Below are 56,223 nucleotides of genomic sequence, written 5' to 3' on the forward strand. Positions count from 1 at the left end.
GGTCCGGTTGTCCTTAATCGAGGCCGTAAAGTCGCTCTCGGGCGCATAGACGCCGATGGTCCAGGGCAATTTGCCACTGATCGTCGGCATGACGGTCGAGACATAGGATTCACCTTTATAGGTGAATTGTGAGGGGGTGAGCTGGGCGATCTTCAACTCGCCGCTGCGCGCCAGCGGCGCAAAGGCGGCGCGCGCGATGGGGTCGTCGATCTCGCTGATACTGGCGAAGCGCAACGAGCCATCCTCGGCAGTGATCCGCAACAGGTCCATATCCGGATGCGCGATAACATCTCCGTTCTTGTGTATAATCAGTGCCTTGCCAGAAGTGCCGATCTGCAGCCGCGACAGGAATTCCGAGATGCGATTGATCTCGATATCGACACCGACCACGCCCCAGATCGACCTGCGCGCGCCGCTGGCCCCCCGTTTACCTTTTACCGGCCGCAGCACCGGCGCCGCCAGGGTGATCCCCGGCTGTTGCGACGAGAAGAAGATATAGGGGTCGGTCCAGACCGTACCGAGACTGTTCTTTGCCAGGATGAACCAGGAGCGCGTACGTGGGTCATAGGGGTCGTCCGGGGTCAGCCGCCGCGCCATGATCGAAAAGTCATCCCGGCGCCAGATCAGCTCGATCCGACGGATGCCGTTTTCATTGGTGATCAGCTTGGTGCGGAACGGTCCTGCCTCATCTGGCGTGCGTGAGACCATGACGAAATTGCCATCCTCGCCGCCGAAATAGAGGCCGGCGAATTGCGGCGAGATCTGCAATTGCTGGAACAAAAGCTGTTCAAGCCGCGCCTGGTCATCGCTGGCAACCACCTGGTTCTGCGCCAGCCGCGCCGCGAGTTCGGCGGCACCCTGGGCGGGGTTCAGGAAGCCCTTGGAATGTTCGATCGCATTGGTGCCGACATCGCGCAACAGGTGGCGCGCATGGGCGATCAGCGCCTTTTCCGAGGTGAAATATGACGAGAACACCACTGCAAGAACAGCGATCAGCTGCAGGCCGGCAAGGCAGAGTGCCAGAAGGATCCGCAGCGAATACCGCATCATCGGCCTCCGCAGGCCAGGCGCGGATTGACGCCACGGAAGGCGGTCTCGGCGGGGCCGGGGCAGTATAGTGGTGACGCAATTCTCGGGCCTGATTGCAAAATTTCTGCCTGTTATTGCAAGCTTCCGGGGCTTGGCCGGATCCGGGGCAGGTTAGAGGCTACGGTCGGCGAATGCCAGTGGCCCTGTAAAAGGAAGTAGGCAGTTCTGCCTAGGCAACCACGCGAATTTAACTTTTACCGGACCCATGGAATAAATCTGTATGCCGGATCCGTAGAGTTCCAGTTTCAGACCACCGGCGGTCTGGGCCTTGGGCGGTCGTTGTGCACGAACGTTGCCAATGCGCTTAACGAGTTGATGTGTCAGTCAGTAACCTGTCAGGCCGCCGGTTGGTGGTTGCCGGTTCCCGGCAACGCGCCGGCGGACCAGTTGTCGGTGATCTCACCCCCGGAGTCCCCCTCGGCCTCGGGGGTGCTTTTGTTTTCGGGCCACTTCTCTCAGTTTGGCCGCCCGCCGCCTGCTTTGATTTTATCTGCGATTTTATGTAGATAGAGCCAGACGCATACCCAAATGGACCTGAAGCCGCAGACCCTGCTCGCCGCCGCCGATGTGGCGGGCGCGCTCCTGAGGGCACCTGGCAACCGACACCGGCTTTTGTTCCGCTGCCACCTGGTCGAGGGCGAGAAATCGGTCGGCCAGCTGGCCGGGTTCTGGGGCTCCGTTAGCCGGCTGAAACCGCGCGCCCAGTGTGCGGACGCGCGGGCTGTGGCGGATCAATCGCGCAGCAGATAGCCAAAATCACGCAGGCAGCCTGCCGAAAACAGCCGGTCGCGCTGCCCGAAAACGCGGGCCGCGGTGCCGCAGTCACGCGGCAGCTTTTCGCGCAGCCCCTGATTTCGAAGGCAATTTTCGGAATAACCGCTGTAGCCGCGGCGCCCGTCGATCTCCAGTGCGCAAACCCCGGGCAGGCGCAGGCGATGCGGCTTGTCCCAGCCGGGGCGCCCCCCGCGTTTGCTGTCCACGTTCAGCACCTCTGGCAGAATGCCCGGACGGACCGGCTCGCTCAGCTGATCGGGATAGCGCTGCCAGGCGGCTTCTGCCTTAGCGCCGACGGGCATGAACATCGAAATGGCAAAAGCAAAGCCAATCAGACCGGCGGTGAGGCCGGGGCGTGCTGTTTTCCGCGGCTTTCCCGTCGCGCGGGCCTGGCCGAAATCGAAATCACCGGAATGCGACTGGTTGCTCTGCCGGGCCGGAGCCGCTTCTGTCCTGTGATGCTGCATGAATGCCTCCTTGGGTCTTGTTGCGCCACTGTCCGTCGCTGCCGGTGTCCTCGACCCCGATCTGAGTTCGGGAGGGCCGTCAGCGTCCTGCAGCGGATGACCCGACCTGGCTCGCAGCGGCCAGGTCGCGCAATAACGGCGCATGGCCAGGCCATAACAGCCGCCCCCGATGCGCGTGATATGGGATATCAGCGCCCTGAGACCTTGCTCGTTATTGAATATCCAGGCGGATTTCCGCAGATTGAGCGCAGAAATATAACGCCCCGTTAAGGGACGGGCAGTATTCCGACGATGGAGCCGGAGATGATCAGAAACATGCTTGCTGCCATATTGGCGCTGGCCCTTGCCGGGCCTGCGGCGGCTGATTGCTACGCAGATTACAAGGCCAAGAAAGATGACCCGTTGCAGCTCCACTATGGGGTGGCACAGGTTTCCGATGGCAATTGCTCTCCCGGCAAGGCCGGATCCGAGCTGAAACCCCGTCTTGCCGCCGGCGGCTGGACTTTGCTTAATGTCCTGTCCACTTTCGGGCCGGAGGGGCTGGATGAGAGGAAAGCGAATGCCGGGGCCTGGTTCCTTCGTTACTGACAGTCTGAAACAGGGCAACCGGGTTGTGACCTTCGGGATCGCCGGGATCGTGCTGATCCTGTTCGCGGCCGCCTTGCTCTTGTTCCTGAACCTGCCCGACGCCAATGCGTTCAACGCAAGGGTGGAGCGGATCTTTATTGAAAATGACGATCTGCGCAGCGGGGCCGAGATCCGGCTTCTTGAGATTCTGGCGGGGTCGGGAACCACTTTTTCCGAAGTTCTGACCAGCTATCGGATGGTGATTTTCGTGCTGCTGGTCTTTTCGTCTGCACTTCTGGTCGCGGCGCTGGTTTTCCTTGTGATGATTATCGTGCTGACCAAGAAGATCGGCGCGATTCAGCGGTCAGGCATCCAGGTCTCGTCGCTGATGATCTCGCGCGAGGCGCGCGCGGTCTATATCAACGACCTGGAATTCACCCTGACCGAGGCCGCGCTGGAGACGCTCTCTGTGCTGGCCGAGGCGCGGATGGATGATGAGGTGCTGACCGGGGTGCAGATTGAAGCGGTGATCTCGGGCCGGTCCGAGGCGGATTGCGAAGAGGCGGCAGGGGCGACGCGGGTCAAACGGCTCCGCGACGCGCTTGGCAATCAACTGGTGAGCGAGCTTCTGGTGAAGACCATTGCCCGGCGCGGTTATGTTTTGGCCGTTGGAAAGGAAACGATCCGTATGATCTGACCCGGGATTGTTGCCGTTTCCCGTGAGTTGGACCCAACAAATCACCTTGACGCCTTCTGGTTGTCTCAATCGGGCAGCAATCAGGAGGCGAACCCTGTCCAAAGATACTGAAAATTGCCCGGAATGAAACGCTACCTGAACACGCTCCTCTCTTTCGTTTTTTTCACGCTTTTGGGCGGCGCGTTTCTGCTTGCCGCGCCGCGCTTCATCCCGGACTGGCAGCCAGCCACGGGACTGTCCCCGGTTACTGGCCCCTCGGGCGGGGCGGATTTCACCGAAACCGTCAACGCGACGCTTGCCGCACCACGTCAGGGCGCGGCGCCGGCCATCCCTGGCCCGGGCGTCAGCGAGCATATCCTTGAGGTTAATGGCGTAAGCCGGACATGGTACGGCTATGACGGGGCGAAATCCGGCCAGATCGCGCCTGTCGTGATCCTGTTCCACGGCTCGGGCCGCAACGGGCGCGATATGCTGGCGCCCTGGCAGGCGATTGCAAAAAGCGAGGGCCTGATGCTGATCGCACCGGATGCCGTCGACAGCCAGGCCTGGTCGGCCAGCCGCGATGGCGTCGAATTCCTTGAGGCGGTTCTTGCCGATGCCGCCGATCTCTATGCGCTAGATCGCAGCCGGATTTATCTTTTCGGACATTCGGCGGGTGCCAATATGGCGCTTGCGCTTTCCGTCCGGCCGCCTGCGGGTGTGCGGGCGGTCGTGGCGCATGCGGGGTCACTTTTTGCGACCAGTCTGCCGGAGAATCCGGTGCCGGTCCGGATCTATGTCGGCGACAAGGATCGCCTGTGTTCTCTTGCCGAGGTGCGGCGCTCGGCGCAGCTTCTGGCCTCTGCCGGGCATCCGACCGACCTGGTGGTGATCCCCGGTCACGATCATTGGTTCTACGACGCGGCGCCCGCCATTGCCGCCGATGCCTGGGCCTGGTTCGCGGGAAAGTGACAGCTTTTTGTCATCCCGCCGTCATGGACGGCGGGCTAAGCAGCACCGATGATGCTTGCATCAGAGGGCCTGCGGCCCTACATGGCCGTTCTGGCCGTGTGGCCGTTGGTTCTCTGCTGCAACCCGGGGGGATTCGATGATCCAGACGCCCTATTACCTGATCGATCGCGCCGCGCTGGCGCGGAATATGGCGATCATGGATGAGATTCGCAGCCTTTCGGGCGCGAAATGCCTGCTGGCACTGAAATGTTTTGCGACCTGGCCGGTGTTTGACCAGATGGCGCAGCATATGGATGGCACGACCTCTTCTTCGCTTTACGAGCTGCGGCTGGGGCGCGAGAAGTTCGGCAAAGAAACCCATGCCTATTCCGTGGGTTGGGCCGATCACGAGATTGAAGAGGCGGTTGGCTATGCCGACAAGATCATCTTCAACTCGATCAGCCAGATGGAGCGGTTCGACAATCAATCGGCCCAGATCCAGCGTGGATTGCGGCTGAACCCACGGTTTTCGACGAGCGGCTTTGATCTTGCGGACCCGGCGCGGCCGTTTTCGCGGCTGGGTGAATGGGACAAGGCGAAGATCGAGCGGGTGATGGACCGGATTTCCGGCTTCATGATCCATTACAATTGCGAGAATCGCGATTTTGATCTGTTTGACAGCCAGCTCTCGCGGATCGAAGAAGAATTCGGCCCACTTTTGCGCCGTCTGAACTGGATCAGCCTTGGTGGCGGTATTCATTTTACCGGCGAAGGTTACCCGCTGAAAGCCCTGGCCGAGCGGCTTCGGGTCTTTCAGGACCGGTTCGGGGTCCAGGTGTTTCTTGAGCCGGGCGAAGCCTCGATCACCAACACGACCACGCTGGAAGTGACGGTGCTCGACGTGCTGAACAATGGCAAGGATCTCGCCATCGTGGATTCCTCGGTTGAGGCGCATATGCTCGACCTCTTGATCTACCGCGAAAGCGCCCGGATGGACGATACCGGGCCGCATCGCTTCATGGTTTGCGGCAAGAGCTGTCTCGCTGGCGATATTTATGGCGAGTATGGGTTCAAAGCGCCTTTGCAGATCGGCGACCGGATCTCGATCCCGGATGCCGCAGGCTATACCATGGTCAAAAAGAACTGGTTCAACGGCGTGAAAATGCCGTCCATCGTGGTGAAAGAGCTGGATGGCTCGCTCACCGTCGCACGCGAATTCGGCTATGCCGATTACCGGGACAGTCTCGGCTGAGGCCCAGACAGTCCCCCCTTCCCCAGCACTCAAGAGGAGGCGGTTTCCCCATGAAACGCAACGTGTTGATCATTGGCGCCGGTGGCGTCGCTCAGGTGGTGGCGCATAAGGCGGCGCAGCTGAATGACCGCCTTGGGGAGCTGCATATCGCCAGCCGCACGAAGTCCAAGGCCGAGGCGATCATTGCCTCAGTCCATGAGAAAAGCGCGATGAAAGTAGCAGGTCGCTTTGACGCCCATTCGGTCGACGCGATGGACAGCAAGGCGGTGGCGGCACTGATCCGCGCGACCGGGGCTCAGATTGTCATCAATGTGGGCTCTCCCTTCGTGAATATGACGGTGCTGGACGCCTGTATCGAGACCGGCATCGCTTATATTGACACCGCAATTCATGAAGATCCGACTAAGATCTGCGAGACGCCGCCCTGGTATGGCAATTATGAATGGAAAAAGCGCGAGGCCTGCAAAGCGGCGGGCGTGACGGCCGTTCTGGGCATCGGTTTCGACCCGGGCGTGGTTAACGTCTGGGCGCGTGCTGCGGCCGATATGATGGATAAGGTTACCGAGATCGACATCGTCGACATCAATGCCGGCTCGCATGGAAAGTATTTCGCGACCAATTTCGACCCTGAGATCAATTTCCGCGAATTCACCGGCACGGTCTATTCCTGGCAGGGCGGTGCCTGGCAGGAAAACCAGATGTTCGAGATCGGCAAGACCTGGGATCTGCCGGTTGTCGGTCCGCAAAAGGCCTATATGTCGGGCCATGACGAGGTTCACAGCCTTGCCGCAAACTATCCTCAGGCCGATGTGCGGTTCTGGATGGGCTTTGGCGACCATTACATCAACGTCTTTACCGTATTGAAAAACCTCGGGCTTTTGTCCGAGCAGCCGGTGAAGACCGCCGAAGGCCAGGAGGTCATCCCGCTGAAAGTGGTCAAGGCCGTGCTGCCCGATCCGGCAACGCTGGCGCCCGGCTATACCGGCAAGACGCTGATTGCCGATTTCGTCAAAGGCGAGAAAGACGGTCAGCCGGTCGAGGTGATGATCTACAACACCGCCGACCATAAGGAAGCCTACGAAGAGGTTGGCAGCCAGGGCATCAGCTATACCGCAGGTGTTCCGCCGGTTGCGGCTGCGGTTCTGATTGCCGAAGGCCTCTGGGATGTCGGCACGATGGTTAATGCCGAAGAGCTGGATCCGAAGCCTTTTATCAATCTTCTTAACGAAATCGGCCTGCCGACGCGCATCATCGACAAGGATGGCGACCGGTTGCTCAGCTACTGACAGCCAAAGAAAAACCCCCGCGAAGCGCCTGCTTCGCGGGGGTTTCTTTATGCTTTGATCAGAAATCGAGGTTTTCGACCGTCAGCGCGTTTTGCTGGATGAACTCGCGACGCGGTTCCACCACATCGCCCATCAGCTTGGTGAAGATATCGTCGGCCTCGGCCACATCGTCGATCTTCACCTGCAGCAGCGTGCGGGCCTCGGGGTCCAGCGTGGTTTCCCACAGCTGTTCGGGGTTCATTTCGCCCAGACCCTTATAGCGTTGCAGCGAAAGGCCTTTCTCGCCTTCGGCGAGGATGGCTTTCAACAGATCGCCGGGCCCGTGGATCATCTGCTCGCGATCCTTGCGCACGAGGCGGGCCGGATTGCGATAGACATCGCGATGGGTGCCGGCGGATTGCGCCAGCCTGCGCGCTTCGCCCGATCGCAGCACGGCCCCATCGAGCGTCCGCAGCTCTTCGACGCCCCGCAGAATACGCGACAGGCGGATGCCCTGGTCCTGGGTGATACGCCCCGACCAGCCACGCTCATATTCCAGCGCAACGAGGTCAAGCCGCCGCGCCACCTGATCCGCCACGGACTGGAGGTCACGATCTGCCGCGCCGGCCTCAAATGCCCCTGCCAGCGCCGCCTGTTCAAGGATCGGTCGCGGGTAGTGGGAGGGGAAGGCATCAAGGATCCGGCGGAACTGACGGGCGCCGTCAAGCACCCGCGCCAGATCGGCGCCGGCGATTTCCTCGCCCGTTGCCAGACGCAGGACAGCGCCTTCAAGTCCTTGTTCCACAAGATAATCATCCAGCGCGGCCTGGTCTTTCAGATAGACCTCGGACTTGCCACGCGCGACCTTATAAAGCGGCGGCTGCGCGATATAGAGATAGCCGCCCTCGATCAGCTCCGGCATCTGGCGGAAGAAGAAGGTCAGAAGAAGCGTCCGGATATGCGCGCCGTCGACATCGGCATCGGTCATGATGACGACTTTGTGGTAGCGCAGTTTGGCGATGTTGAATTCGTCACGACCGATGCCGGTGCCAAGCGCCATCACCAGGTTGCCGATTTCCTGGCTGCCCAGCATCTTGTCAAACCGTGCCCGTTCGACGTTCAGGATCTTGCCGCGCAACGGCAGGATCGCCTGGTTCTTCCGGTCGCGCCCGGTCTGGGCCGACCCGCCTGCCGAGTCACCCTCGACGAGGAAGACTTCAGATTTCGACGGGTCTTTCTCGGTGCAGTCCTTCAGCTTGGCCGCGTTGAAATTTACATCCATCGCCGTTTTGCGCCGGGTCAGCTCGCGCGCTTTTCGCGCCGCTTCGCGGGCCAGCGCCGCTTCGAGGATCTTGCCAACGATCACCTTTGCAACGGCAGGGTTCTCTTCAAACCACTCGCTCAGCTTTTCATTCACCAGGTTCTCGACCGCAGGCCGCACCTCGGAAGAGACCAGCTTGTCCTTGGTCTGGCTGGAGAATTTCGGATCCGGCACTTTCACGGAAAGCACGCAGGTCAGGCCTTCACGCGCATCATCGCCGGTAAAGTCGATCTTTTCCTTTTTCGCGATGCCCGAGCTTTGCGCATAAGAGGTGATCGTCCGCGTCAGCGCGCCACGGAAGCCCGCCATATGGGTGCCGCCATCGCGTTGCGGGATATTGTTGGTAAAGGGCAGGACGTTTTCGTGATAGGTGTCGTTCCACCACATCGCGACCTCGACGCCGATCCCGTTGCGTTCGCCGACGATATAGATCGGCTCGGCCATCACCGATTGTTTCGAGCGGTCGAGATATTTCACGAACTCCCGCACGCCACCATCGTAATACAGCTCGACATGCTGCGGCTCGGCGGTGCGCAGATCATTCAGCTCGATCCGGACACCCGAATTCAGGAACGCAAGTTCGCGCAGCCGGTGTTCCAGCGTTTTGAAGCTGTATTCAAGGTTGGAAAACGTCCCATCCGGGCGATTGACCTTGGCCGAGGCGAGAAACCGCACCTGAGTGCCACGTTTGCCGGGCGCCGGGCCCGCCTCATAGACATGCGTGGTGCATTCGCCGAATTCGAACCGGCCCTTATATTCCTTGTCGTCGCGCCAGACGGTCAGGTCGAGCCATTCCGACAGCGCGTTCACCACAGAAACGCCGACCCCGTGCAGGCCGCCCGAGACCTTATAGGCATTGCCGCTGTCATCTGTATTGTTGAACTTCCCGCCGGCATGAAGCTGGGTCATGATGACCTCGGCTGCTGAAACGCCTTCTTCTGCGTGGATGCCGACCGGGATGCCGCGCCCATTGTCGCGCACCGAGACGGAGTCGTCTTCGTGGATCGTCACCACCACTTCGGTGGCGTGACCGGCCAGCGCCTCGTCAATGCCGTTATCGACGACCTCATAGACCATGTGATGCAGGCCCGAGCCGTCATCGGTATCGCCGATATACATGCCGGGCCGCTTGCGAACTGCTTCCAACCCTTTGAGAACTTTGATGGAATCGGCACCGTATTCGGTGGTCTTACGGGCTTCGTCAGCCATACTCTCGTAACCCCTCAGATTGCTCGCGAGTTATAGCGGTTCAGGCCGGGAATGTCACGCATATGCCACAAGATTTTGTAGTCAGAGAAAGGGGATAAGCAGGGCTACGAGGATCAGCATAACCCCAGCCGCGATGTTGAGCCGCCGCAGCGCGGAGGGGCTTTGCAACAGCGCCCGCGCCCGGTCGAGAAACAGCGCGAGGGCAAGATTTCCGAGCATCGGCACGAAGGCGGAAATCGAGATGATCGCCAGTATGTCCCAGCGGTTCAGCTGATCAAGCGAGAAGAACCCTGGCAGCGCCCCCATATAAAACAGGATCGCCTTGGGGTTGCCGATCACCGCCGCAAGGCCGACGGTAAAGCCTGCGATCAGCCCGGGCCGCGTGAGCCGGCTGTCGGCGGTAACGGCACCGCCGGGCGCGCGCAGCAGCATGATCCCCATCAGGAGGAAAATCGCCGCCGCCAGCCAGCGCAGGATCTCGAGAAACCCGCCATATTGGCTGAGGATCCAGCTCATCCCCATGATTGCGGCGAAGGGCCAGGCCAGATCGCCAAGCGCCACCCCCACCGCCAGCGGCCAGGCCGCCGCAAAGCCACCCGAAAGCGCCCGCGCAAGCAATGCGACCCAGACCGGCCCCGGCACCGCCCAAAGCGCTGCCATCGCGCCGGCATAAACCAGCAATTGCCACAGGGTCACGGTCACAGGATCACTCCGGCAAGGTCAGGCTGCCATCGGCATTCAGCGGCCAGAAGGGGTTCATTGCCACTTCCCAGACATGGCCATCCGCATCGGCCCAATAGCCGGAATAACCGCCCCAGAACACTTTCTCAGGCGCTTTCAGCGCGGTTGCGCCCGCCGCCAGCGCCGCAGCATAGGCCGCATCAACTTCGGCCTCTGTCGCGAAATTCTGTGCGAGCGCCACGGCGCCGCTGCCAAGCGCTGCACCGGGCCGGCCCTGATCCGCCGCCAGTGCCTCGCGCCCGAACAGCGCCAGGGCCAGACCATTGATCTGGAAGAAGGCAACGCCCTCCTGGCTTTCGCCATGTTCCTGCCAGCCAAGTCGCGCATAAAAGGCCCGCGCGGCAGGCAGATCGGCCACGCCAAGGGTGATCAGGGTAACGCGTTGTGGTGTCATTGGCTCACTCTCGACCGGGTGCCGTCTGCGGCGACAACAAGTGTCTGCGCCCTTCCGCCAAGGCTGTCAAACAAGGATGCATCTGTCCCGGTCATCAGCGCCTGGGCGCCCAGTGCACAGATCTCGTCATAAAGCGCCGCGCGCCGGCCCGGGTCGAGATGCGCCGCCACCTCATCCAACAGCAAAACCGGCGCGAAACCGGTCTCGGCCGCCAGAGCACGCGCATTGGCGAGGATCAGCGAGATCAGGAGCGCCTTCTGCTCGCCGGTAGAGCACATCGCGACCGGCACGCCCTTGTCGCTGTAGACCGCCTCGAGATCGGCACGATGCGGCCCTGCCAGCGCCCGCCCTGCCGCCATATCCCGCCGCCGGCCCAATGCCAGGGCGGCGGCAAGATTGCCCTTGTCGTCTTCCGGGTGGCTCAGCCTGAGATCGGCTCGGGGAAAGGCCGAAACCGCCCCCGCCTGGGCCGCTTTGATCCGCTCCAGCACCGCGCTCCGGTTGGCGGCGATGATCTCGCCGGTCTCGGCCATCCGCGCCTCAAGCGCGGAATACCAGTGCGGGTCACTGACTTCGTCGCGAAACAGGCGGTTGCGCTGCCGCATCGCCTTTTCATAGGCCAGCGTGGCTTCGGCATGGTCGGGAAAAAACGACAAAGCCATGCGGTCGAGGAATTTGCGCCGCCCCTCGGCGCCTTCCAGCCAGAGCCGGTCCATCGCCGGGACCAGCCACAGAACCCGCATCACCTGGCCAAGCGCCAGCTGGGTCGTGGCCTTGTCATCAAGCCGGACCTGCCGCGTTCCGCCCGGTTCGGCCCAGGTTTCCAGCCGGTGCAACCCGCCCGGGCCCGATACATCCGCAGTGATTTTCCAGCCGATTGCTTCGGGCCGGCGGATGAATTCCTCAGACGTCGCCCCACGCAAACCGCGCCCCGGCGACAGAAGCGACACCGCTTCCAGAATATTGGTCTTTCCGGCGCCATTCGCCCCGGAAATCGCCACCGGTCTTCCGTCAAATTCCAGCCGCAAAGCCTGGTGGCTGCGAAAATGCGACAGGCTCAGCGTAGTGACCCAAAGCCCGCTCATTTTCTGTCCCTAAATATCCCGGGGGTGTGGGGGCTGGCCCCCACCTTGCGGCCCGAAATCAGACGCGCATCGGCATCACAACATAGACCGCCGATGTATCATTGCCTTCGCGCATCAGCGTCGGATCGCCTGAAGAATTGAACAGGAACACCGCATTCTCACGATCCACCTGGCTGGCAATCTCCAGCAGGTATTTCGCATTGAAACCGATTTCCAGCCGCTCATCGGCATAGGCGACGGCGAGCTCTTCCTCCGCCGCACCGCTGTCCGGCGCATTGACCGAAAGCACCAGCCGATCCTCGTCAAGCGACAGCTTCACCGCGCGCGAGCGCTCTGACGACACCGTCGCCACCCGGTCAACCGCTTTGGCGAATTCGCTGGCGTCGACCTCAAGCCGGCGGGTGTTATGCTGCGGGATCACGCGGGTATAATCCGGGAAAGTGCCGTCGATCACTTTCGAGGTCAGCGTGATCGCCGGGGTCGCGAAGCGGATCTTGGTCTCGGAAACCGAGACCGCGATTTTCGCCTCATCATCATCAAGCAGCTTGCGCAGCTCGTTGACGGTTTTGCGCGGCACGATCACGCCTGCCATCTCTTCGGCGCCTGCCGGCAGCGGCGCATCGATCCGTGCCAGCCGGTGACCATCGGTCGCTACCGCGCGCAAGACCGGTCCATCATCGCCGGTCGAGACATGCAGATAGACGCCGTTCAGATAATAGCGTGTCTCTTCCGTCGAAATCGCGAATTTCGCCTTGTCGAACAGCCGGCGCAGATCGGTGGCGGGGGCCGAAAAATTCGTACTGTATTCCGATGACGCCATCACCGGGAAGTCTTCTTTCGGCAGCGTCGCCAGGCTGAAAGTCGAGCGCCCTGCCGTGATGGTCAGCCGCCCCGAGGCGCCATCCTCTGACAGGTTGACCAGCGCGCCATCCGGCAGTTTCCGCACGATCTCATGCAGCATGACCGCCGAGACCGTGGTTGCTCCGGCGCGTTCGACCATCGCATCGGTCCGGTCGACCACCTCGATATCCAGATCGGTCGCGCGGAAGGACACCTGGGCGCCTTCAGCCTCGATCAGCACATTGGCAAGGATCGGGATCGTATTACGCCGCTCGACAACGGATTGAGCCTGAGCCAGCGCCTTAAGAAGCGATGCGCGTTCGATCGAGAGTTTCATTCGTCCAAATCCTCTTGCCCGCATTCAGGGCGCACGAAGCGAGCCGGGAAGCCCGGTTGCCTGTTTTGCCCGACTTTGCGAAGCTTTGCCAGTCTCGTCAAGACCGAGCCGTATCCATCTGGCGCAACCCGGAGTTTTTAAAAACTCCGGGCCGATTTCTTGCAAGAAATCGGGCGGTCAGCCCTGCAACAGCCGCTTGAGCAACTGGATGTCATCAGCAAGCTGGCTGTCGAGCGCCGCCAGTTCCTCGATCTTCCGCACGCCATGCATGATTGTTGTATGGTCACGTCCGCCGAAACGGCGGCCAATTTCCGGCAAAGAGCGCGAAGTCAGCTGTTTCGACAGATACATTGCCACCTGACGCGGCCGCGCGATGGTGCGCAGGCGCTTTGGCCCGATCATATCCGAGAGCCTGATGTTGTAATGCTCGGCGACCTTGCGCTGGATCTCCTCGATCGACAGTTTGCGATCCGAGGCGCGCAGAATGTCGGCGAGACAGTCCTGCGCCAGTTCCAGGGTGATTTCACGCCCAACCAGCGAGGCGAAGGCGTAAAGTCGGGTCAGCGCGCCTTCCAGCACGCGAACATTGGTCGTGATACGATGCGCGAGGAACTCCAGCACGCCATGGCTGATCGCGAGCCCGCCATATTGGCCACGGTAGAATTCGGCTTTCTGCTGCAGAATACCGAGGCGCAGTTCGTAATCGGTCGGATGCAGGTCAACCACCAGGCCGCATTGCAGGCGTGACTTGATCCGGTCTTCCAGATCCTTGATCTCGCCAGGCGCGCGGTCGGCCGAGATGATGATCTGCTTATTCTGATCTACCAGCGCGTTGAACGTATGGAAGAACTCCTCCTGGGTGGAATCCTTGCCGGCGATGAATTGAACATCATCCACCATCAGCACATCGACCGAGCGGAACAGCGATTTGAAATCCATCACCTGTTTGTCGCGCAGCGCTTGGATGAAACGATACATGAACTGCTCGGCCGAAAGATAGAGCACCTTCAGATCCGGTTTCTGCTCGCGCAGCTCATGCGCGATGGCATGCATCAGGTGGGTTTTGCCGAGACCAACGCCGCCATAAAGAAAAAGCGGATTGAAGGTGACCGGTCCGCCTTCGGCCACGCGGCGCGCGGCGGCATGGGCAAGCTCGTTCGGCTTGCCGACCACGAAACTTTCAAAGGTGAAGCGACCATCCAGCGGGGCGCCCGGCAGATCATCGTCCTGGGGCGCACGGCCGCGGGTCTGTGACGCAGGGGCTGCGACTGCCGGTCTGGCGCTCGCCGCACGCTCGGCAGAGGTGGACGCGGCAGGGCGCGGGGCTTCAGTGCCGACGAGGAATTCAAGCCGCTCGACCAGAGCGCCAGAGGTCAGCAGCTGATTGCGGATATGGTCGCCATAGTTGCGTTGCACCCAGTCTCCGAAAAACGGAGTGGGGACCTCGAACAGCGCTACACCGCCCTCCAGCTGTGACAGCCGCAGGGGTTCGATCCAGGTTGTATAATTATTTCGTCCGACCCGGCTGATGAGACCTTCGCGGATCTGCCCCCAAGTTTCATTCGTCATTCTAACCAGACCTGCCCAATCAACTCACCGTTCCGCCCGATGCGGCACGGTCGAATTCGCGAGACCCGACCTTTTGACCACCGCGCCGGAAAGGCTGCGAAGGTCAGAGGGTCATCCTCCGCCGCAGGGCAAAACATAAGACATGCCGGGCAGACCTGCTGCACCGGCCGGGCACCAGACAAAAGCCAGAGTTTTGGCTCTATCCGGTTGAACACAAACTGAAATCCCCGATCTTGTTGGCTGGCAGCCCAAAGTGTCGGTTGTGATATCAGGTTTGCGACATTTCCCTGTCCCCCAGGACGAAGTGAATCGCCTGGCAAAGGTAGCAAGCCGTGAGCGCGCTCTGCAACTGAACAACTCGCTTGACACAGAGTCCGTCGGGGCGAATCCTGAAGAGGCGGCAGAAGCGCTACGTTCTCTGGCTGTCAGAGGCCATGTCAGCAGCAAAATCCCGCCCGAAATCCGACAGTGTGGATATTTTTCCCGTGCGGGATTGACCCCCCATACGGCGCCTGGGGAATCGCTTTATTAACGTGGCATGAAGAGGGCTTCGCGCCGCGCCTGCGCTGGATTGGTGCTGGCCTGGCTTCGGGCCGGGAGACAGGGCACAAAACCGGGAACGGAAAAGGGCGCGATCCCTGCGGATCGCGCCCTCAAATTCCCAGATACGCCGGGACGGTGAACCGAATTCAGGCGGTTGCGCCGGTGGTTTTCACGCGGGCCGAGAGACGCGACATTTTGCGCGCAACGGTGTTCTTGTGCAGAACGCCCTTGGTCACGCCACGTGCCAGCTCGGGCTGAGCGGCTTTCAGAGCGGCGGCTGCAGCAGCCTGGTCGCCCGAAGCGATGGCTTCTTCAACTTTGCGCAGGAAGGTGCGGATGCGCGAGCGGCGGGCTTTATTCACGTCATAGCGTGCTTCGGCCTGGCGGGCGCGTTTTTTCGACTGGGCGGTATTTGCCATGGGCTTTGTCCTTCGGATATCAAACTTTAAATGCACTAAACCCGATGGCCCCGCCCATATGGCCAAAACTGGCCCGGAGGACGGGAATCACAAATGCCTAAGCGGGCCCACGCGCATGTCTGACGGGGCCTATACGCGAAAGGCCCCGGCTTTGCAAACGGGAATCAGCGGTCGCGGAACTGCGGCTGGCGCTTTTCCAGGAAGGCGGCCATGCCCTCTTTCTGGTCTTCGGTCGCGAAGGCGGCATGGAACATGCGGCGCTCGAACAGGAGCCCTTCGGAAAGGCTGGTCTCTTCGGCGCGGTTCACGGTTTCTTTCACGATCATCGCGGTGATCATCGACTTTTCGGAAATCTTTGCCGCAATTTTCAGCGCTTCTTCCAGCAGGGTTTTTGCCGGGAAGATGCGACTAACAAGGCCCGAACGCTCCGCCTCGGCGGCCTCCATGAAGCGTCCGGTCAGATGCATATCCATCGATTTCGACTTGCCCACGAGGCGCGTCAGACGCTGGGTGCCGCCCATACCGGCGCAGATGCCCAGATTGATCTCGGGCTGGCCGAACTTCGCGGTATCCGCGGCGATGATGAAATCGCTCAGCATCGCCAGCTCGCAGCCGCCGCCCAGGCAATAGCCCGACACGGCCGCGATGACAGGGGTGCGGCAGCGCATGATCGCCTCGGCCTCGGGGCCGAAGAGATTGTCGAAGAACACATCGGTAAAGCCTTTGGAGGCCATTTCCTTCACATCGGCGCCGGCCGCGAAGGCCTTTTCGCTGCCGGTGATCACGATGCAGCGCACCTTGTCATTCTTGTCTGCGGCGGTGACCGCCTGCGCCAGTTCTCTCATCAGCTGCGAATTCAGCGCGTTCAGCGCATCGGGGCGGTTGAGACGGATGAGGCAGGTATAATCCTCGATCTCGACGATCAGGGTTTCATAGGCCATCGCGGGGTCTCCGGTTAACAGGTCCGTGACTCCTGCCACCTGAGGGTCAGGAAGGCAAGCTGAGCCCTTATCTCTGGCAGTCCGGACAGAAGAAGGACGATCTGCCTGCCTGCACGATCCGCGCAATGCTGCCTTTGCAGCCTGGCGTGGTGCAGGCGCCGCCCTCGCGGCCATAGACGCGGAAACTGTGCTGGAAATAGCCAAGCTCGCCATCTGCCTGGCGATAATCTTTCAGCGAGGATCCCCCGGCTTCGATCGCCTCTGACAGCACTTCGCGGATCAGCGGCACAAGGCCCTGGGCCTGTTTGCCGGTCAGATCGCCCGCAAGCCGGTCGGGGGCGATACCGGCGCGGAACAACACCTCACAGACATAGATATTGCCCAGACCCGCGACGATCCGCTGATCCAGCAGCGCCGATTTCACCGGCGTCTTCCGCCCCGCAAGCCGTGCCGCCAGGTAAGCGCCGTCAAACGCATTTCCCAAAGGCTCCGGCCCGATCACGGCGAGGAGCGGATGCGCCTCGGCACTCGCCGTATCCAGCAGATCCATCGCGCCAAAGCGGCGGGGGTCGTTGAAGGTCACGCGGGCACCACCCTCCATATCAAATACGACATGGTCATGTTTCGCGGGCGCCGGGTGTTCATGGTGAAAACCGCCAATCTGGGCACCCGAAATCAGCATACGCCCCGACATGCCAAGATGGATCAGCAGAGTCTCGCCGGTTGAAAGATCCGCAAGGATGTATTTTGACCGCCGCCGCAGCGCGTTAATCCGCGCGCCGGTCAGCCGTTCTGCCATGCGCGGCGGAAAGGGCCAGCGCAGATCGGGCCGGTTCACCTGCGCGGCGAGGATCTGCTGCCCGTCCATCACCGGCTCAAGCCCGCGGCGCACAGTTTCCACTTCGGGCAGTTCCGGCATGATCATCTTCCTCTGGATTCGCATGGGAACCTAAGCGCAAGACCGCCCCGGTCCAAGAGGCTGCGCGGTTTGACTGGTTTCCCTTTGCGCTCTTGCGGTATATCCCCGATGCAGAGCCGTTATCCGCGGCACAATCCGGGCGAAAATCATGTCAGATCAGGACAAGACCACTCATTTCGGCTTTCGCGACGTGCGGGAGGAAGAAAAAGCGGGCCTGGTCCATGGCGTGTTTTCCTCGGTCGCCTCGAAATATGATGTCATGAATGACCTGATGTCGGTCGGTATCCATCGGATCTGGAAGGATGCGATGATGGACTGGCTGGCGCCAAGGCCCGGGACGCGGCTGCTGGATGTCGCGGGCGGCACCGGCGATGTGGCGTTTCGCTATCTGAAGCGCGCGCCGGGCGCATCTGCCGTGGTCTGCGACATGACCGAGAACATGCTGATCGCCGGGCGCACCCGTGCCGAGGCCGCGAGCATGGCCGATCAACTCGACTGGGTGGTCGGCGATGCGATGGCGCTGCCTTTTGCGTCGAACAGCTTTGACACCTATACGATCAGTTTCGGCATCCGGAATGTGACGCGGGTCCAGGACGCTTTGTCCGAGGCTTACCGCGTGCTGCGCCCCGGCGGGCGGCTCATGGTGCTGGAATTCAGCCAGATCCCGAATGATCTGATGCAAAAGGTTTACGACCTTTATTCGTTCAACATCATCCCGCCGATGGGCCAGATGGTGACGGGCGACCGCGATTCATATCAATATCTGGTGGAATCGATCCGCAAATTCCCCGAACAAGAGGTCTTTGCCGATATGATCCGCAAGGCCGGGTTCGATCTGGTGAAATATCGCAACCTCTCGCTTGGGATTGCGGCGCTGCATTCCGGCTGGAAGGTCTGAGATGCGCGGCCCGCATAATATCTGGCGGCTGATCCGCACCGGCGCGACTTTTGAGCGTACCGGCGCAATGGTCGTGGCGCTCGAGGCGATGGAGGTCTCGCCGCGGCTGCGTTTTGCCGCGCGTTTGCTGGGGCGGCCGTTCCGCTTTCTCGGGCTGAAAGGCGATCCGGCGCTGCCGCCGGTGACGCGCGCGATCACCGCGCTCGGGCCTGCCTATATCAAGCTGGGCCAGGTGCTCTCAACCCGCCCCGATATTGTTGGCGCCGAGCTGTCCGAGCAGCTGAAATACCTGCAGGACAAGCTGCCGCCCTTCTCGATGGAGGAGGCGCGCCAGATCATTGCCGCAGAATTCGGCGCCCCCGCCGATGCGCTTTTTTCCGAGCTTTCCGAGCCGGTTGCGGCGGCCTCGATTGCCCAGGTTCACCATGCGCGGCTGCGAGACACAGGTGCCGAAGTTGCGGTGAAGGTTCTCCGCCCTGGGATCGAACGCGCCTTCCGCAGGGATATCGACGCCTTTTACTATGCGGCGAAATGGATGGAGCGACTGGCGCCGTTTTCGCGCAGGTTGCGGCCTTCCGATGTGGTCGCGCATTTCGATGGCGTGGTCCAGGGCGAGCTGGATCTGCGGCTGGAATGCGCCGAAGCCGCTGAATTTGCAGAACATACGGCCAAAGATGACCGGCTTGTCGTGCCGCGCCCGCATTGGGGGCTCTCGGGCCGGACGGTGCTGACAATCGACTGGGCCGAGGGGATCGGGCTTAACGAGATTGCCGCAATCGACGCCGCCGGGATCGACCGGGCGGAACTTGGCCGGCGGGTGCTGGTGCTTTTTCTGTCGCATGCGCTGCGGGACGGATTTTTCCATGCCGATATGCATCAGGGCAATCTGAAGGTCGCGCCGAATGGTGATCTGATCGTCTATGATTTCGGGATCATGGGGCGGATCGACGAATATACCCGCCGTGTCTATGCCGAGATCCTGATGGGCTTCATCCAGAAGGATTATCGCCGCGTAGCCGAAGTGCATTTCGAGGCAGGCTATGTGCCGGCAGACCGCAATATCGACGAATTCGCTCGGGCCCTGCGCGCCGTCGGAGAGCCGATTTTCGGTATGGAGGCGAACCGGATCTCGATGGCAAAGCTGCTGGCCTATCTGTTCGAGGTGACCGAGCGCTTTGGCATGGAAACCCGGACCGAGCTGATCCTTTTGCAGCGCACCATGGTTGTGGTGGAAGGTGTTGCACGAAGCCTCGACCCACATCTGAATATGTGGGAGGTCGCACGGCCGGTGGTCGAATCCTATATCCGCACCAGCATCGGGCCCAAAGCGGTGCTGCGTGATCTCTGGCGCACCAGCCGCGTTCTGGCGCGGTTTTTGCCCCGGCTCCCGGCTTTGGCCGAGGCAAGGCTGGTTGCTCTGGACGAACGTAACCAGATGCAGCGCCCGGTTCAGGGGTTTGGCTGGGGGACGGTCCTGTTGCTCGCGGCCGCGATGACTCTGGGCTCGCTCGGGGCGGCGGTGCTGATTGCGAAACTGTTTTGAGAGATCAGTCCCGGGCAAGGCGCAAAGCGGTGACCGAACCGGAGGGGACCTCGATCCCGCCTTCGAAAACCAGAACCGTTCCTTTAGCGCCGCCCCGGGCCTCCACGACGCGGCCATAATATTCGACCGGATCTTCGGCAAGCAGCGATCCCTCCCGCCAGCTTTCAAGCGTCAGGATATAGCGGCCATCCGGTAGCCGATTGCCGGCCGCATCCCCCCCAAGCCATTGATAGGGTTCGGCCGAGACGGGCAATTCCTCGCGCGACACCAGATTGCCATGCGAGTCCTGTACAACCAGCACAACCTGATCCGCCGTCGAGGCCGGATTGGGCGAGAGTGTCACCGGGTTGCCAGAGAACCAGACGACATCTGCCGCGGCCCTCGCCTCCTGGCCGACCCAGCCCGCCAGCTGTGCCATCCCCATCAGCGAAAACTCACCTGACATCGCACTGAGCAGCTGATTGGTGCGCACCTGTTGTTCCACGCCGGAAAAAGTTGCGAGCTGTACCGCGAAATCCGTGGCTTCCATAGGGTTCATCGGGTCCTGGTTTTGCATCTGAACGGTGAGCATTTTCAGAAATGTCGTGAAGTCCGATGAGAGCGCCGAGGTTTGAGAGGACGTCTGAGCGGATCCGTAGGCGGAATTCACCGCATTGACCTGCATGTTTTCTCCTACAATCTGAGATAAAGTGAAGCTTGCGGGCCGGACCTTGTATCCGGCACCGAAATCGGGGTCGCGGCAGAAATTGCCGCCTCGCTCACTTCCCGGACAGGGGGTTCCGGGCCCGGCTGTGCGCCCCCCTGATCACCGGCGGAAAGGTTTCCGAATCCAAGGTTCATCTCGCTGAACCCGGCCGCCCTGAATTCCGCCACCAGGCGATCCGCATGGCGGCGAAGGAGATCCAGCGTTTCCGGACGCTCGGCCAGCAAGGTGACCGTCACCTTTTCGCGCTCGGTTTTCACTTCGATCCGCACTGTCCCGAGCTCTTCCGGTGAAAGCCGCAGCTCTGTCACCGGGCCGTTGGCACTTATGACGGCCTGGCTGATCTGGGCCGGAACCTGTGTTGGCATTTCGGGGCGTGTGGCCGGTGCCACATGATGCGGTGAAATCTCGCGCAGCGTGGGCATATGATGTGCGCTGAGCGGCGCCGTGCCAGGGTCGGACTGGCTGGTGCCAGTGGGAAGCGGAGCCGCATTGGTGAGGGCATCGGTTTCAATTCTGGTCACGGCACATGCCGCCGGTTGTTGCGAAATTATTTCAGTATTCGCGCCGGTTCTGAGGTCTTCGGGAAGAACCGGTTCAGCCACCTCAGCCTTGGGCCCGGGAACCGCAGATCGCTTTGAAAATGCGATGACCGGCATGGCAAGAGGCAGGGGTTCTGTCCGGGAGTTCCACACTGGCGCGAGGTTTTGAGGCTTCGCCTCTGCCTGGGGCTGCGCGGAACGGCCCGGCGGTGGCAAAGGCGCTGCATCTGCAGGCAGGAACTGATCCGTAAGGTCCGACAGGGGTGTGCTGCCGGTTATGGGCCCTGCAATGAGCGACTGTTGTGGGGCTTCGAGATGGGCCGGCTCAGGCGCGACCCGGGCAGGGGGTTCGCCGGTGTTCACATTCGGATCAAGCGAAGACGGTGCCAGCGGACCAGGCTCTGACCCCGGCAGTGGCGGCGGCAGTGGCGGCAGATGTCGCTGCTCGGGACATGCCCGCGTGCTTTCAGCGCGGGGCAAGTGGGCGGACGGAGGCGTCTCGATTTCCTGGGGTCCACTCGATGCGAGCGCCCGCTCGGGCAACCCATGGGCCGGCCTGAATGGTTCGACCTTGAGGGGGGGCGCTGCAGCGGCGTCCGGATCCGGAATTCGGGGCTGCGCACCGCTTTCAGGATTTGTTTCAGAGGTCATTTCCGGAGAAGGATTTGCGGGTTGCAAGCGGCTCTGACCCTGCGGCGCCGATGGAAGGGTGCCGGGGCCGCTAAGCCGATCGTAAGGCAAATCTTGCACTGCGGGCGTGATCGGTTCCGGTAGCTTTCCGGAACTGTTCGTCATCACGGCGAAGGTGGCCCGCGGTCCACGCCCATCCGGCAGGGATATAGGTGCGGGTACTGCAAAATCTTCGACCCGCGCGAGATCACCCACTGCAGCCTGCTCCGTCTCGGTCGGATGAGGCGCCGCCGGAGCCGGTTTGTCGTCAGGCGACAACTTTTCGACTTCAGGATCACTGCCGGAATGGGCCAGGCTAAACTGGGGTGCGAGCGCGAAGGCGAAGCCGTTATTCTGCTTCGTCCGATCCGCCTCATGCCCACCTGTGGCCAGGGGCAGGCCAAGGGTCTCGTCGATATCGGCCAGATCGGGACCCTCAGGCTCTTCTTCCGGAAGCGCGGCGATTGGCGCAGAGACCTGCGGCGGCGCGTCTGTAACATCAGTGGCAAGGTCGAGGGAAAACAGATCCCCCGCTGGCGGATTATCGGCACAGGGGTCGGGTTTCGTCCCCGCCAGGCTTACGCCGGCAGAGATTGGCAGGCGAAGAAGCGGCAGGCTGATCTGAACATTCTGCATATACGGGAATCTCTTCTGAGTTCCGTCTTTTTTGCCAGCATCGGGTTACCGGATGTTTACCGACATCGCGCGAAAGTCGAAAAATTCAACACAAAAGGACTCGATCTGATGACAGAAATCCAGATCCGGCCGGCCCATATACCGGCGATGAATCGGGCGTCCGATCCGCATCTCCTGATGGAGAAAGCGCAGGAGATGGAGGCGGTTTTCCTGACGGAGATGCTTGCGCAAAGCGGGCTTGGCACGACCTCCGAGAGTTTTGGCGGAGGGATCGGCGAAGAGCAATTCGGATCTTTTCTGCGGGCCGAACATGCGAAACTTATGGTGGAGCGCGGGGGAATCGGTCTCGCTGAAACGCTGTTTCGGGCGATGGGAGGAGATGTGAATGAACTCTGAGACCCTGGTTGACCTGCTGGAGCAGACACGCCGCGCTCTGCTGGCGGGCGATTTCGCAGCGCTCGATGATCTGGCCCGGGACACCGGGGCGGCACTGGAGGCCCTGCCGGGCGCGGATCCCGAAGCGCTGGACCGCATCCGCGAGATGGCCGCGGCCAATACGGTGCTTTTCGAGGCCGCAGCGCGGGGGATCGCGGCGGCAAGAGGCCGGCTGAACCGCCCGGCGTCGTTTTCCACCTATGACTCCAACGGTCAGCGCGGCGCGGTGCAGGCTGACGATTCGGGCAAAGCGCGGCGGATTTGAGTTTCACCTGCATAAGCGGGCCAGCGCGAAATCCGGCCACATTGGAGATGATCGGAAGCAATCTTGTAAAATCCGCTCATTTTCACGGCAAAACTGACCTGTCGCATTAACAAATTGGCAGGGATGAACTGCAAAGCTGTACCTGCATCCCGATGTGGGGATGGCGCTGAGGGTCGACCCCCGGCAGCGGCCAGAATGCCGGAATTGCCGCCTGCAAGGGCGGCGTTTTCGCCCCCGTGCAAAGCACCCAGGGCAGCCAGAGGAAAACAAAATGTCGTCCATTCTGACGAATTCAAGCGCAATGGTCGCGCTTCAGACCCTCAAAACCATCAACTCCAATATGAACAAGGTCCAGTCGGAGATTTCCACCGGCAAGGCTGTCGCCACCGCGCGGGATAACGCCGCTGTCTGGTCGATCTCGAAGGTGATGGAATCCGACGTCAAAGGGTTCAAGGGGATCTCCGACAGCCTCGCGCTTGGCTCCTCCTCGCTCTCGGTCGCCCGCGAAGCCTCTGAGAAGATCCAGGGGCTTCTCAACAGTATGAAAGAAAAGATCGTTTCGGCGCAAAGCGAGAATGTGCCGCGCGAAAAACTTCAGACCGATATCGACGCATTGCGCAATCAGATCGCCGGCATTGTCAGCGGCGCGCAGTTCAGCGGATTGAACCTCGTCTCCGGCACCGATGATGTCAAATTTCTTGCCTCACTGGATCGCTCGGATTCGGGTGTCACCACGTCGGACATCACGGTCGCGCGTCAGGATCTCAGCGCAGGAAACGGGACTTTGGGCGTTGCTACTGGCTCGCCCCAGATCCTCGCAGGAGTCGCGGTCATCACCGGAAACATCACGGCGCCGGTCGATCTGGCCGGTGCTGCGGTGACCAGCATCACGAATGGCGCGAATTCGGCGCGCCTGGCCGGGGCTGGCCTGGCTATCGGGGCCTCTGCAACGCTGAAGATCAACGGTCAAACCGTCTCGTTCACAAATGACAGCGGTGTTGCCATGACGGCGGCCGAATCGGCAACCCGCATGATCAGCGAGGTCAACAAGCTTGGCCTTGAGGGGGTGACGGCGGTTCTGAACGGCACTTCTAACGTTGATATCCAGTCGAGCCGGGCTTTCGAACAGGTCACCGTCGAACATGTCGCAGGCTTTGCGGCCCCAACCATTCCTACCGCGGGTCAGGGTACGGTCGCCGGTTCGGTTGCCACGATTGCCCAACGTGCCGAAACCTATGTCTTCGGCGGCAATGCGGTCAAGGATGGCGACGGCTATACGCTCAGTGTCGGAGGTGTGGCATACAGCTATGTCGCCGGCAAAGGCGAAACCACTGAGGATGTGGTGCGCGGGTTGAAAATCGCCATCGACGCCGGGAAAGTGCCCGGTCTGTCCACCAGGGTCACCCAGAGTTCGACCGGGGCATGGCAGCTCAATATCGATAACTCCTCCGATACCGCACGCGCAATTGCGGCCAGCTCCGGCACTGTCAATGGCAAGGCTTCGGGGGGCCTCTTCGGGCTCGGTGCGATCGACGTTACCACAATCGCCGGGGCACGCTCTGCGCTGAGCAACATTGAAACCATGATCAACAAGGCCATTGATGCAGCTGCCGAATTCGGCTCGGCTCAGGGCCGGATCGATACCCAGACCAGTTTTGTTTCGTCTCTGACAGATGCGATGACGGCGGGTATCGGCACGCTTGTCGACGCCGATATGGAGGAAGCTTCGGCCCGCCTGCAGGCGCTTCAGGTCCAGCAACAGCTGGGCATCCAGGCGCTTTCCATAGCCAACCAGCAGCCACAGAATCTGCTGTCCCTGTTCCGTTAAGGCGCGAGGCCGGGGTCGCAGGACCCCGGCCAGCTTTTAAACTATCTCAAGTACGGAACATGTCAGAATGACTCTCAGCTCCAGCCTTGCCTATGCGCAACCGACAGCGCCAATTCGCACCCCGCGCATGGCCGAATACGAGGTTATCGCACGGATCACGCAACGTCTTGTCGCCGCCGATCAGCGGCGCAACGAAGATCGCAGCGGATTTCTCGAGGCAGTATTCCACAACGAAAAACTGTGGTCGACTCTCGCAGCCGATGTAGCGGAGCCCGGAAATGGGCTGCCTGATGCACTTCGTGCGCGGTTATTCTACCTTTATCGCTTTACTGCAGGCCATAGCCAGAAGATTCGCCAGAAAACCGCAGATGCCGGCGTTCTCATCGAAATTAACAAGGCGGTCCTGAAAGGACTGCGTGGCGAAGGAGCGGCCACATGACGGGGCTGTTTCTGAAACTCGGCCCGCATGAAAGGGTCCTGATCAATGGTGCGGTGATTGAAAACGGCGACAAGAGGTCTCGGCTTGCGGTTATGACGCCCAATGCGAATATTTTACGGTTGCGCGATGCGCTGCATCCGGATGAAGCCAATACGCCGGTGCGACGGGTTTGCTATATCGCCCAGCTCGTCCTTTCGGGTGATGCTGCCCCGGGCGAAACCAGGTCGCAACTGCTGCGAGGGATTGAACAACTCAGCCAGGTTCTGACGGATCCCGACAGTCGACGCCTGCTGACGCTTGCCAGCCAGGCTGTGCTCGAGGACCATCATTATCAGGTACTTAAGGCACTTCGCGGCCTGCTTCCCCGCGAGACGCGCCTTATGGCAGCGGGAGGAAACTGAGATGAGTTTTCAGCCGGTCCTCCCTGCTGATGGCTATGGCGGCTGGCTTTTGCTGAAGCGAACAATGTCGGCGCAAGAGAAAGCTTTTCAGCAGTCGCCGGTAAATCAGCGAGACGCGCAGTACTTTCGCGATAAAATCGGGACCGTGACCTCGGCCGAGGACCTTGTATCTGATCGTAGGTTGTTAAAGATCGCATTGAGTGCGTTTGGCCTGGAACAGGACATAAATGCGAAGGGATTCGTCAAAAAGATCCTTTCAGATGGAGTCGATTCCCCAAAAGACCTCTCGAATCGACTTGCGGATAAAAGCTACCGGGCGTTTGCGGCAAGCTTTGGTCTGGATGGAACTCAGCTGCCAAAGACCCTTGGCGAGGGGTTCGCTGATGCTCTGCTTGATCAATATTACGTGCGTCAGTTCGAGGCGGCAGTCGGAGAGCAAAATGACTCTTTCCGACTTGCATTAAACGCGGAAAGAGAAATCGGGAAACTGGCGACCTCCCCGGCGAACGAGGATACGAAATGGTTTACCATCATGGGAAACAAACCATTGCGGCAGGTCTTTGAAAAATCTTTCGGATTGCCGACCGGGTTTAGCAATCTTGACATTGACCAACAGCTTCGTGTGCTGAAATCCAGGGCACAAAGCCAGTTTGGCGCCTCCACGGTGAGCCAGTTCAGCGAAAGTTCAAAGATGGAGAAGCTGGTCAGAAATTACATCGTGCGGGATTCTCTGACAACCATGAGCAGCTCCCCGGCTCAGAATGCCCTTGTGTTGCTGGCAGCACGTCGCGGCACAGCAAAATAGAAACTGGGTTCTGGTCTGCACATGGCAAGTAGCTGATACGCGTGTCGGGATTTGTGGAACAGGATTCAGTTGCCGATCGGCGGGTTGCAAGCTGCATACTCTTAACGCGGCGGCGATGCGTGCATTGCACCTTCGGCGTTCGGATGACCCTTTCCATCATTCCGTTCTGGCGTGCGGGCGATGCAGAGTGAGGATCTCCTGACAGAGGCAGTCGCTTCGGATCAGGGCAGTATAGCGGCGCCTGGTGAGGAGTGAGCCGACGAAGGCGACACTGGTTAAGGCCCGGCTGCGAAAGTCATTTTCGTTCGCGGCAGAAACGCAGGGCAGACGCGTCCCGGGCGCCGAAAAAGCTGACAGCGGCATGGCGAAGGGCGCAGTCGGCGCTTTTCACTGTAGAGGCACGTGACAGGTGCTAGCCACGAATGACGTCTCTGGGGCAGGCCTTGCAGTCATATCGTATGTTTATATTTCAACATTTTTTACAGTAATGATAAAAAATGAAGAAATTTCTGTAGACAAGTCAGGCATGGCACAGCAGGCTGATCGCGAATTCACTGCGAAGGGGCGCTAGTTATGGCTGTCAGGGACCTGCTGTTGCGCGGTGATCTCGGGCTGACGCCCTCCGAGGAAAGGATCGTCCGTCAGATCCTTGCGGAGTTTCCTGCGGCGGCGCTTGGCACTGTTTCTGGGCTGGCCCGCAAAAGTGGGGTCAGCGATCCGACCGTGGTGCGGCTGGTCGCGAAACTGGGCTATGAAAGCTTTGCCGCCTTTCAGGCCGCCGTGCTGGCCGAGATCGAGGCGCGACTGCATTCGCCCTTGCAGATGCTTGAATCGCGGCGCGGCCAGAGCGAGCGGGGCGATGCCTTTTCGGACTATATCTCTTCTGCCGCCTTCGCGCTGAGCCGAAGCGGCGAGGGCACCCCGGCACAAAGTTTCGAGCGCGCCTGCCGCATGCTGGCAGAAACGAAGGGCCGCATCCATGTCATCGGTGGCCGTTTCAGCCGCAATATCGCGCTGATCCTCGCGGGTTACCTTGCGCACCTGCGCCCGGGCGTTGTCGCGCTGCCGCCGCTTTCGGCGCAGGAATTTGATCTTCTTGCCGATATTGGCCGCAATGACGTGATCGTTGCCTTTGATTACCGCCGCTATCAGCTCGACGTGATGTCTTTCGTGCGCGATGGCGTGGCGGCCGGCGCGCGGCTGATTCTCTTTACCGATCAATGGCTTTCGCCACTGGAGGACAGCGCCGATGTCGCCCTTGTCAGCCAGACCGAGGTGAATTCGCCCTTTGACACCCTGGTGCCGGCGCTCGCCCAGGTCGAGGCCATCGTGACCCGTATGCTCGACATCATGGGTGAAGGCGCCGCCAGCCGGATGGAGCGGATCGAAGAGCTTCGCGACCGCCGCCAGATCACCCTCAACCAGAGTTCCGGCGCGGCCGGAACCGGATCACCCCTGCCCGAGGACCGTTCCCTATGACCGCTGACCGCCTGCCCGCCCGCGATGCCCCGTTTCGCAAAGGAGAGACCGCTCTCCTGATCGTCGATATGCAGCGCATCTGGCTGGAGCCGGGGCTTGACCCGCATCACCCCGAGCGCGGGCCGGATCACCATTTCTACAAAACCACCCGCGAAATCGCGATCCCGAACACCGAGCGCCTGCTGAAAGCCGCGCGGGGCAATGGTGCCGAGGTGCTGCATACCATCATCCAGAGCCTGACCGAGGATGGCCGCGACCGCTCGCTTGACCATAAGCTGACGCCGATCCATGTCCCCCCGAGCCTGCCCGAGGGTCTGCCCCCGGCCAATCTGGCGCCGCTGGGCGACGAGATCATGCTGCCGAAAACCTCGTCCGGGGTCTTTAACTCGACCAATATCGACTATGTGCTGAAAAACCTCGGGATCCGGCAGCTGATCGTCTCCGGCTGCCTGACCGATCAATGTGTCGATATGACGGTGCGCGATGCCGCTGATCGCGGCTATCTGGTGACCTGTGTCGCGGATGCCTGCGCCACCATCACGCCTGAACGGCAACAAAATGCGCTGAACGCCTTTGGCGGCTATTGCTGGCTTACCGATACCGCGACCGTCGTGGCCCGCCTCGAAGATATGGGGCGGCAAGCATGAACGACCGCCCGAAAGGCCAGTCGCTGGTCGGCCTTGTCACCACCGATTTCTCTTCGATCACCCGGGGCCGTTTCGTCACCGCCGCGCGGCTGGAAAAGACCAGCCAGACCGGCGTGGGCTGGGTGAACGCCAATATCTCGCTCGGCCCGTTCAACGCGATTGTCGGCGAAAGCCCCTGGGGGTCTTCGGGCGATCTGCGGCTGATCCCGGATATGGCGGCGCGCTACACAACGCATCTGACCGGCCGCGCTACGCCGTTTGATGTAGTGATGTCGGATATCACCACGCTTGAGGGCGAAGCCTGGTCCTGCTGTTCGCGTACGATGCTGCGCGAGGCAATGGCAGATTTCACCCGCGAGACCGGGCTGACCGTCACCGGGGCGTTTGAGCATGAGTTTCACCTTGATGCCCCCGATCTTCCGCCGGCGCATTCCTTCGGGCTCAGCGCGCTGCGCCGGACCGAACCCTTTGCCACCAATCTGATGCAGGCGCTGGAAGAGGCCGGGATCGAGCCCGAGGTGATCATCGCCGAATATGGCGAGGATCAGTTCGAGCTGGCCAATGGCCCCGCCGATGCGCTGACCGCCGCCGACCGCGCTGTGGCGCTGCGTGAGATCACCCGCGAAATGGCCGAGGCCGCAGGCTGGAAGGCGAGCTTCGCGCCCAAGGTTTCACCCGACGGGGTCGGGAACGGGGTGCATATCCATTTCAGCTTCACCGCGCCGGATGGCGGGGCGGCGGCGTTTGATGCCGATGCGCCAGGGCGGCTGTCGCCGGTTGCGGGCGCGTTTTGCGCAGGCATCCTGCGCCATATGCGGGCGCTGGCCGCGCTGACCGCGCCTTCGGTGCCGTCTTATTATCGTCTTCAGCCGCATCACTGGTCGGCGGCCTGGACCTGGCTCGGCGATAAAGACCGCGAGGCCAGCCTCAGGATCTGCCCGACCGTGTCGATCGGCGGCAAAGACCCGGGCCGCCAGTTCAACGTCGAATACCGCGCCGCCGATGCCTGTGCGAACCCCTATCTTGCCTTTGCCGCGATTATCCTCGCCGGGCTGGAGGGCATCCGCGCCGGCCTGCCGACGCCGCCCTTGTTCACTGGTGACCCGGAGCTGCTGACGCCCCGCGAACGAGAGGAGCTGGGCCTGTACCGCCTGCCGCAGACCCTTCCCGAGGCGCTGGAGGCGCTGGAGGAAGACAAGACCGTCTGCGGCTGGTTCGCGCCGGAATTCCTTGCGACCTATCTGGGGCTCAAGCGCGACGAGGTGGCGAAGTTCGCCGCGACCGATCCGAAAGAGATCTGCGAAACTTGGGCGAGGGTGATCTGATGACCGCCGCCCCGGGCTTTCATACCGCCGCTTATGACTGGCCTGTCTCGCAGGACTGGCCAGAGCCGGTCTCGCTGATCAACCCCGACGGCGCGTCGGAGGTGGTCCTGATCTGCGAACATGCCTCGAACCATATGCCGGCGGAATATCAGGGACTTGGCCTCGAAGAGCCGGATCTGACCCGCCATATCGCCTGGGATATCGGCGCCGAGGATGTGGCGCGCCGCCTCTCGGCCCGCCTCGATGCGCCCTTGTTTGTGGCGCATTACTCGCGGCTGCTGATTGACCTCAACCGCCCGCATGCGGCAATGAGCGCGTTCCCGGAGCTTTCGGAAAGCACCGTGATCCCCGGCAATGTTGCGCTGGATATGGCCGAACGAACCCGCCGTATCGCCCGGATCTTCACGCCGTTCCATGCCCGTATCGCGGGGGTTCTGAACCAGCGCCAGGCCACCGGCCGCCCGACGCTGCTGATCTCGATCCACAGCTTCACGCCGGTCTATAAAGGCGTGACGCGGCCCTGGCATATCGGCATTCTCTATGGCGAGGCCGCGCGCGCGGGCGAGACGATGGTCGCACAGCTGGCCGCCGATCCGGCGCTGTGTGTCGGCACCAATGAGCCCTATCAGATCGAGACCGACAGCGATTACGCGATCCCGGTCCATGGCGATCAGCGCGGCATTCCGGCGCTGCTGGTAGAGCTGCGCAATGATCTGATTGCGACCTCTGCCGGGGCCGAGGAATGGGCCGACCGCCTCGCCGCCGTTATCCCGGCGCTGGCAGCGGAGGCACGGTCATGACTGCGAGCCTCAACGCGCGCGACGCAAGGGTGATTGCCGAAATCGGCAGGCTCCGGTTTTCACCGCTCAGCCTGATCGGCGGGCGTGGCAATCGGCTGATCGAAGAGGGCGGGCGCGAGCTGCTTGATCTCTCCGGCTCGGCCGGGGCGGCGATCCTCGGCTACAGCCATCCGGCGGTGGCGGCGGCAGTGGCAAAGGCTGCGGGAGATATGGCGGGGGCGAGCCTGCTGCTTTACCCCAATGAACCCGCGGTATCGCTGGCGGAAAAGCTGCTGGCGATCACGCCCGGATCCGGAGAGCGCCGCGTCTGGTTCGGCCATTCCGGCTCCGACGCCAATGACTGCGCGCTGCGCGTGCTGACAGCGGCGACCGGGCGCAAGCGGTTCATCTCTTTCGTCGGCTCCTATCACGGCAATCTCACCGGCTCGATGGGGATCTCCGGCCATACCGCGATGACCCATACCCTGCCGCGCCCCGGCGTGCTTTTGCTGCCTTACCCCGACCCCTACCGCCCCGAATTCAGCGCCGACGAGGTGCTGAAGCTGATGGATTTCCAATTCGCCACCACCTGCCCCCCGGACCAGGTCGCCGCCGTGTTTCTGGAGCCGATGATGTCCGATGGCGGCATCATCACCCCGCCGCCGGGCTTTCTGAAAGCCGTGCAGGACCGCTGCCGCGCGCATGGGATCCGCGTCGTGGTCGATGAGGTCAAGGTCGGCCTCGCCCGCACCGGGCGGATGCATTGCTTTGAACATGAAGGGCTGGAGCCGGATCTGGTGATCTTCGGCAAGGGTCTGGGCGGCGGTCTGCCGCTTTCGGCGGTGATCGGCCCGGCAGAGATCATGGACCATGCGCCTGCCTTCGCGCTTTTGACCACCGCCGGAAATCCGGTGGTGACGGCGGCGGGGAATGCGGTGCTTGACACCGTCGCCGCTGACGGTCTGGTGGCGCGGTCTGCCGCGATGGGCGCCGAGTTTGCGGGGCGATTCCGCGCGCTGGCGGAAAAGCATGAGATCATCGGCGATGTGCGGGGCCGCGGCCTTGCGATCGGCATCGACCTTGTGAGCGACCGCGAAACCCGCGCGCCGGTTCCGGCGGCGACCACCGCGAAGATCATCTATCGCGGCTGGCAGCTGGGCGCGGCCTTCACCTATGTCGGTCTCAGCGCCAATGTGCTGGAATTCATGCCGCCTCTGACCCTGACCCTGGCCGAGGCCGAAGAAGGCGCGGCTATCGTAGGTCAGGCCATCGGCGATGTGGCGGCGGGCAAGGTCTCCGACGCCGATATCGCCCGTTACATGATGTGGTGAGAGGACAGCAGAAATGAGCACCGGCTGGACGTCTATCCCCGAAAAATTCCAGGCTTTCATCAAGGAACAGCCGATGTTCTTCGTCGCCACGGCGCCGATGGACGGGCGGGTGAATGTCTCGCCCAAAGGGCATGACACTTTGCGGATCCTGGATGCGAAAACGGTGGCCTACCTGGACCTGACCGGCAGCGGCAACGAGACCGCCGCGCATGTCACCGAAAACGGCCGCATGACGATGATGTTCTGCGCCTTTACCGGCGAGGCGGTGACGCTGCGCCTTTATGGCCAGGCCGAGCTGATCCGCCCCGACCATCCCGAATGGGATACTCTGCTGCCCTTGTTCCCGGTGCTGCCGGGGCGGCGTCAGATCTACCGGCTGAATGTGGCGCAGGTGATGACCTCCTGCGGCTGGACGGTGCCGGATATGAGCGGCGCGACTGAACGCGACGAGCTGCTGAAATGGTCTGCCGCCAAATCGGATGACGAGATCGAGGCCTACCGGCTTGCCAATAATGTGGTCAGCATCGACGGGCTGCCGACCGGCTATGTCTCGGATGATTTCTGATGGCGGGGGATGCGATCAGGATCACGTTTGCCGATGGGGAGCCGGTGGAATTCCTGCCGCTGCCGGGCGATTCTGTGTTGGTGGCGGCCGAAAAAGCCGGTGTGAAACTCGCAAGCAATTGCCGCGCCGGCACCTGCGGCACCTGTCACGCGACCGATCCGGGCGGGGCCGAGACCGCACTTTGCGTCACGCCCTGCGCGCCGGGGCAGGAGTTTGCGCTCAGCTATAACCGCGCCGATCTGGTGCCGGCGAGCCTGCGCCGCGCCAAGATCAACAGCTTCTCGCGCATCTCGGCCGGCGTCTGGGAAATCCGATACCGGATGCAGTTCCCGCTGCCGTTCCTGCCCGGTCAATATGTCGATTTCACCTTTCCGGGCATCGATGATCCGCGCCATTTCTCGATGTCGAATCCGGAGGGCCAGGGCGAACAGGTGATCCATGTCCGCGATCTGCCCGGCGGCGCGATGGCCGAATTTCTGGAGACCCGCGCCAGGCCCGAACTTGCCTTCAGCCTGCGCGGCCCTTTCGGGATTTTCTATCTGCGCCGCAACCCGCGCCCCAAACTGTTTGTGACCGGCGGTACCGGTCTGGCGCCGGTTCTTTCTATGCTGTCCTCGCTGACGGCAGAGACGGCGGCGCCGATGATCCTGATCGCGGGCTTTTCGCAAGAGGCCGATGTCTATGGCCGCGCGCAGCTTTCGGATCTCGCCGCCCGGCTGCCTTTGCGGGTGATTTTCGCCTGCAGCCGGGCCGCGCCAGGCTTTGACGGCGTGGCGCAGAATCCGGCTCGTCTGCTGGAGGATCCTGAAATCGCCGGTTTTGCCGCCGGGGCCGAGGCCTATCTCTGCGGTGCCCCCGCCATGGTCACCGCCATCCGCGCGCGGTTGCAGGAGATCGGCACCGATATGCGCGCCGTTTATCATGAAGAGTTCAGCCATGTGGTGCCTGTGTGATGGGCAAAACCTGAGAAATCCGACGCCGGCTTCCGGCTGCTAAAGAAACAATATTGACTTTTTTAAAGTATGTAACGGTTACTGTAATAAAATAGACAAAAGCTTCCTCGCAATCTGACCCACGTAAAGGCCCAGTTCCCGCCATGACAAAGTGCCTGCCATGAACGCGCGGATCCTTCCAGGTTCGTTCCGCACCGCCGCTTTTGACAGCCTCGCGATGATCGCGGTACTTGTCGTGATCGCGGTGCTGGTGGCGGCGTTCGGCTCGAACGGAATGCAGCGGGTGGTGACCGGCGCTGCGATCACCCTGACGGCGGTGATGGGGCTGCAGGTGTTCTGCGGCAATACCGGGATCGTGTCCTTCGGCCATTCCGCCTTTGTCGGCATCGGTGCCTATGTGACCGGCATTCTGACACTGCCGCTGGCGGTGCAGAAGACCGCGCTGGGCCAGCTGCCGGCCTTTCTGGCGGGGTGGGAGCTTTCGCTGCCCGCAGCGCTCATCGCCGTTATCCTCGTGCTGCTGGTCGTGGGGTTTCTGAGCGGGCTGCCCTTGCTGCGGCTGAACGGATCGGGCGCGGCGATCATGACGCTGGCTTTCCTGATCATCGTCTATACCTGCCTTGTCGCCACCCGCGACATTACCCGGGGGGCGCAGCCATTCTACGGGGTGCCGCGCAATGTCGGGCTCTGGGGCGCGGTGGCGCTTGGCGCGGCCTCGATTGCGGTTGCGCGGTTCTGGCGCGACAGCCGCCAGGGCCTCAGCGCCCGCGCCTGCGCCGAGGATGAGCGCGGCGCCAATGCCGCCGGCATCGATCAGCGCGGCCCGAGGATCTCTGCCTGGGTGCTGAGCGCGGTGCTCTGCGGCCTTGCGGGCGGCATGAAGGCGCAGTTTATCGGGGCGTTTTCGCCAGCCGATTTTTATTTCAGCCTCAGCTTTACTCTGCTTGCCATGCTGATCGTTGGCGGTATGGGGTCGGTTCTCGGCGCGTTTTCCGGCGTCATCCTCACCACGCTGATCATCGAGATCGTGCGCCGGTTCGAGGGCGGGTTCGAGGCCTTTGGCCTGAAGATCCCGGCAATGTTCGGCCTGACCGAAGGCGCGCTGGCCATAGCGATGCTTCTTGTGATCCTGCGCAGACCTTCGGGGCTTTTCGGCGCGCGCGAGCTGTTCCTCGGCCGCCCGCAAGACCCGGCTCTGCCCCCGGCCACCCCCGCCCCCGCCGCCCGCCCGCGTGAGGCGGAGGGCGAGATCGTGGTGAAAGATCTGCACCGCCACTATGCCGGGGTCGCGGCCGTTGATGGCATTGATCTGCACTTTGATGCGCGCCAGATCACCGGCATCATCGGCCCGAATGGCGCCGGCAAGACCACGCTTCTCAACCTGATTTCGGGGGACGCGATCCCCAGCCAGGGCAGCGTTTCGCCCGGCGTCCCGATCTCGGCGCATAGCGCCTGTGCCTTTGCCCGCGCCGGTATCGCGCGCACCTTCCAGAATCTGCGCATCTTCCCGTCGATGACGCTGCTGGAAAATGTCATGGTCGCGGCCCTGACCGTCGAGCCGAGCCTTGCCGCCGCAGAAGCGGCCGCTTTGCGCGAACTGGACCGTATGGGCCTGCGCGCCGATGCCAGCCGCATTGCCTCGACGCTCGCTTATGGCCCGCGCCGCCGGCTTGAGATCGCCCGGGCCCTGGCGCTGAAGCCGCGCTTTCTGTTGCTGGATGAACCCGCCGCCGGCATGAATGCGGTCGAGACGGCGGAGCTGGTCGCGATCCTGTCGCAGGTCCGGGCCGAGCGCGGCATCGGCGTTATTCTGATCGAGCATGATATGCGCCTCGTGATGACGCTTTGCGAACGCATCATCGTCGTCGCAAGGGGCCGGGTCATCGCCGATGGCGCCCCCACAGATATTCAATCCGACCCGGCGGTGATCGAGGCCTATCTCGGCAGCCGTCGCAAAAGAAAAACACAAGAAATCCAACAACAGGGAGTTTGAAAATGACCGGAAGAAAGACGCTTCTCGGGATTGGCACCGTGGTCGCCATGATTGGTTTCAACACCGCAGCCCAGGCCGAAGAGATCCTGATCGGGGTCGCAACCGCGCAGACCGGCGGCCTCGCGCCCTTTGACCAGCCCTCACTGAAGGGCTTTGAAATGGCGATTGAAGAGCTGAATGCCAAAGGCGGGCTTGGTGGTAAATATACCGCGAAGCTTCTGATCAAGGACACCCGCACCGATATGGCGCAGACCGCGACCGTCGCGCAGGAACTGGTCGATGCCGGCGTGAAAATCATGATCACGCCCTGCGACGCAGATTCGACGATTGCCGCCAGCCAGATCACCGCACCGCTCTCGATCCCGACGCTGACCTTCTGTGGCACCGCGCCGATCCTGACCGTGGCCGTGCCGGAACATGCCTATGGGACCTATCCCGCCGACAATCTCGCCGCGACCGCCGTGGCGGATTTCGCGTTGTCGGAAGGCAAGAAGACCGCCTATCTGCTGATCTCGCCGGATGCGGCCTATACCGCCAACCTCCCGGAATATTTCGCGAAAGTCTTCGAGGCCAAGGGCGGTAAAATCGTCGGTCGCGGCAGCTTTACCATGGGCCAGCCGGATTTCTCGGCCGAGGTGACGAACATCCGCGGCCTGGCGGAAAAGCCCGATATGATCATGACCGGCGCCTATGAGCCTGACTTCCCCGCCTTCCTGCAGCAGCTGCGCGCGGCGGGTGTCGACACGCCGGTCTATGGCGCAGATGCGCTTGGCACACCGACGATCCGCGATCTGGGCAAGCTGGTGGACGGCGTCGTCTACACCGCTTCGGGCTATGCTGAGCCGGGGTCCAAATTGGCGAGTTTTGACGAGGCCTTCACCAAATATGCCGGTCACGCACCGGAATCGACCTATGAGGTCAATGGCTATGAGATCGGCCTGATCCTGGATGAGGCGGTCCGTGTGGCGGATTCGGATGACAGCGCCGCCATCAGCGCCGCGATCAAAGGCCTTGATCATTTCGAAGGCATCACCGGCGAAATCACCTATGCCGGCACCACCGGCATGCCCGCCCGCGCGCTTGCGCTGATGCGCTACGAGAACGGCGAGGCTAAGCACATCGCCACGCTGACGCCCGACGCTGCCGACGTTCCGGCACCGTAACCCATGCTCAGCGTCAGCTCCCTTTCCGTGGTCTATGGCGAAGTTGAAGCGGTCTCCCGCGTCGATTTCGCGCTGGAAAAAGGCCAGGTCCTGGCCCTTGTCGGTGCGAATGGCGCCGGCAAGAGCTCGACCCTTGGTGCCATTGCGGGCCTCGTGCGGCCGGCGGGTGGCGCCATCCGGCTGGACGGGCGCGATATTGCCGGCCTTCCGGCCGAGCAGATCGCGCGGATGGGGGTGGCGCTGGTCCCTGAGGGGCGGCGTATTTTCCAGAGCCTGACCGTTGCCGAGAACCTGCGTCTCGGCGGCGCTGTCCATCAAAGCGCCGCCGATCTGAAAGAGCGCATGGCCGAGATGCTGGATCTTTTCCCGATCCTGCGGCGCTATTTCCAGAACAAGGGCGGCAATCTTTCGGGTGGCGAGCAGCAGATGCTGGCCATTGCCCGCGCGCTGATGTCACGGCCCCGGCTTTTGCTGCTGGACGAGCCCTCACTCGGGCTGGCGCCGCAGGTGATCGACGCGGTTTTTGACCTGATCGAGCAACTGAAACACAGCGGCCTTACGATCCTGCTGGTCGAACAGAATGTCTCGCTGGCGCTGGATGTGGCCGAACATGCGGTGGTGCTCGCGAATGGGGCGGTGGCGCTGACCGGGCCTGCCGCAGAGCTGGCCAATTCGGACCTGGTGCGCCAGGCCTATCTGGGGGGATGAGGCAGCTATGATTGCGCAACAGATCATCAATGCGATCTCGCTTGGCGGCGTCTATGCGCTGCTGGCCCTCGGCCTTGCCATTGTCTTCTCGATCATAGGTCTGATCAATTTCGCCCATGGCGAGCTGATGACCGCCACCGGCTACGCGCTTCTGGGCAGCCTTCTGATGGGCGTGCCCTTTCCGCTGGCCGTGATCGTGGCGATCTGCTGCGGCGGCCTCGCCGCAATGGCGATGGAACGCGTGGCCTTTCGCCCGATGCGGGGGGCGAGCGTCACCAGTCTGCTCTTGACCAGCTTCGCGGTCTCAAGCCTGTTGAAAGTTCTGTTCCAGAACGGGGTTTCCGCCCGACCGCAAACCATCCTGATGCCCGACTGGATGACCAGCGCCGTGACCATCGGCGACATCACGCTGCGGGTCGGCCCGGCGATCTCCATCGCGATTTCCCTTCTCGCGCTTTTGGGGCTGGAGCTGTTCCTGCGCCGCACCGTGATGGGCACCGCCATGCGCGCCGCCTCGGAGGATTTCGCGGTGGTGCGGCTGATGGGGATCCCGGCCAACCGGGTGATCGCCACCGCCTTCTTCATCTCGGGGATCTTCGCCGCGCTGGCAGCGCTGTTGTGGATCGCGAACCGTGCCTCGGTCGATCCGCTGATGGGCTTCACCCCGGTGCTGAAAGCCTTTATCGCCGCGGTGATCGGCGGCCTCGGGAGCCTGCCGGGCGCTGTGGTCGGGGGCTTCCTTCTCGGCGTGACCGAGGTGCTGTTGCAGGCCGTCTTGCCGCCCGAACTTGCGCCCTACCGGGATGCGATTGTGCTCTCGGCGGTGATCCTTGTCCTTCTGATCCGCCCGCAGGGCCTGATCCCCGCGCGCCGTGTTCAGCGCAGCTGAGCGCAGAAAGGCCTCTCATGTCTGATGCTCCCTTGTCCGTCTCCGCAGAGCCCTCGGCTCTCGCCTGGGTCCCATTCGTTTCGGTCGCGAATATGATGCGGCTGGTGCATCGGATCGGGCTGGAGCGGATGCTGGTCGAAATGACCGACGCCATCGCCGCCGACTTCCTGCGCTGGCCGCAATTCGACAAGATCCCCCGGGTCGCGAACCATGCCAAAGACGGCGTGGTGGAGCTGATGCCGATTGCCGACGGCATGCACTATGCTTTCAAGTATGTGAACGGCCATCCGAAAAACACCCGCGATGGACTGCAGACGGTGACCGCTTTCGGGATGCTTGCCGAGATGTCGAGCGGCTATCCGGTGCTGCTCTCGGAAATGACGCTCCTGACCGCGCTCCGTACCGCGGCGACCTCGGCGCTGGCGACAAAGCACCTGGCGCCGGCAGGGGCAAGCGTCATGGCGATGATCGGCAATGGCGCGCAATCCGAATTTCAGGCCATCGCGCAAAAAGCGGTCAATGGCATCACATCTATGCGGCTTTATGACAGCGACCCGGCGGCGCGGGCGAAATGTGCCGCCAATCTGCGTGGCTTCGGTCTGGACGTCACCGATTGCGCCACGGCGGAAGAGGCGATCCTCGGCGCGCATGTGATCACGACCTGCACCGCCGACAAACAGATGGCGACCATCCTCACCGATAATATGATCGGGGCCGGAGTCCATATCAACGCCATCGGCGGTGACTGCCCGGGCAAGACGGAGCTGCATCCGGATATTCTCCGCCGTTCGGCAATCTTTGTCGAATATCCCGAACAGACCCGGATCGAGGGCGAGATCCAGCAGCTGCCACCTGACCACCCGGTGACCGAGCTGTGGGAGGTGATGGCCGGGCGCGTCAGCGGCCGCACATCCGCCCGCGAGATCACGCTTTTCGACGGCGTCGGCTTTGCGATCGAGGATTTCTCGGCTTTGCGGGTGGTCCGTTCCTGCCTGGCGCATCATCCCGATCTTTGTGAAAAGCTTGATATGATCGCCGACCCCGATGATCCGCGCGACCTTTTCGGGATGCTGATGCGCAACCGCTGAGGCCCGCCCGGCGCCTGTGATCGCAGAGGGCGGGGCCAACCGGGGAATGTCCCGACCGGGCTGCCGGGCACCCGCACAGCGCTGTGCCACAGGCAGCCCGCTACAGCGCCTCATGAGTGATGGCACCAGAGAGGCCTCACCCATCTCCAGCGCCATACCTATGTGACATTCTGGCTGGCCGAAGCGCGGTGGGGCTTTGCCGATTTTGATTTGTAAATCGATGTGCTGACGCGGCCCGATGTTTTGCGGAACCTGACCTCTTGGCTCACCGGATATAATACCGCTTCCTGTTCAGCCTGCGCCCACACCTTTTTCGCCATCCGGGCCGCCCGCAAAAGCGTGTCGCGCCTCTCTTGCGGCCTTTCGCAGACCGCTGAACAACTCTGCTGTGCGGAACGTCTTCCTTTGCGCAAGGCTCTATGCGGCCCGGTGTGCAAGGAGGCAGCCGGATAGCCGCCTTCCGTCTCAGGCGACGAACAGTTTCGGTAGCCCTGCCAGATTGCAGGCCGCCATTCTCAGAGTAAAGCGGGCGCGCTCAATGCCGCGATACATAGTCCGACTGTCCTGTCCTGGCCGAAAGGCTGCCCGATCTTCCTCCTGCACCGCTGTGACCTGTCATAGCCACGGTCTGCCGCGAGTGTCAGGCGCCGGGGCGATCCGGGTAAGTGGCGGTGAAGCATGGTGATGGCGCCGCGCCGTTCAGCGTGGCCATCCGCCGGGGTCAGCTCGGCCCGGACGATCAGGCCGGAGCGGTTCTGCATCTGTGCGGTGCCCCGTGAAGCACAGGATGGCGCCGATGCCGGGTGTCGTCCTGAACAGCCGGACCTCCGGACCAGCGTCGAAGCATGGCGCGTATTGGAGCGTCATTCGCCGCGGATGCCAACTTCGGCGTTTCGGTTGCGGCACGCGGGTCGTGTCATCGGGGCGGGCGCCGCAATGGGCTGGTCAGGGGGAGGATATGGACGGCACGCAGGTCTCTGGCGGATCGCCCGGATCGTCGCCGCCTTCGGAGGTCAACCGTTCCTTCGGCTGGAAACGCTTTATCGATGCCCGGGGCCTTCACCAAGGTGCCATCGACGGGGAAGGGATCGTCCGGACAGCTGCGTTTCAACATCACGATGCGCCAGAATAGCAGCCATGACCCAACGGTACACCTCCGTGATCAGCAGCCGGTCACGGTTCTTCGTGAACACAGTCGGGACCCGGACAGCGTTGTCGACCCCAGGGCCCTGAACAAGCGAAACAGCAGGTTGCAATCCATCTGCCCGATGAGCTGCTGCCCGAACCGGATCGGGCAGCGTATCGTTGAAGACGGCCCGGATCCTGCACAGCGGATGCCGTGCCGGGATGCGCTCCTCGGGGGCGCAGTCGCTGAACTGCAGTTCCGTCGCCGTGTCCGAGCCACGCCTCGCCACCTCCGTCCGTGCCGGGGCGGCGAGAAGCGCATGACTGACCGCCACCGGTGTGGCGGCGCAGCGGTGGCGCCCGGACAGACGCGGCGCAGCGCCATGACCTTTGGCATCAAGTGCAGAAGCAGTCCCTGTCTCTTGCACGCCCTTTGGGGGAAAGGCCGTCCACCCTCTCCCCGGTCCGGCGGATTTCTGGTCTGGCCAGCCGCCAGAGACGCCGCAAAACCTATGCGAGTGGGGGACTGCACGACCAGCCTCCGCAGGTGCAGGCGAGATCCGCTGCAGTGCCTGAGGGAGAGGACGTAACCCTTGTGCCGGTTGGTGCGCCCGTCGATTGCTGCATAGCGCGCCTGTCTCACGCGATATGCGGAGTGACGCAGGCCTGGCGCAGGTCGAGCCATGGTGCAGCCACGGGTTGGAGGCCCATGGTGCAGGACCGATCGTGGCCTGACGCCTTGCGCGACCGGTCGCAGGCGTCAGGCCCGCCGGGACCATCATCGCGCTGCGAATCTTCGGCCTTTGGCCGGAAGCTCTTCACTGACGCCCAGGCCATGACCGACGTGCCATCCGCCGGGAAGTGGTCGTCCGACAGAAGCGGCATCACTTTGCGATGCGCGATAATGGCCGCCATGGCCTTGCGCGATATCTTGGTATTCAACAGATAGCTACGGGTATGGGTGAACACAGTCGGCATCCAGATCGGATCACGGCAGGGGGCGGCCCCCCCTATTGTGGCAACCGCGCACATGTCAGGAGTGGTGGCCGTCTTGTCATCAGGCGCGTTCCGCCGATGGGGGTGGCGCGATGCACCTGGAATTACGCCCGACCGGATCCCGCCGATAAACCTCGCAGGCCGGGGCTGTCCTCGACGGGATCAATCTTAAGAGCGGCCTGGGATAACCACCACCTGAGAAGAGCGGGCGGATTGTAACCAGCCCATCTGTTCATATCCTCAGGTTGATGTCATTGAATATAAATGCAATCGCAAAGTGATTTCCGGGTGACGAGCCGGACCAACGATATGAGGCAGATCCATGAAATATCTGGCGGTATGGTTCCTTGCTTTAGCCATGCTCGCGGGCTGCGGCGGGGGCGGTGGCGGTACGGATTTGCCACCAGGCAAAGGCGTCGATGTCGCAGCATTTGAAACCTACCAGACAAAGCATAACCAGCGAAACCGCGTGCGATCGCGCATCACTGTGACCGAGGCCGAGCAGAAGGCTCTCGACGCGTTCGATTCTCCCGCCGGCGGCCCCGCAGGCTATCTCAGCCTGATCGATCTTACTGGCACCCCCTATGCGCAGCATATGACGATAGAGGTGATTGCCAGCGTAGGACCCGACACCGGGAAAGCGACCCGTCTTTTGCGGCTCACCGCTGACCAGTCGCAATTCATCAATGAACGTAATGGCAGGCTGATCGAGGCCAAGGGGAAATACTACTTCCGGGGGGAGAGTTTTGCCTGGGTCACCATCGATGACGGCCCGCTTTTGTCGGGCCATCATGCCCAGGGGCTGGAAAATCTCGTGCTTGACTTCGATGCGCAGACAGCGTCGATCAGCCTGCGCACCGGCACCGATAACGGGTCCGAGACATGGATCGAACTGAGGGGGGAAAACCTGCCCTTCAATATCCGCAGCGGGGCCTATGGCGGGGATGTCAGCATCGCGGTGCGTCACCCGGCGCTGGAGGGGATGATTGCGGGTTCCCTGCGCGGCAATGTCGGCGGCATGCCGGGCTATAGCAACGACCAGCATGGCATGACGACGTCAGGGCTTTATACCGGCAGCGGAACCCTGACCAGTGACCAAGGCAGCCATGAGGTTTCGGTGGACGGTGTCTTCTTCGGCCGCGATCCGAATGCCAAGCCGTAAATCGCTGCGGTGCTGGTTCCGCGCGGCGCTTGTCGGGGTCTGTCTTGCGGGGGCCGCATCCGGGCAGTCGGCGGGGCAGGCGGCAGCCGATCCTGCCGATCTGATGCGCAACGCTTTTCTGAGCGGCTCCGAACGTCTTCGCCTGCGGGCCTTCGGCACCGCACTTGAGGCCGGGTACCTGGGGCCAGCGGAAACCCGGTTCATGCGCCGCGAGCTTCTGGCGCAGGGCTATGGGGTTGAGCCGGGGCAGCTGTCCCTGACGGCGCGGCGACTGAGCTTTGCGCCGGTGCTGGGCTGGGACGGCAATATCAATGGCGGCGTTTTGCAGGACCGGCTGACCATTGGCGGCCTGGTGCTTGAGGCGGACCCGGCGTTTCGCGCGAAGGCCGGGCTGGTCTTTGGCGGCGCGGGCGGGGCGATGGCACGCTTTGCCTGGGGGCCGGGGCGGGTGGTCGAGCTTACTGCCGGCGGGGAACTGGCCTGGTCGCCCCGTCATGAGATCGGCCGCGCGGATGCTGCACTCAGCCTCTGTTCGCGTAATCATGTGCAGGACTGGGTGTTTCTCGACCTCTGCGCGTTGGGCGCCCGCAGCTGGCGCGAGCTTGATACCAGCAACGCCCATCGTCTTTCAGCAGAGCTGTCAAAGGTCTTTGCCACAGGCAGGAGCGTCCAGGAGGCCGGGTTGAGATATGAAGCTGTCTCGACCTCCGGCGGAATGCAGGACCGGCTCCGCCTGTCGCTGGAGCGGATCGGATCCGCGGGTGTCAGCGATATCGCGCTGACCCTGGGGGCCAGAATGGATGAAACAACCGTCCTGCGCCAGCGGATCGAGGCGGGCTATTCCTGGGCCCGGGCGGGGCGCGACTGGCGTGTTGATCTCTGGTATCAGCGGGCGGAGGGCGGCGCCTTCCTTGGTCAGCCGCGCGAAGATCGCAGCCAAGGCTTTGGTGTTTCGGCCTCGCTGCGCCCCGGGGTAACGCTGCGGCTCGGGGTGATGTCCAGCCGCTCTACCGCGGCGATTGCGGATTATGACCAGATCACCTTTGACATCCGCTTCAGCAATCTGCTGCGCTAAACGGCGTCACTCTGCCACGACACAGCGGTTACGGCCTGACGTTTTGGCCGCGTAAAGTGCGTGATCCGCGCGCGCCAGCCAGGCGTCACGGCTCTCTCCTGCGCGGTGGTCGGCGATCCCGATGCTGAGCGTCACATTTGCCCCGGCGATCTCATCGAGCTTGCGGGTGGCGATCTCGTTGCGCAGCCGGTCGGCAAAGGCCAGCGCGCCCGTGGCATCGGCGCCAGGCAGCAACACCGCGAATTCCTCGCCCCCAAGCCGCCCGAGCGCATCACTTTTGCGCAGGCTGGACTGGATCGTGGTCGCCACGCTCTTCAGGACAATGTCACCCACCGGGTGACCGAATGTGTCATTGACCAGCTTGAAGCGATCAAGGTCGATCATCAGCAGGGAAACCGGGTCTTCGCGACCGGACAGGCGGTCCATGCGTTCCACAAAGGCGCGGCGGGTGAGGCTGCCGGTCAGACTGTCCTGACGGGCAATCAGCCGCAGCTCGAATTGCGACATCACCACTTTGGCGAAATTCTCCAGCACCGTCTTATCGGCATCGCTGAATTTGCGCAGCCCGGTGTCAAAAACACAGATCGCGCCGATATTGTATCCGTCGGGGCTGGTCAGCGGTACGCCGAGGTAAGATCGGATACTGGCCTCACCGGTCACGAAAGGATTGTTGGAAAACCGGCTGTCTGCAGTGGCATCTTCGACCGCCAGCGCGCTGGTGCCGCGAATCGTATGATCGCAAAAGGCATCGCCCCGGCCACATTCCAGCGGCTCCAGCCCGGCGGCGGCTTTCATCCATTGCCGCTCGCTGTCGATCAGATTGATCGCGGCATATTTCGTGTTGAAGATGGATTTCACGAGGGCGACGATATCGGAAAACTCCGTCTCGGGCGCGCTGTCGAGGATCTCATAACGCCGCAGCGCGGCAAGGCGCCCGGCCTCGTCATTCAGCCTGAACAATGGCTTAATCGTCATTTTTGGTCTCCAGGGCCGCAATGAGATCCGCGCCATAGCTGCGCAAAAGCTCTGCTACAAGCTCACGGATATCGTTGGTCTCCCGGCCTGCTGCACGCAAAGAAGCAGCGAGGCCGACAAGATTTGCACAGTGGCGTTCAAGCGCCGGGCGAAGGGCGTCGGGCAGATCCTTCCACTGCGGCAGGCCACGATCCAGCTCCTGGGCCACCATCTCGCTTGCTTCCATGGATAATCTCCTGTGCTGCGCATTATTGTTGATTAATTTATTGAATAGCTCAATCCTGTGACGCCATCGGTAAAGACTTCCCGTCCCGACCGTCGGCCATGTGCCACACCTCCCGGCAAAAATTAACCAGTGCGTTGCCTTTTTGGCTGGAATCAGATCATCCTGGGGTTGTGGGTCGTGGGGGCGATCCCGAAAACGATAATAATGTCCTGATCCGGCCCGGAAGCATGACGAATAGAGCAGACTATCCCCGCATCGGCAGAATGATCGCCGGAGCATTCCTCTGCGCCCTGTTGACGGGCTGCGGATATGAAATCGATACCTTCGGTCTGACACAAAAACAGATCGAGGACCGTGAGTTGTTTCATCCGGTTCCGGCCGCGAAGGCATGGGCCAACCCGCAGGGGATGACCTTTGTGATGCAGCGCGGCTTGCTCGGCGGGTCTGAGCAGCGGATCGGGCTGCCAAACAACGTGGCGGTGCCCGGCGATAACCTTCTGATTCTGCGCACGCGGTTGGGCCATCTGGCGGCGGCGCGCTTCAGGTTTGAGGAATTCGTCACCCGGATCGGTGGCGCGCCTGCGCCGTTCACTTCGGTGAAACCGGGTGCTCTGATGACCGGCGAGGATAGTCTCGGGCTCTACTTCTGGACCGAAGAGGCGATGGGCCCCAATGTGACCTGCGTTCTCGCGCTCAGGCGGCTGACCCAGGCCGAGCGTGGCCTGCCGCAGGGCGCGCGGGTGATGGATGTGATGTTGCGCAATTGCATCGCCGGGACGGCCGCCGAGGCGCTGGTGCCGGTGCTGGATGCGAGCATCGGCTATGGCGCGGTGGCGGGCAATACCGGCGGCGGGAGCACAAGGATGCTTTCCCCGCTTGCGGCGCCAGGCGCCGATCTGGAATGGAAATGAGAAGATGCGCAAGGTGACCCCCCAGCACAAGGCCGAGGGCGCATATGAGCTCTGATCGTATCCGCAATGGCGTCCTGCTTCTCCTTTGGCTGATCGGTATGACGCCGGTTCTGGTGCTGGCCTCGATCCCGGTCTCGAATGCGGCCCAGGCCATGCTGGGGGTTGCCGCGTTGCTGCTGGTGATTTTGCTCAAGCCCTTTGCCGGGAATATCATCTGCCGCGTCGCGATGATGAGCGTCGCCAGCGTCCTGGTGCTGCGCTACTGGATCTGGCGGCTGACCTCGACGCTGCCCGATCCGGGGCTGACGGTCTCTTTCGTGCTGGCCATCGCGCTGCTGGTGGTCGAAACCTATTCTATCCTCGTCTTCTTCCTGAACGCCTTTATCACCGCCGATCCGGTCGAGCGCGCCTTGCCGCCGCGCGTCGAGCCCGAGAACCTGCCCAGCGTCGATATCCTCGTGCCGTCTTACAATGAGCCGACCGAGATGCTGGCGGTGACCCTGTCGGCGGCGCGCAACATGATCTACCCGGCGCGGTTGCGCACGGTGGTGCTGTGCGATGACGGCGGCACCGATCAGCGCTGCAATTCGCCCGACCCGGAGCTTGCCGCAAGGTCAAAGGCGCGGCGCGCCGAATTGCAGGCGCTCTGCGCCGAACTCGGTGTGGTCTATTCGACCCGCGCGAAGAACGAACATGCGAAAGCCGGCAATATGAGCGCGGCGCTGGCAAAGCTGAATGGCGATCTGGTGGTGGTGTTTGACGCCGACCACGTGCCATCGCGCGATTTTCTCGCCCGCACGGTCGGCTATTTCGTCGAGGATCCAAAGCTTTTCCTCGTTCAGACCCCGCATTTTTTCATCAATAAAGACCCGATCGAGCGCAATCTTGATCTGAAATGCCCGCCCGAGAATGAGATGTTCTATGGCCGCATCCATCCCGGGCTTGATCGCTGGGGCGGGGCTTTCTTTTGCGGCTCGGCCGCCGTTCTGCGCCGCAAGGCGCTTGATTCGGTGGGCGGCTTTGCCGGTGAGACCATCACCGAGGATGCCGAAACCGCGCTGGAGATCCATTCCAAAGGCTGGCGCAGTCTTTATCTGGACCGCGCGATGATCGCCGGGCTGCAGCCCGAGACTTTTGCGTCTTTCATCCAGCAACGTGGTCGCTGGGCTTCGGGCATGATGCAGATGTTCATGCTGAAGAACCCGCTTTTCCGCCCGGGGCTGCGGCCGTTCCAGCGGCTGTGCTATCTGAATTCTATGGCCTTCTGGCTGTTCCCGCTGGTCAGGATGACCTATCTTCTGGCGCCGCTCGCCTATCTGTTTTTCGGCGTCGAAATCTTCGTCACCACCTTCCGCGAGGCCATGGCCTATACGCTGAGCTATATGGCGGTGAGCCTTCTGGTGCAGAACGCCATCTTCTCGCGCTACCGATGGCCGCTGATTTCCGAGGTCTATGAGGTCGCCCAGGCCCCTTATCTCGCCAAGGCGATCATCAGTACCATCCTCAGGCCGCGCGGCGCGAAATTCAACGTGACCGCAAAGGATGAGACCCTCGTCGAGGATTACATCTCGCCCATCGCGGGGCCGCTTGTGGGATTGTTCTTCCTGATGCTGGCGGGGCTTGTCGCGCTTGTCATTCGCTGGATCGCTTTTCCGGGGGATCATTCGGTCCTTTCCGTGGTCGGCGTCTGGGCGGTGATCAACTTCCTGCTGGTTGGCCTCTCGCTGCGCGCCGTGTCCGAGAAACAGCAGCGCCGCAGCTCGCCGCGTGTCGAGATCCGCGAAGAAGGCACGGTCCGCTGGGAAGGCTCGGGCGAGAAAGCGCTGCCGGCCGAGGTGTTTGACGTTTCGACCAGCGGGTTGAAGATGCGGCTGACCGGCCTGCCGCAGGGCGCCGGCAGCCGTATGGTGGTCAAGGGCGACGAGGTCGTGTTCCGCCCGCGCTTCCCCCATGCGCCGCATCTGGAACGCGAGGTCCGGGCCGTGGTCCGCGCTGTGTTCAACGAGGCCGGACATGGCATTGCCGTCGGGGTGCAGTTCCTGCCCGATCAGCCGATGATCGTGCGCGAGGCGGTGGCGCAGCTTTTGTTCGGCTCGTCGGAAAACTGGCTGGCGATCCGTCAGAACAGCCGCCGGGGCAAAGGCCTGCTGATGGGGCTGGGCTATGTGTTCTGGCTCTCGCTCAGCTCTTTGCCAAAAACCCTGGGCGATTTCCTGCGCGAACCAGGCCGCCGTCGCCGCGCCGCCCTCTTTGCAAAGCAAAGCCCGAAACCCGCGCATCTTGTGACCTTCGGCGCCGATTTCGATGCCGAGGAATACCGGCTGGATCAGACAAAGCTCGCTCCCGAGGCCTTTATCGGTGTGGAGAAAGCACAATGACCGCACCGCTGATCACAGAAATCTTCAGTGGGGGCAGGCTGATCCTGGCCTCGCTGGTGCTTGCCGTCTTTGGGGCGGGCGGTCCGGTCAGGGCCGAAACCCCGCAGATCGCATTGCCTTCCCCCCTTTCGGAAAGCCCCGCCGAAACCCTTGCGGAAACCCCCGCCGAAACCCTGCCCGCAAATCAGACGGAAGCGCCGGATGACGGGATCATCCGCCTGCCAGCGCCAGTGCAAACCGAAGCAGAGGCTGTGGTTCCGGAAGACGCGCCCGACAAAGAGGCCGCGATCGCGCAGATACCGGTTGACCGTGACCGCAGCGCGGGCAGCGCCACTGCCAGCACGGGCTGGCTGATCCGGCCCAGGCCTGCGACCCTCCTGCCCGATGGGGTGCAGGTGGGGGCGAGCCTCGTGGCGCCCGGCATCATCCGGCTGACCGGCGAAACCGCCGGGGTCGATCTGCGCCTCGACCTGCCTGCGGGGACTGTTCTGCCCGAAACACTGCAGCTTACCCTGCATTCCAGCGTCAATGTCCTGCCTGATCAGGCCATGATGCAGATCGTGGTGAATGATGCAGATCCGGTTGGGATCAGGCTTGATCAGTTGGGGGATTTCACCGGGGTTATGGTCGAGACTGCGGCGATGATCCCTGGCAGCAACCGCATCACACTGTCTTTGCAGCAGCCGCACCGGATTTTCTGCGGCCCGGAGGCCACATTCGGCGTCTGGACCGAGATCGACCTGACCAATAGCGGTGTCTTGATTGATGACAGCGCCTTGCCTGCGGATGCAGCGGGCTTCGCGCTGGCGGCGCAAAGCGAGACCGCCGGCGGACGCAACCTTCTCTTGCTGGCTGATGAGGCGACGGACCCCGCGCTGATCCGAAGCCTGTCTGAACAGCTGGAACGGGCGCTCGGGCCGGGGGGAGGCGTTGCTCAGTCCTCTTTCTACAGCCTGGAGCCACGGGAAATCGCCTCAGTCGCGCTGATCCCCTCGGATCGGCCGAATGCGCTGGTGCGGCGCGGCGCCGCGCGCGGGCTGGTGCTTCAGGTGGAGTATCAGGACGGCACCCTGCCAGACCTGACCCCCTTTCTGGCCGCCTTCCCGCCGGCACTGCCCGAAAGCGCGCCCGCGATCCGGCCTGGGGAAAAGACCCTGCTTTCCGATCTGGGAATCGCAGATGTGGTTGGAAATACCCATTATTTCCGCCGCGATCTTCCCTTTTCGCTGCCCGCAGACTGGTTGCTGATGGCCAATCAAAAGGCCCGCCTCGACCTGCATTACGGCTTTGCCCGCAATCTGCCGCATGGCGCGATTCTGCTTGTGAAGGTCAATGACGAGACCATCCGGCTCTTGCCGCTTGACCAGAATGGCGGCGAAGTACTGCCGGTGCTGCCGGTAAGCTTCAACGCCAATCTTCTGCATCCGGGCCGCAACACGCTGGCCTTTGAAATGATGGTGCCCGGCAATCCCCCGGACGGCGCCTGCCCGGTCCGCCGCGCGGATCTGCTGGCGGTGTTAAACGACAGCAGTCTGACCATCCCGCCGTCTCCTTCTATGGTGCTGCCGGGGCTTGCCGCCGTATTGTTGCGGCTGGACCCGTCGGGCGTGATCGCGCCCGAAGGCGCCATCGAGTATAAAAAGCTCGCGCAGGATGCGATGCGGATCGCGGCCGAACTCGCCCCTGCGACCGAAATCTCGGCCACGGTCAGGCTGCAGGTCGTCGGGTTAAGCGATTTCGGCCTGGTGCCATTCGAGAAAACCGATCTCAGCCTTAACACCGTGCAGCGCGTGCTTTTTCCGCTGAACGATCCGCCGCAGATGGCCGCAGAGCCGGCCCCTGGCGGCACGCCCGCAACCAGTGGTCGCGCGACCAGTACCGCTGCCTTCACCCTGGTCGAAGACGCGGATCCCGAGGCGCCCGGGCAGGCGGAGGATCCCGCCGCAGTCGGGGGCTTTGTCCGGGACCTCTGGCAGAGTTTTTCGCCCTATGCCCTGCTTGCGCACGAATACAGGCTGTTGCGTGAAAGCTCTTTCGTCGGCACCTCGCAGAGCCTGCCGGACTGGCTGGAGGGGCGCCGGGGCCAGGCCCTGCTGCTGCGCCCCGACTACACTGAACGCGGCGAGCTCTGGCTGATGCTGGGGCCGGGCGTGGCCCCAGAGGCGATCGGTGAGGCGCTGAACCGTCTGCGTGTGGCGTCGATGGCCCAGGGAGAGGCCGCATTGCTCCAGGCGGATGGCAGCTGGCAGGTCTGGACCCCGATCCGCCCGCCGCGCATGCTGACCGTGCCGGATGCAGGCGGGATGCGGACGGCTCTGGGGAATTACGCCTCCTGGTCGCCGCTTTTGTTTACACTTGCGATGCTGGGGCTGACGCTGCTCTCGGCGATTCCGGCCCTGCTTTATGTGTTGTTGAGCCGACGGGGGCGGGAAGAGCGATGAACCGCAGATCCTTTCTTGGCGCAGGATTGGGGGCAGCGCTTGTAATGCCGCTTTTACCGCATACCGCCATGGCCAGCGTCAGCCCCTTTGCACCGGATCATCCGTTACAGGAAAGCTGGCGGGCCTGGAAAGCCCTCTGCCTTGCGCCGGACGGTCGGGTGGTCGACGGTTTTCAGGGCGATGCCAGCCATTCCGAAGGTCAGGGCTATGGTCTGACCCTCGCCGCGCTGTTCGGCGATGATGCGGCGGTGACGCAGATCATCCGCTGGACCGAAACCAATCTCGCCATCCGCGAGGATGCGCTGCTGGCCTGGCGCTGGCGGCCCGATGCCACCCCGCATGTCACGGATCGCAACAATGCAAGTGACGGCGATCTTTTCTACGCCTGGGGACTGAGCCTTGCAGCACCGCTGAGCGACAGCAAGGCCCGGCTTGCGCGCGCGGTGGCCATTGCCGGCGATCTGGCGCGGCGCTGCATCGCGCCCTGTCCGGACGGGTCCGGCAGGCTGATCCTTCTGCCCGGCACAAGTGGTTTCCGGCGCGATGAAGGGATTGTCGTAAACCCCTCCTATTACATGGCACGGGCATTGCACGACCTCGCGGCGCTCGCCTCGCTGCCCGACCTTGCCCGGCTGGCTACGGATGGCGACACGCTGATCGCGGCGCTGGCCGCGCGCGGCCCGGTGCCGGATTGGGTCATGGTAACGGCTCAGGGCGTGGCCCCGGCTCCGCAACCCTTTTCCGGGGTTTCGGGCTACGAGGCGGTGCGGGTTCCGCTTTTCGCACTCTGGTCAGATCAGCCGCAAAGCCCGGCGGTGCGCGCCTATGCGTCGCGGATGGTGGCGGCGGGGGATGCTGGCGGCGTTGCCACGGTTTTCGATACCGCCGGCACTGGCGTTTTTGAACGCAGCGCCCATCCCGGCTATGCAGCCCTTGGTGCGCTGGCCGATTGCGTGACCAGCAATGCGGTCGGCTCGGTGATGCCCGGCTTTACCGACGATCAGCCCTATTATCCGGCCACGCTGCATCTGATGGCGCTGGTCGTCCAGGCCTCCAGCTTTCAAAGATGTGTGCCGATATGATGCGTTCCCTTCTGCTTTGCGCCCTTTTTCTGACGGCAGCCGGCCCGGCTGCGGCCCAGGAGGTTTCTGCGCCCGCCCCGGATGAGCTGCTGGCGCTCAGCTTCTACGTGCAGCAAAAGGATCAGGCTTCGGTTGAGGCCGAACTGCGCCGGTTGCAGTTGAAATACCCGGCCTGGAAACCGCCTGCGGATATGAGCAGGCTGACGGTGACCGGCCCCTCGACCGAGATTGATGACATCTTTCGCCTGATCGCGGCGGGGCAGATCGACCAGGCCCGCGCGCTGATTGCCGCGACACGCGCGGAATTTCCGTCCTGGGAGCCACCTTCCGCGATGACGGATCTGCTGGCGATTGCGGACGGCCAGATGCGGTTTGACGCGGCGCTGGCGGCGGGAAATCTCAGCCAGGCGGTCTCGGTGGCCTCGTCGGTGCCGGGGTTGTTGCGCTGTGACCGGATCAACAACGCCTGGCGTATTGCCGAGGCCCAGGCGGCGGCAGGGTGGGCGGCGGATGCGCTTGGCACCTATCGTGCGGTGGCAGGAACCTGTGTCGTGGCGGCGGATCTGATCGCAACGCTGGAAAAGGCCAATGCGGTTGCAAGCGAGGCAGAGATCCTCGCCCTCCTGTCGCAGGTGGGCCAGCGCCTGCCCGCCATGGATCCGGAATTGCAGGCGCTGCGCAGCCGTTTGCTTGCCGGGCGTGGCCATGATGTGACCGCGCCTGCGGCTGTGGTGACCGCGCCTGCGGAGCCGCCGAAAACCGGGAAGACGCCGAAAGCAACACCGGCCCCGGCATCTTCTGGCGAAACGGTACCCGCGCGACCGGAGGCCAAAGCGCCGGCCGCTCAGGGCGGGTCGGGCGGCAGCGGCTTTCAGGCTGCCGCTGCGGCAGGGGACTGGCCGCGCTGTCTTGCGCTCTCCTCCGGCTCGCGCGTGGCTTCGGTGATCTATCAGCGCGGCTGGTGCGCCTATAATCTCGACCAGCCGATGGAGGCGGTGCAGAGCTTTAAAGCGGCGCTGAAGGCCGGGCTGAAAGCGGATCAGCGCCGGGATGCTGCTTATGGTCTGGCACTGGCCCATCTGAAAATGCAAATGCCCGAGGAAGCCTCACGCATCGCGGCCTCGACCGATTTCACCCGGAAACAACGGCTTGATATCGAGCGCCAGATCCTCGATCAGCGGGGTGTGAATGCCTATAAAAACAAGCGTTACAAACAGGCGATCGCCTATTTTGACGCGCTTGAACAGCTGGGCGGCGGTCTGCGCCGCGACCTTGCCATCCTGCGGGCCTATGCCTGGCTGAGCCTCGGGGACCGCGCCGAGGCGCGGCGGCAATTCCAGAAACTCAACAGTGAGCTGTCGACCGACGAAACCCGCCGGGGCCTGCGTGCGACCAGCGGCGGTTAGGCGGGCGATCCGGGGCTTCGGGTAGCAAAGGCCACGCGAAGCTCGTCTCTTCGACGACCAGGACGGGAGAGAGACGGTCTGATTGCAAGCGCTGGTCAGAGTGCGTGACCTCACGCTTGCGATGATCGACTTCGCCATTTCCACGCTCCACTTCTATGAACGAAAGGGGCTGATCACCTCCGAGAGACCTTTAGCCAATCATCGGGTCTTTCGGCGTGAAATCCTGATGGGGGCCAGCGCGTGGACGAACAGTCCGCGTCTGTCCTTCATCCATGCCGCCAACCGCCGCGAGGAATAACAGCTACGTCGTCAGGGTCGCCAAGACGAACCGCCGCGTCCACCGAAGCCCCCGGGCAACCCGCCCACCAAATCCGGAGACCACTGGCTGACCGGCGAACAGATGCGCCGGAAGATCGCCGAGGAAGCCGACTTATGCGACCCGGCCTTCGTGGGACGAGATGGAGAGCGCCCTGACCCCCACCACGGTCATTGGGCGGTCGCGCGGCCCCAAGAGCCAGCAGGAACAACCCTTTGTGATCGGGATCGGAGGTAGAGTTCGCGCCGTATCCGCCACCGGCACATGGCTGCTGTCCCCGACATGCAGTGGTCTGCCATCAGGGACAAGGCCAACCCGGAAAGCTGGTGGACCAAGCATTCCGGCGGGAATCTGGAAAAGGAAACCCTGTCTGCTATGTCCTGCGGCTGGATGACATGCGCAGTCTCGCCACTCAGGACAAAAACGGCAGGCGCTGGTGGCTCGAACCGAAGGCCTATGATCGCGACGAGTTTCGGGAAGCGCGGCACCGGCTAGAATCGCGTGAAGCCCGACCGGCCAGTATGCCGCTATGATGGCTTTTGCACGAGCGAGTCGTATTAGACTACATGGCACTAAGTGCTTGCAATTATTCGGGAAATTGGTCGGAGCGAGAGGATTCGAACCTCCGACCCCCTGCTCCCGAAGCAGGTGCGCTACCAGGCTGCGCTACGCTCCGACCATTGAGGCGGGATAGCGCCAGAGCAGGGGTTTTGCAAGGGGCATTCCCGGCTCTTTGCAGGAAATCAACGCGAGGCGGCCGGCCGGCGGTGTTTGGGGGGCATCGAGGAGGAGAGCCGGGGCGGGTCGGCCTGCGGCCTGGTGCTGGCCGGCCCCCCGCCTATTGCAGGACAGAGGTGCTGCAGCTGTAGTCGTCGAGGATAAGATCTGCCTGGGCCACGCTGATCCCCAGGAGATCCAGCAAAGCCTGCACGATGGCATCCACTCCCAGCGAGGCGAGGAGTGAGGAAATGCTGCTGATCAGGCCGCTGAGCACCGAAAGCAGCGCGGAGACCGTCGCATTCACCACCGTAAACAGCGGGCAGGAAAGCAGGGACAGCAACCCTCCCTCGCAGGCCCTGGCATTGACCTGGGCCTGCAGATCATTTCGGGCCGAATCGAGGAAAGTGCTGACATCGGCGACCAGGCGGGAAAGGGTCAGCGGGTTGCGCACCGGCACCGGCTTGCGGAACTGGTCGAGGCGAATCGGCACATCCTTAACCCCGCGCGCCAGCTTGACACGGTTCATATCTGCGGGTGCGACATTGGCACGGGAATCGAGCAGCCCGACCCTGAGTGCCAGCTCGACCGGCGCGGTCTCGGCCCGAAAGACTGCGAGCTGATCCGAGGGCTGGCTCGCCCCGCAATTGAGGCTGAGCGCGACGGCATCTGCTGTCCCCAGGCCCACATTCAGAGCGACCCGCAAGAGTGCGGTATTCCCTGCGTTGATCGTATCTGCGCCAAGCGCCACATCGACCTGCGACACCGAGGCACGTGGCGGCGGGGTGTCTCCGATCCGGCCAATGCCAATCACCGGCGGGCGCACCAGGCCGATCTTCAGCCCGACATTGGCCAGCGGCCCGAGATTGAGCCCGGTGCCAATATCCAGCCGCTGTTTGGGATCGGCGGCAAGACCGAGGAAGGCCATCACCAGATCAAAGGCATTCACCGTTACATCCGGCAGCACATCCCCGATCCTGGCGTTCAACAGGCCGGGCGAGATGTTCATCACCTCGGCGAGGGTCACCGGCTGACCGCCATGCGCCGCCGCTGGCAGGGCGCCCGCCGGCAGACCTCCGGCCTGGACGAGTCCGGTAAAAAGCCGCGGCCCTGTCAGGGGCAAATGCAGCACATCGTTAAAGGTGAAGACCTCGGTTGCAAGACCAAGCGAGACCAGTGACAGGAGATCCTCGACTTTGACCCTGGTATTCGCCAGCCCTTCATAGCTGAGAACCGACACGTTCAGCCCGATCCCAAGGCCTGAGACCACCGGATCGAGGACCGCTTTGCGGGTGTTCACCCCGAGCAGGCGGTTGCGCAGCGTGAAGACCACCACAGCCTGTTGCCCCGCCACGGCCGAGCGCCTGATCACCACATTCTCATCGCGCATGACCGGGCCAAGAAGCAGCGGATGGTAACGCGAGGGCACCTTTACCATCACCGCGCTGGCGCCGGTCGGACTGGCCTGGTTCGGATGTGGCACAAACTGGCCTTCCGCGCTGTAGCTGCCGAGCAGGATATCCGAATTCTGCAATTCGATCTCGCCATAGAGCCTGTTCACCGCCACCACCTTGCGGGCGATGGCGCGCACCTTCACCGGATCGGGCAGGAACCGCGCCGCGCTTTGGGCGGCCAGGTCAGCCTGAGACTGGGTATAGCGTTTCTGCGCATTGAGCCGCACGGCATCTGTTGCCAGGCCACCGATCAGCATCAGGATCGGAAAGATCACCACGAAAAAGATCGTCACGCTGCCGGTGGTATCGGCAAGCCAGCGGCGCAGGGCGCCAATATGTGTAAAACGGATCATATCGGGTGGCATTGTCCGGAAGAGCTGCGGCCATCAGTGCACTGTGGCTCACTGTGGCCGCAGCTCTTCCTTCCACCAAGAAGATTAAGCCTCTGTTTCTATTAAACTCTTACTGACATGCTCACGCCGCTTCAGACCGGCGGACGCGGACCTTGTCTATGGC

52 protein-coding genes, 1 tRNA gene and 1 pseudogene (2 of these 54 cut by a window edge) are annotated in these 56,223 nt (G+C 62.5%); 34 read left to right on the top strand and 20 right to left on the bottom strand.

All coding sequences use genetic code 11. The features are described from left to right. Positions 1 to 1,047: the start of an ATP-binding protein gene (locus tag AC4FS3_RS02145; protein ID WP_491019164.1), read on the bottom strand. It extends 1,326 nt beyond the left edge of the window; only the first 1,047 of its 2,373 coding nucleotides appear in the window; it begins with the start codon at positions 1,045 to 1,047; the stop codon falls past the left edge of the window. A 570-nt stretch (positions 1,048 to 1,617) separates the two neighbouring features. Here AC4FS3_RS02145 and AC4FS3_RS02150 point away from each other — a divergent pair. Next, a complete protein-coding gene (locus AC4FS3_RS02150; protein WP_491019165.1) occupies positions 1,618 to 1,839 on the top strand; it encodes a hypothetical protein in 222 nt (73 codons plus the stop codon). Here the strand turns inward: AC4FS3_RS02150 and AC4FS3_RS02155 are convergent. Next, complete coding sequence (locus AC4FS3_RS02155) at positions 1,821 to 2,330, bottom strand: hypothetical protein (protein WP_491019166.1); 510 nt, start codon at positions 2,328 to 2,330, stop codon at positions 1,821 to 1,823. The two genes, AC4FS3_RS02150 and AC4FS3_RS02155, sit on opposite strands and share 19 nt — an antisense overlap. 303 nt (positions 2,331 to 2,633) lie before the next feature. Here AC4FS3_RS02155 and AC4FS3_RS02160 point away from each other — a divergent pair, with 303 nt between their 5' ends. From AC4FS3_RS02160 to AC4FS3_RS02180, 5 genes are all read left to right on the top strand, one after another. Continuing rightward, complete coding sequence (locus tag AC4FS3_RS02160; protein WP_491019167.1) at positions 2,634 to 2,918, top strand: hypothetical protein; 285 nt, start codon at positions 2,634 to 2,636, stop codon at positions 2,916 to 2,918. After that, on the top strand, positions 2,890 to 3,594 hold the full coding sequence (locus tag AC4FS3_RS02165; protein ID WP_491019168.1) for a winged helix-turn-helix domain-containing protein: 705 nt from the start codon (positions 2,890 to 2,892) through the stop codon (positions 3,592 to 3,594). The genes AC4FS3_RS02160 and AC4FS3_RS02165 overlap by 29 nt, the downstream gene beginning before the upstream one ends. A gap of 123 nt (positions 3,595 to 3,717) precedes the next feature. Next, entirely contained in the window at positions 3,718 to 4,545 is an 828-nt protein-coding gene (locus AC4FS3_RS02170; RefSeq protein WP_491019169.1) for a CE1 family esterase, read from the top strand. A 136-nt stretch (positions 4,546 to 4,681) separates the two neighbouring features. Continuing rightward, positions 4,682 to 5,776: a carboxynorspermidine decarboxylase gene (locus tag AC4FS3_RS02175; protein ID WP_491019170.1), complete on the top strand. Its 1,095-nt coding sequence runs from the start codon at positions 4,682 to 4,684 to the stop codon at positions 5,774 to 5,776. Positions 5,777 to 5,826: 50 nt separating this feature from the next. Next, complete coding sequence (locus tag AC4FS3_RS02180; protein ID WP_491019171.1) at positions 5,827 to 7,062, top strand: saccharopine dehydrogenase family protein; 1,236 nt, start codon at positions 5,827 to 5,829, stop codon at positions 7,060 to 7,062. Between the two features lie 58 nt (positions 7,063 to 7,120). On the opposite strand, the gene gyrB is transcribed toward AC4FS3_RS02180, so the two are convergent. From gyrB to mutM, 9 genes are all read right to left on the bottom strand, one after another. After that, entirely contained in the window at positions 7,121 to 9,571 is a 2,451-nt protein-coding gene (gene gyrB, locus AC4FS3_RS02185) for a DNA topoisomerase (ATP-hydrolyzing) subunit B (protein WP_283176508.1), read from the bottom strand. Positions 9,572 to 9,652: 81 nt separating this feature from the next. Continuing rightward, a complete protein-coding gene (locus AC4FS3_RS02190) occupies positions 9,653 to 10,273 on the bottom strand; it encodes a LysE family translocator (RefSeq protein ID WP_198835307.1) in 621 nt (206 codons plus the stop codon). 4 nt (positions 10,274 to 10,277) lie between these two features. Then, positions 10,278 to 10,706: a VOC family protein gene (locus AC4FS3_RS02195; RefSeq protein WP_491019172.1), complete on the bottom strand. Its 429-nt coding sequence runs from the start codon at positions 10,704 to 10,706 to the stop codon at positions 10,278 to 10,280. Next, positions 10,703 to 11,791 carry a DNA replication/repair protein RecF gene (gene recF / locus AC4FS3_RS02200; RefSeq protein ID WP_491019173.1) on the bottom strand — a complete coding sequence of 363 codons (1,089 nt, stop codon included), beginning with the start codon at positions 11,789 to 11,791 and terminating at the stop codon, positions 10,703 to 10,705. Before recF ends, AC4FS3_RS02195 begins: the two co-directional genes overlap by 4 nt. A 58-nt stretch (positions 11,792 to 11,849) precedes the next feature. Continuing rightward, positions 11,850 to 12,968 (bottom strand): DNA polymerase III subunit beta, encoded by a 1,119-nt coding sequence (gene dnaN, locus AC4FS3_RS02205; protein WP_092900182.1) that lies wholly within the window; start codon positions 12,966 to 12,968, stop codon positions 11,850 to 11,852. Between the two features lie 177 nt (positions 12,969 to 13,145). After that, a complete protein-coding gene (dnaA, locus tag AC4FS3_RS02210; protein WP_491019174.1) occupies positions 13,146 to 14,537 on the bottom strand; it encodes a chromosomal replication initiator protein DnaA in 1,392 nt (463 codons plus the stop codon). Positions 14,538 to 15,226: 689 nt separating this feature from the next. Then, complete coding sequence (gene rpsT, locus AC4FS3_RS02215; protein WP_283176504.1) at positions 15,227 to 15,499, bottom strand: 30S ribosomal protein S20; 273 nt, start codon at positions 15,497 to 15,499, stop codon at positions 15,227 to 15,229. A gap of 164 nt (positions 15,500 to 15,663) precedes the next feature. Beyond that, the gene (locus AC4FS3_RS02220) at positions 15,664 to 16,440 is read right to left on the bottom strand and encodes an enoyl-CoA hydratase (RefSeq protein ID WP_491019175.1); all 777 of its coding nucleotides are present in this window, start codon (positions 16,438 to 16,440) and stop codon (positions 15,664 to 15,666) included. A gap of 67 nt (positions 16,441 to 16,507) precedes the next feature. Then, complete coding sequence (gene mutM, locus AC4FS3_RS02225) at positions 16,508 to 17,359, bottom strand: bifunctional DNA-formamidopyrimidine glycosylase/DNA-(apurinic or apyrimidinic site) lyase (protein ID WP_491019176.1); 852 nt, start codon at positions 17,357 to 17,359, stop codon at positions 16,508 to 16,510. Between the two features lie 148 nt (positions 17,360 to 17,507). On the opposite strand from mutM, the gene ubiE reads away from it, so the two are divergent. Together ubiE and ubiB are read left to right on the top strand one after the other, a co-directional pair. Next, positions 17,508 to 18,257: a bifunctional demethylmenaquinone methyltransferase/2-methoxy-6-polyprenyl-1,4-benzoquinol methylase UbiE gene (gene ubiE / locus AC4FS3_RS02230; protein ID WP_491019177.1), complete on the top strand. Its 750-nt coding sequence runs from the start codon at positions 17,508 to 17,510 to the stop codon at positions 18,255 to 18,257. 1 nt (position 18,258) lies between these two features. Further along, a complete protein-coding gene (gene ubiB, locus AC4FS3_RS02235; protein ID WP_491019178.1) occupies positions 18,259 to 19,800 on the top strand; it encodes a 2-polyprenylphenol 6-hydroxylase in 1,542 nt (513 codons plus the stop codon). 4 nt (positions 19,801 to 19,804) lie between these two features. Here ubiB and AC4FS3_RS02240 read toward each other — a convergent pair whose 3' ends face one another. Further along, the gene (locus AC4FS3_RS02240; RefSeq protein WP_491019179.1) at positions 19,805 to 20,464 is read right to left on the bottom strand and encodes a flagellar hook capping FlgD N-terminal domain-containing protein; all 660 of its coding nucleotides are present in this window, start codon (positions 20,462 to 20,464) and stop codon (positions 19,805 to 19,807) included. A gap of 8 nt (positions 20,465 to 20,472) precedes the next feature. After that, entirely contained in the window at positions 20,473 to 21,027 is a 555-nt protein-coding gene (locus AC4FS3_RS02245) for a flagellar hook-length control protein FliK (protein ID WP_491019180.1), read from the bottom strand. Positions 21,028 to 22,458: 1,431 nt separating this feature from the next. Here AC4FS3_RS02245 and AC4FS3_RS02250 point away from each other — a divergent pair. From AC4FS3_RS02250 to ocd, 18 genes are all read left to right on the top strand, one after another. Then, positions 22,459 to 22,746: a rod-binding protein gene (locus tag AC4FS3_RS02250; RefSeq protein WP_491019181.1), complete on the top strand. Its 288-nt coding sequence runs from the start codon at positions 22,459 to 22,461 to the stop codon at positions 22,744 to 22,746. Next, entirely contained in the window at positions 22,736 to 23,050 is a 315-nt protein-coding gene (locus AC4FS3_RS02255) for a hypothetical protein (protein WP_491019182.1), read from the top strand. Before AC4FS3_RS02250 ends, AC4FS3_RS02255 begins: the two co-directional genes overlap by 11 nt. Positions 23,051 to 23,321: 271 nt before the next feature. Next, positions 23,322 to 24,878: a flagellin gene (locus AC4FS3_RS02260; protein WP_491019183.1), complete on the top strand. Its 1,557-nt coding sequence runs from the start codon at positions 23,322 to 23,324 to the stop codon at positions 24,876 to 24,878. Positions 24,879 to 24,945: 67 nt separating this feature from the next. Next, positions 24,946 to 25,317: a flagellar biosynthesis regulator FlaF gene (flaF, locus tag AC4FS3_RS02265; RefSeq protein WP_491019184.1), complete on the top strand. Its 372-nt coding sequence runs from the start codon at positions 24,946 to 24,948 to the stop codon at positions 25,315 to 25,317. Then, a complete protein-coding gene (gene flbT, locus AC4FS3_RS02270; protein WP_491019185.1) occupies positions 25,314 to 25,718 on the top strand; it encodes a flagellar biosynthesis repressor FlbT in 405 nt (134 codons plus the stop codon). The genes flaF and flbT overlap by 4 nt, the downstream gene beginning before the upstream one ends. Position 25,719: 1 nt before the next feature. After that, positions 25,720 to 26,523: a DUF1217 domain-containing protein gene (locus tag AC4FS3_RS02275; protein ID WP_491019186.1), complete on the top strand. Its 804-nt coding sequence runs from the start codon at positions 25,720 to 25,722 to the stop codon at positions 26,521 to 26,523. A 573-nt stretch (positions 26,524 to 27,096) separates the two neighbouring features. Continuing rightward, positions 27,097 to 28,002 (top strand): MurR/RpiR family transcriptional regulator, encoded by a 906-nt coding sequence (locus AC4FS3_RS02280; protein WP_491019187.1) that lies wholly within the window; start codon positions 27,097 to 27,099, stop codon positions 28,000 to 28,002. Further along, entirely contained in the window at positions 27,999 to 28,649 is a 651-nt protein-coding gene (locus AC4FS3_RS02285) for a cysteine hydrolase family protein (protein WP_491019188.1), read from the top strand. The genes AC4FS3_RS02280 and AC4FS3_RS02285 overlap by 4 nt, the downstream gene beginning before the upstream one ends. Next, a complete protein-coding gene (locus AC4FS3_RS02290; RefSeq protein ID WP_491019189.1) occupies positions 28,646 to 29,974 on the top strand; it encodes a type I glutamate--ammonia ligase in 1,329 nt (442 codons plus the stop codon). The genes AC4FS3_RS02285 and AC4FS3_RS02290 overlap by 4 nt, the downstream gene beginning before the upstream one ends. After that, positions 29,974 to 30,774 (top strand): N-formylglutamate amidohydrolase, encoded by an 801-nt coding sequence (locus AC4FS3_RS02295; RefSeq protein ID WP_491019190.1) that lies wholly within the window; start codon positions 29,974 to 29,976, stop codon positions 30,772 to 30,774. Before AC4FS3_RS02290 ends, AC4FS3_RS02295 begins: the two co-directional genes overlap by 1 nt. After that, a complete protein-coding gene (locus tag AC4FS3_RS02300; protein ID WP_491019191.1) occupies positions 30,771 to 32,084 on the top strand; it encodes an aspartate aminotransferase family protein in 1,314 nt (437 codons plus the stop codon). The genes AC4FS3_RS02295 and AC4FS3_RS02300 overlap by 4 nt, the downstream gene beginning before the upstream one ends. Before the next feature lie 13 nt (positions 32,085 to 32,097). After that, complete coding sequence (locus AC4FS3_RS02305; protein ID WP_198835329.1) at positions 32,098 to 32,649, top strand: pyridoxamine 5'-phosphate oxidase family protein; 552 nt, start codon at positions 32,098 to 32,100, stop codon at positions 32,647 to 32,649. After that, positions 32,649 to 33,602, top strand: a complete 954-nt coding sequence (locus AC4FS3_RS02310) for a 2Fe-2S iron-sulfur cluster-binding protein (RefSeq protein ID WP_491019192.1) — start codon at positions 32,649 to 32,651, stop codon at positions 33,600 to 33,602. Before AC4FS3_RS02305 ends, AC4FS3_RS02310 begins: the two co-directional genes overlap by 1 nt. A 160-nt stretch (positions 33,603 to 33,762) precedes the next feature. After that, complete coding sequence (locus AC4FS3_RS02315) at positions 33,763 to 35,595, top strand: branched-chain amino acid ABC transporter ATP-binding protein/permease (RefSeq protein WP_491019193.1); 1,833 nt, start codon at positions 33,763 to 33,765, stop codon at positions 35,593 to 35,595. 2 nt (positions 35,596 to 35,597) lie between these two features. Beyond that, positions 35,598 to 36,758: an ABC transporter substrate-binding protein gene (locus AC4FS3_RS02320; protein WP_198835332.1), complete on the top strand. Its 1,161-nt coding sequence runs from the start codon at positions 35,598 to 35,600 to the stop codon at positions 36,756 to 36,758. A gap of 3 nt (positions 36,759 to 36,761) precedes the next feature. Then, positions 36,762 to 37,466 (top strand): ABC transporter ATP-binding protein, encoded by a 705-nt coding sequence (locus tag AC4FS3_RS02325; protein ID WP_198835333.1) that lies wholly within the window; start codon positions 36,762 to 36,764, stop codon positions 37,464 to 37,466. A gap of 7 nt (positions 37,467 to 37,473) precedes the next feature. Further along, entirely contained in the window at positions 37,474 to 38,355 is an 882-nt protein-coding gene (locus AC4FS3_RS02330; protein ID WP_198835334.1) for a branched-chain amino acid ABC transporter permease, read from the top strand. A gap of 17 nt (positions 38,356 to 38,372) precedes the next feature. After that, positions 38,373 to 39,443, top strand: coding sequence for an ornithine cyclodeaminase (gene ocd / locus AC4FS3_RS02335; protein WP_491019194.1), 1,071 nt, complete (start codon positions 38,373 to 38,375; stop codon positions 39,441 to 39,443). A 465-nt stretch (positions 39,444 to 39,908) separates the two neighbouring features. Here ocd and AC4FS3_RS02340 read toward each other — a convergent pair. Beyond that, positions 39,909 to 40,858, bottom strand: a pseudogene (locus tag AC4FS3_RS02340) (IS5/IS1182 family transposase). A gap of 349 nt (positions 40,859 to 41,207) precedes the next feature. Beyond that, positions 41,208 to 41,537 (bottom strand): hypothetical protein, encoded by a 330-nt coding sequence (locus AC4FS3_RS02345; protein ID WP_491019195.1) that lies wholly within the window; start codon positions 41,535 to 41,537, stop codon positions 41,208 to 41,210. A 349-nt stretch (positions 41,538 to 41,886) separates the two neighbouring features. Here AC4FS3_RS02345 and AC4FS3_RS02350 point away from each other — a divergent pair, with 349 nt between their 5' ends. Further along, positions 41,887 to 42,726 carry a hypothetical protein gene (locus AC4FS3_RS02350; protein ID WP_491019196.1) on the top strand — a complete coding sequence of 280 codons (840 nt, stop codon included), beginning with the start codon at positions 41,887 to 41,889 and terminating at the stop codon, positions 42,724 to 42,726. Beyond that, entirely contained in the window at positions 42,713 to 43,801 is a 1,089-nt protein-coding gene (locus AC4FS3_RS02355) for a hypothetical protein (RefSeq protein WP_491019197.1), read from the top strand. Before AC4FS3_RS02350 ends, AC4FS3_RS02355 begins: the two co-directional genes overlap by 14 nt. A gap of 6 nt (positions 43,802 to 43,807) precedes the next feature. Here AC4FS3_RS02355 and AC4FS3_RS02360 read toward each other — a convergent pair whose 3' ends face one another. Then, the gene (locus tag AC4FS3_RS02360) at positions 43,808 to 44,776 is read right to left on the bottom strand and encodes a sensor domain-containing diguanylate cyclase (RefSeq protein ID WP_491019198.1); all 969 of its coding nucleotides are present in this window, start codon (positions 44,774 to 44,776) and stop codon (positions 43,808 to 43,810) included. After that, the gene (locus AC4FS3_RS02365; protein ID WP_283176488.1) at positions 44,766 to 45,002 is read right to left on the bottom strand and encodes a hypothetical protein; all 237 of its coding nucleotides are present in this window, start codon (positions 45,000 to 45,002) and stop codon (positions 44,766 to 44,768) included. Before AC4FS3_RS02365 ends, AC4FS3_RS02360 begins: the two co-directional genes overlap by 11 nt. A gap of 227 nt (positions 45,003 to 45,229) precedes the next feature. On the opposite strand from AC4FS3_RS02365, the gene AC4FS3_RS02370 reads away from it, so the two are divergent. The 6 genes from AC4FS3_RS02370 to AC4FS3_RS02395 all read left to right on the top strand — a co-directional run bounded on the left by AC4FS3_RS02370 (position 45,230) and on the right by AC4FS3_RS02395 (position 53,518). After that, positions 45,230 to 45,913, top strand: coding sequence for a hypothetical protein (locus AC4FS3_RS02370; protein ID WP_143040516.1), 684 nt, complete (start codon positions 45,230 to 45,232; stop codon positions 45,911 to 45,913). A gap of 44 nt (positions 45,914 to 45,957) precedes the next feature. Next, positions 45,958 to 48,291 carry a UDP-forming cellulose synthase catalytic subunit gene (bcsA, locus tag AC4FS3_RS02375; protein ID WP_491019199.1) on the top strand — a complete coding sequence of 778 codons (2,334 nt, stop codon included), beginning with the start codon at positions 45,958 to 45,960 and terminating at the stop codon, positions 48,289 to 48,291. After that, positions 48,288 to 50,732 carry a cellulose biosynthesis cyclic di-GMP-binding regulatory protein BcsB gene (locus AC4FS3_RS02380; RefSeq protein ID WP_491019200.1) on the top strand — a complete coding sequence of 815 codons (2,445 nt, stop codon included), beginning with the start codon at positions 48,288 to 48,290 and terminating at the stop codon, positions 50,730 to 50,732. The genes bcsA and AC4FS3_RS02380 overlap by 4 nt, the downstream gene beginning before the upstream one ends. Then, positions 50,729 to 51,814, top strand: coding sequence for a family 8 glycosyl hydrolase (locus tag AC4FS3_RS02385; protein WP_491019201.1), 1,086 nt, complete (start codon positions 50,729 to 50,731; stop codon positions 51,812 to 51,814). The genes AC4FS3_RS02380 and AC4FS3_RS02385 overlap by 4 nt, the downstream gene beginning before the upstream one ends. After that, on the top strand, positions 51,811 to 53,220 hold the full coding sequence (locus tag AC4FS3_RS02390) for a hypothetical protein (RefSeq protein ID WP_491019202.1): 1,410 nt from the start codon (positions 51,811 to 51,813) through the stop codon (positions 53,218 to 53,220). Before AC4FS3_RS02385 ends, AC4FS3_RS02390 begins: the two co-directional genes overlap by 4 nt. Before the next feature lie 82 nt (positions 53,221 to 53,302). Beyond that, positions 53,303 to 53,518, top strand: a complete 216-nt coding sequence (locus AC4FS3_RS02395) for a MerR family DNA-binding transcriptional regulator (protein ID WP_491019203.1) — start codon at positions 53,303 to 53,305, stop codon at positions 53,516 to 53,518. A gap of 617 nt (positions 53,519 to 54,135) precedes the next feature. On the opposite strand, the gene AC4FS3_RS02400 is transcribed toward AC4FS3_RS02395, so the two are convergent. From AC4FS3_RS02400 to AC4FS3_RS02410, 3 genes are all read right to left on the bottom strand, one after another. Beyond that, a tRNA-Pro gene (locus tag AC4FS3_RS02400) sits at positions 54,136 to 54,212 on the bottom strand. Positions 54,213 to 54,374: 162 nt separating this feature from the next. Beyond that, positions 54,375 to 56,060: a pilus assembly protein TadG-related protein gene (locus tag AC4FS3_RS02405; protein WP_491019204.1), complete on the bottom strand. Its 1,686-nt coding sequence runs from the start codon at positions 56,058 to 56,060 to the stop codon at positions 54,375 to 54,377. Positions 56,061 to 56,181: 121 nt separating this feature from the next. Beyond that, on the bottom strand, positions 56,182 to 56,223 hold the 3' portion of the coding sequence (locus tag AC4FS3_RS02410) for a TerC family protein (RefSeq protein ID WP_491019205.1). The gene runs 1,512 nt beyond the window's last position; 42 of the gene's 1,554 nt are visible here — the last part of the coding sequence; its start codon lies beyond the right edge, outside the window — the gene reads right to left on this strand; the stop codon is at positions 56,182 to 56,184.

It is taken from the genome of Pseudogemmobacter sp. TB195, assembly GCF_058313095.1.

What these genes read in the sequence shown, in the direction of transcription:
- gyrB (WP_283176508.1), bottom strand. Translation starts at nt 9,571, where the DNA reads ATGGCTGACGAAGCCCGTAAGACCACCGAATACGGTGCCGATTCCATC.
- AC4FS3_RS02255 (WP_491019182.1), top strand. Translation starts at nt 22,736, where the DNA reads ATGAACTCTGAGACCCTGGTTGACCTGCTGGAGCAGACACGCCGCGCT.
- AC4FS3_RS02175 (WP_491019170.1), top strand. Translation starts at nt 4,682, where the DNA reads ATGATCCAGACGCCCTATTACCTGATCGATCGCGCCGCGCTGGCGCGG.
- AC4FS3_RS02320 (WP_198835332.1), top strand. Translation starts at nt 35,598, where the DNA reads ATGACCGGAAGAAAGACGCTTCTCGGGATTGGCACCGTGGTCGCCATG.
- AC4FS3_RS02275 (WP_491019186.1), top strand. Translation starts at nt 25,720, where the DNA reads ATGAGTTTTCAGCCGGTCCTCCCTGCTGATGGCTATGGCGGCTGGCTT.
- AC4FS3_RS02300 (WP_491019191.1), top strand. Translation starts at nt 30,771, where the DNA reads ATGACTGCGAGCCTCAACGCGCGCGACGCAAGGGTGATTGCCGAAATC.
- AC4FS3_RS02330 (WP_198835334.1), top strand. Translation starts at nt 37,474, where the DNA reads ATGATTGCGCAACAGATCATCAATGCGATCTCGCTTGGCGGCGTCTAT.
- AC4FS3_RS02325 (WP_198835333.1), top strand. Translation starts at nt 36,762, where the DNA reads ATGCTCAGCGTCAGCTCCCTTTCCGTGGTCTATGGCGAAGTTGAAGCG.
- AC4FS3_RS02350 (WP_491019196.1), top strand. Translation starts at nt 41,887, where the DNA reads ATGAAATATCTGGCGGTATGGTTCCTTGCTTTAGCCATGCTCGCGGGC.
- AC4FS3_RS02260 (WP_491019183.1), top strand. Translation starts at nt 23,322, where the DNA reads ATGTCGTCCATTCTGACGAATTCAAGCGCAATGGTCGCGCTTCAGACC.
- AC4FS3_RS02405 (WP_491019204.1), bottom strand. Translation starts at nt 56,060, where the DNA reads ATGATCCGTTTTACACATATTGGCGCCCTGCGCCGCTGGCTTGCCGAT.
- rpsT (WP_283176504.1), bottom strand. Translation starts at nt 15,499, where the DNA reads ATGGCAAATACCGCCCAGTCGAAAAAACGCGCCCGCCAGGCCGAAGCA.
- AC4FS3_RS02180 (WP_491019171.1), top strand. Translation starts at nt 5,827, where the DNA reads ATGAAACGCAACGTGTTGATCATTGGCGCCGGTGGCGTCGCTCAGGTG.
- flaF (WP_491019184.1), top strand. Translation starts at nt 24,946, where the DNA reads ATGACTCTCAGCTCCAGCCTTGCCTATGCGCAACCGACAGCGCCAATT.
- ubiB (WP_491019178.1), top strand. Translation starts at nt 18,259, where the DNA reads ATGCGCGGCCCGCATAATATCTGGCGGCTGATCCGCACCGGCGCGACT.
- AC4FS3_RS02155 (WP_491019166.1), bottom strand. Translation starts at nt 2,330, where the DNA reads ATGCAGCATCACAGGACAGAAGCGGCTCCGGCCCGGCAGAGCAACCAG.
- dnaA (WP_491019174.1), bottom strand. Translation starts at nt 14,537, where the DNA reads ATGACGAATGAAACTTGGGGGCAGATCCGCGAAGGTCTCATCAGCCGG.
- AC4FS3_RS02370 (WP_143040516.1), top strand. Translation starts at nt 45,230, where the DNA reads ATGACGAATAGAGCAGACTATCCCCGCATCGGCAGAATGATCGCCGGA.
- AC4FS3_RS02390 (WP_491019202.1), top strand. Translation starts at nt 51,811, where the DNA reads ATGATGCGTTCCCTTCTGCTTTGCGCCCTTTTTCTGACGGCAGCCGGC.
- AC4FS3_RS02315 (WP_491019193.1), top strand. Translation starts at nt 33,763, where the DNA reads ATGAACGCGCGGATCCTTCCAGGTTCGTTCCGCACCGCCGCTTTTGAC.
- AC4FS3_RS02160 (WP_491019167.1), top strand. Translation starts at nt 2,634, where the DNA reads ATGATCAGAAACATGCTTGCTGCCATATTGGCGCTGGCCCTTGCCGGG.
- ocd (WP_491019194.1), top strand. Translation starts at nt 38,373, where the DNA reads ATGTCTGATGCTCCCTTGTCCGTCTCCGCAGAGCCCTCGGCTCTCGCC.
- AC4FS3_RS02250 (WP_491019181.1), top strand. Translation starts at nt 22,459, where the DNA reads ATGACAGAAATCCAGATCCGGCCGGCCCATATACCGGCGATGAATCGG.
- AC4FS3_RS02385 (WP_491019201.1), top strand. Translation starts at nt 50,729, where the DNA reads ATGAACCGCAGATCCTTTCTTGGCGCAGGATTGGGGGCAGCGCTTGTA.
- flbT (WP_491019185.1), top strand. Translation starts at nt 25,314, where the DNA reads ATGACGGGGCTGTTTCTGAAACTCGGCCCGCATGAAAGGGTCCTGATC.
- AC4FS3_RS02305 (WP_198835329.1), top strand. Translation starts at nt 32,098, where the DNA reads ATGAGCACCGGCTGGACGTCTATCCCCGAAAAATTCCAGGCTTTCATC.
- AC4FS3_RS02365 (WP_283176488.1), bottom strand. Translation starts at nt 45,002, where the DNA reads ATGGAAGCAAGCGAGATGGTGGCCCAGGAGCTGGATCGTGGCCTGCCG.
- AC4FS3_RS02290 (WP_491019189.1), top strand. Translation starts at nt 28,646, where the DNA reads ATGAACGACCGCCCGAAAGGCCAGTCGCTGGTCGGCCTTGTCACCACC.
- dnaN (WP_092900182.1), bottom strand. Translation starts at nt 12,968, where the DNA reads ATGAAACTCTCGATCGAACGCGCATCGCTTCTTAAGGCGCTGGCTCAG.
- AC4FS3_RS02165 (WP_491019168.1), top strand. Translation starts at nt 2,890, where the DNA reads ATGCCGGGGCCTGGTTCCTTCGTTACTGACAGTCTGAAACAGGGCAAC.
- AC4FS3_RS02240 (WP_491019179.1), bottom strand. Translation starts at nt 20,464, where the DNA reads ATGCAGGTCAATGCGGTGAATTCCGCCTACGGATCCGCTCAGACGTCC.
- recF (WP_491019173.1), bottom strand. Translation starts at nt 11,791, where the DNA reads ATGAGCGGGCTTTGGGTCACTACGCTGAGCCTGTCGCATTTTCGCAGC.
- AC4FS3_RS02195 (WP_491019172.1), bottom strand. Translation starts at nt 10,706, where the DNA reads ATGACACCACAACGCGTTACCCTGATCACCCTTGGCGTGGCCGATCTG.
- ubiE (WP_491019177.1), top strand. Translation starts at nt 17,508, where the DNA reads ATGTCAGATCAGGACAAGACCACTCATTTCGGCTTTCGCGACGTGCGG.
- AC4FS3_RS02280 (WP_491019187.1), top strand. Translation starts at nt 27,097, where the DNA reads ATGGCTGTCAGGGACCTGCTGTTGCGCGGTGATCTCGGGCTGACGCCC.
- AC4FS3_RS02170 (WP_491019169.1), top strand. Translation starts at nt 3,718, where the DNA reads ATGAAACGCTACCTGAACACGCTCCTCTCTTTCGTTTTTTTCACGCTT.
- mutM (WP_491019176.1), bottom strand. Translation starts at nt 17,359, where the DNA reads ATGCCGGAACTGCCCGAAGTGGAAACTGTGCGCCGCGGGCTTGAGCCG.
- AC4FS3_RS02360 (WP_491019198.1), bottom strand. Translation starts at nt 44,776, where the DNA reads ATGACGATTAAGCCATTGTTCAGGCTGAATGACGAGGCCGGGCGCCTT.
- AC4FS3_RS02220 (WP_491019175.1), bottom strand. Translation starts at nt 16,440, where the DNA reads ATGGCCTATGAAACCCTGATCGTCGAGATCGAGGATTATACCTGCCTC.
- AC4FS3_RS02295 (WP_491019190.1), top strand. Translation starts at nt 29,974, where the DNA reads ATGACCGCCGCCCCGGGCTTTCATACCGCCGCTTATGACTGGCCTGTC.
- AC4FS3_RS02150 (WP_491019165.1), top strand. Translation starts at nt 1,618, where the DNA reads ATGGACCTGAAGCCGCAGACCCTGCTCGCCGCCGCCGATGTGGCGGGC.
- AC4FS3_RS02380 (WP_491019200.1), top strand. Translation starts at nt 48,288, where the DNA reads ATGACCGCACCGCTGATCACAGAAATCTTCAGTGGGGGCAGGCTGATC.
- AC4FS3_RS02310 (WP_491019192.1), top strand. Translation starts at nt 32,649, where the DNA reads ATGGCGGGGGATGCGATCAGGATCACGTTTGCCGATGGGGAGCCGGTG.
- AC4FS3_RS02355 (WP_491019197.1), top strand. Translation starts at nt 42,713, where the DNA reads ATGCCAAGCCGTAAATCGCTGCGGTGCTGGTTCCGCGCGGCGCTTGTC.
- bcsA (WP_491019199.1), top strand. Translation starts at nt 45,958, where the DNA reads ATGAGCTCTGATCGTATCCGCAATGGCGTCCTGCTTCTCCTTTGGCTG.
- AC4FS3_RS02285 (WP_491019188.1), top strand. Translation starts at nt 27,999, where the DNA reads ATGACCGCTGACCGCCTGCCCGCCCGCGATGCCCCGTTTCGCAAAGGA.